This window comes from Arthrobacter sp. UYCo732 (assembly GCF_040547265.1).
Lineage (GTDB): Bacteria > Actinomycetota > Actinomycetes > Actinomycetales > Micrococcaceae > Arthrobacter.
The window spans coordinates 1-55,991 of sequence record NZ_JBEPPJ010000003.1; the positions used below are offsets into that span (position 1 = coordinate 1).

Genomic DNA, 55,991 nt, shown 5'->3' on the forward strand with positions numbered 1-55,991 from the left:
TGCCCGGTTCGAACAGTTCAGCCCGGATGAGCAGCGCCATCACGCCGCCCAGGCAGAAGAACACAAACGACGCGATCAGGTACATGTACCCGATGATCTTGTGGTCAGTAGACGTGATCCACGTGACCACCATGGCGCCTTTGCGCCGTGGGACCACCGCTGGGGAATCGGTTGCGGCTGTCCCTATTCGTGACGCTCCGGTGATGGCCATCTTCCACCTCGCAGGTCTTTCTACCCGGCACTATGAGGCCCAATTCATGAGCCCTGTATCCCGCCTCAGGAGATGACTCCCGAGGCTGTGATTTCTTTCAGGCTACTCAGGAAATCAGGGCGCGGGAAGGGGTTTACGCTGGCTTCGCCCGGCGGGATTGGTGCGGACCCCTGCGCCGGGTCAGCGCGGGCCCATTGCGCCCCGCACCTCGTTCAAGCTGGAGTGCATGGCGGGCTCCGCCATGACAGCGTCGCCGCCGGCCACCGCAGCGGCTACGTCCTTGTGCGCCTGCAGTGCTTCGTTCCTGTGCTTGAACGGCATGAGGCCGCGCTGGCTGCGGCTGGTGCGGACTTCGGCCACGATGCCTTCCAATGGGAGCGCGGGAACACCGGCCGGCCCGCCGTCGTTGTGCCTCTGTGTGCCTAACGGGTGCGCGGCCCTCCACCGACCAAAGGACACCCCTTGACCCAGCGCACCATTGTGATCACCGGCGCCAGCGACGGCATCGGCGCGGCAGCCGCACGCACTCTGGCCGAGGCAGGAGACCGGGTGGTCGTCGTCGGCCGTTCCGCGGGGAAGACGCGTGCCCTCGCCAAGGAGCTCAACGCCGACTACTTCGTGGCCGACTTCGCAGACCTCGCCGAAGTCCGCACCCTCGCCTCGCAGCTGCGGGACGACTACGATCGGATCGACGTCCTCGCCAACAACGCCGGCGGCATCATGGGCAAGCACCAGCTCACGGTGGACGGCAACGAAACCACGTTCCAGATCAACCACCTGGCGCCGTTCCTGCTCACCACCGAGCTCATGGACGTCCTCACGGCCAGCAACGCCAAGGTCATCAACACCGCCAGCGCCGCCAACGGCTTCGGCAGACTGGACCTCTCCGACCTCAACGCGGAGCACAGCTACTCCACGAACCGCGCCTATGGCACCGCCAAACTCGCCAACATCCTCTTCACGTCCGAGCTGCACCGCCGCTTCGGCGCGCAGGGAATTACGACGGCGGCGTTCCACCCGGGCGTGGTCCGCACCAACTTCGCGGCGGAGTCCACCAGCCCCATGCGGCACGCCTACAAGACCCTGCTGAACCGCTTTATGCTCACCCCGGACCAGGGTGCCGACACCCTGCGGTGGCTCATCAACGGCACGGCCGGCACGGACTGGATCTCCGGCGCCTACTACGCCAAACGTGCCCTGGCCAAGGCCAACGCCCAGGCGTACGACGCCGGGCTGGCGCAGGGTTTGTGGGAGGCCAGCGAGGCGCTCGTGGCGCGCTGAGCCGGCCGGGGTGAACAGGAATGCCCCGAAAAGTTACGCAATTGGGCCGGCCGGGCCTAGTCGTCCCGGAGGGTGTAGGTGCTGACCACGTTGCCCTTGGCGGTTTTGTACTGATCCTCCAGGCTGAGCCGGGTGGTGGGGTCGTTCGGTTCGAACAGGTGCCGGCCGCTGCCGGCCACCACCGGGTGGGTGATCAGGGTGAGCTCATCGAGCAGCCCGGCGAACAGGAGTTGGCGCACCACGGAGATGCTGCCGTTCACGGCGATTTCGCCGCCGTCGCGCTGTTTGAGGGCGGCGACGAACTCTTCCAGCGGGCCCTCGATGAGATGGGAATTCTGCCACTCCAGCGGCTCTGTCAGCGTCCGGGACGCGACCCATTTCTCCACCGGGTTGATGAAGCCGGCAAAGTCCTGGTCCTGCGGCGCGGTGGGCCAGTAACCCGCCCACTCCTGATAGCTAACGCGTCCCAACACCACGGTGTCCACGCGTTCCATCATGCCGGTCATGGCCTTGCCCAGCTCGTTGTCGAAGCTGTCGAATTGCCACAGGAAAGGGTCTGACACGACGCCGTCGAGTGAGTGGAACAAACCGGACGTGACTTTGCGCATGGGGACCTCCAAGGGATTCAGATTCCAGGACTGGGCCGGCAGAATGCACCGGACAGGACCACGCTATTCCGCGGTCAGCCGATGGGGAAGACCGCCAACCGCAGGCTCCTGCAGTTATGTTCATCACCACTGCCTGCGTGTTGCGCGAATCCACGCTCCGGCAGCCGCATACTTATCTCTATGCGGCTGCGCGCCGCTCCCCGGCCAGGCAGGAGGAAGTGCATGGAAACCCTGAAAAAAATCGCGAGCAACCAGTATTTTCCCGCGGCCGCGGTACTGACGGCGGTACTGCTGTTCTGGACCATTGCCATGTTCGGCGGGCTCTCCCTGCTGCACAACAACCAGCCGCCCATGGCCACACTGACCTGGATGCTGTTTGTCTATGGGGCGGCAGTCCTGACGCCGCTGGCAGGCATCGTCGCCGCCGTGGATCTGGTACGCCGCTGGCGCCGCAACCGCGAGTGCGCGCCCGCCGGGATGACGCCGGCTGAAGTAACTCAGGATGAGTACGCCGCGGCCGAAGCTGCGCAGGAGGAGCAGTTCACCAATGAGCGGGCCAGCGACCAGCAGCCCGCCCAAGAGGCAGGCACGCAGTCCGTCCCGACGCAGCCGGTCCAGTACCGTCCGGCCGCGCAGCACCAGCCCGCCAAGAAGCAGCCGGGCCAGACAAACGAGCGCAGGACCGCCGCCTAGCCTCAAGTAGCCACCTCGGGTGCCGGCAGCAACGCCACGTTTCTGCTAGCGCGTGCTCAGCTGAGTCCGGAGCGGGCTGCCACCGCATGGAGCGCATGGGATGCGTTCGTCAGCGACTGCTTGAACCGGGAGGCCGGTTCACGGTGCGAGAACAGGCAGCCCGGCAGGTCAGCCCGGCCCCTGCGACGTCGGCATCGTGACTGGCGCTGCCTGCGTTGGCGCCCAGCCCGCGGACCACCCAACCTTCCGTCTGCCACGCAGCAGCGTCCAGCACGTTCCGCGCATCCAACACCACCCGCCGTCGTACGAGTCCTCCCGCAACGGCAGGGCTCAGGCGCCGGTATTCGTCCCATTCGGTGAGCAGCAGCACCAGGTCGGCGCCCTCCAAAGCCCTCGACGTGGACGTCTCGAACCGCAGCTGGGGGTAGCGCAGCAACACATGGTTGACGGCCTTCGGATCAGTCACCGTCACGTGCGCGCCGGCAGCTGCCAGCCGGGATGCCACGTCCAGGGCCGGGGAATCGCGGATGTCATCCGTCTCCGGTTTGAAGGCAGCGCCGAGGATGGTGATGGCGCGCCCCGGAAGCGCCTCGCCGCACAGTTCCTTAGCCAGGGACACGGTCCGGGTTCGCTGGCGGACGTTGATCGAGTCCACCACGCCCATCCACTCGTTAACCGGGTCCACACCCAGCGCGGCGGCCTGGCTGCGAAGGCTGCGGATGTCCTTGGGCAGGCACCCGCCGCCGAAGCCCAGCCCGGCATGCATGTACCGGTTGCCGATCCGCGGGTCCATGCCCATCGCCTCGCTGAGCTCGGCCACGTCCGCCCCAGACGCCTCGCACAGTTCGGAGATGGCGTTGATGAAGCTGACCTTGGTGGCCAGGTACGCGTTGGCGGCCGACTTGATCAGCTCGGCCGTGGCGAAGTTGCACACCAGCCGCGGAATTCCGGCATTCAGCAGCGGCTCATAAACAGCATCCAAGGCCGCCGTCACCCCGCACGGCGTACCGGACCGGGGATTGAAAGCGGCGGCCCGGCCGCCCTCGACGCCGTACACCAGCCGGTCCGGCACCAGCGTGTCCTTCACGGCCGTGCCCTGGCGCAGGAACTCCGGATTCCAGCCCACCTTCACGTCCGGCCGCCCCGCCAGGAGCCCGCGGAGCATGTCCACCGTGCCTACGGGCACCGTTGATTTACCGACGACGACGGCGCCCCTCGCCAGGTGCGGGAGCAGCGCCTCCGTGGCGGCCACCAAGTAGGTGAGGTCGGCACCGTCGGACGTTTTGGACTGCGGCGTCCCGACGCACAGGAAGTGCAGCTGGGCGCCGGCGGCAGCGGCAAAGTCCTTGGAGAACTTGAGCCGGCCGGTGGTGCGTCCGTCGCGGAGCAGCTCGTCCAGGCCGGGCTCGAAGAAGGGCGCGAGGCCGCGGCCCAGCTGGTCCACCTTGGCGGCGTCCACGTCGATGCCCACCACCGTGTGGCCCATGGATGCCAGCGTCGCGGCGTGCACAGCACCAAGGTAGCCGCAGCCGATCACAGATATTTTCACAGGGACACTCCTTTTTTGGTTTCCACAGGCCCAACCGCCGGAAAGACAGGGCTGGGCTCCGGACGGACGGGCTTGGGCGCCGGTTCGCCGGTGATGACTGAGCGGTACTGCTCCACAAGCTCGGCGCACAGCGCCGGCCACGTGCGGTCCTGGACCGACGCATGGGCGGCGGTGGCGAACGCGCGGCGCTTGGCGTCGTCGCCCATCAGGTCCATCACGTGGGCCCGGAAACCGGCCAGGTCACCGGGCTGGTACAGCCAGCCGGTCCGGGAGTTTTCCACGAGGTCCAGGGGGCCGCCGCGGCCCGTGGCCACCACCGGGACCCCCGACGCCATGGCCTCCTGGATGGTCTGGCAAAACGTCTCGAACTCGCCTGGGTGGACAAAAAGGTCGAAGGAAGCAACAGCTTTCGCCAGCTCCTCGCCGCAGAGGAAGCCGGTGAACACCGCGCCCGGCAGGGCGGCCTGCAGGGCTGCCCGCTGCGGGCCGTCCCCAACGATCACGAGCTTGCTGTTCGGGACCCGGGAAAGGGCGGCGAGGTCCTCCACCTGCTTTTCGACAGCCAGCCGGCCCACGTAGCCGATGATCCGCTCACCGCCGGGGGCCACGGACGCCCGCCATCCGGCGTCGCGCTTTTCCGGCGAAAACCGTGCGGTATCCACACCGCGCCGCCACATGCCCACCCGCGGAATTCCGCGGCCGCGCAACTGGTTCAGCGCGAACGTGGACGGCACCAGGGTCCGGGTGGCCAGCAGGTGGATGTTCTCCACCCGGTTCCACGCCCAGTTCTCCAGGAACGGCACGCCATATCGGGCCGCGTAGCTGGGCACCTCGGTCTGGTAGATGGCTACGGTGGGGATACGCAACTGATGCGCGGCCTGCACGGCCCGCCAGCCGAGGATAAACGGCGAGGCGAGGTGGACCACGTCCGGTGCATAATCGGCAAGGATTCGCTTGACCCGATACACACCGCCCATCGCCACGCGCACATTCGTATACCCCGCCAGCGGAACCGCCGGAACCCGGTGCACCTTCGCACCGTGAACCACTTCGGAAGTCCCGGCAAACTCGGCCACGGCATCAGCCACCGCATGGGTGGACGGGGCAATGACCAGGACGTCGTGACCCTGGGCCTCCAGGTGCTCAAGCACCCGCAGGATGGAGTGGGTCACACCGTTCATCAGCGGCAGGAATGATTCGGCAACAATTGCGATCCTCACCCCTCCACGGTGGCCGCCGGGACTGACGGCGCGGGGTCGCACGGGTTGAGCCGAGGGAAAGGTTGGGTGAACACGGGGAGGGCGCAGCCCTACTGGGCGGCGCCGTGCCGCAGCAGATCCGGGAGCTCGTCCACGTACACGGTCTGCGGCGGTTCAAGGTAGATGACCAGGACTTCGTCACCCACCGCGAAGGTACTCGTTTTGTCGAACGGGTGGGCATGGAAGGCCATGATGCCGCCCAGGTACGGCAGCATGACTTCGCCGATGGTGCCCGGGCCGATGCGCCCCGTCACCCGGCCGATTTTGCCGGTCAGGCTCCGGTCAACGTCTCGGTGCATGATGGTCCCTGAGTTCCGCTGGGGTGCTCAGGCCTCGGGAGCCTTGGGGGTTTCGGTAGCCTTGGGTGGCCGCTTGGCCTCACGGACTTCGCGGCCCTCGCGGCCCTTCGCCAACGCGGACGCCAGGGAAGGGAGGTAGTCGCCCACCTGCGCAAGGATCCCGCCGAGCATCTTGTTGACCCCGTCACCGCCGTTCAGCACCGTCATCTGGCCCACATGGGAGAACGGCTCGGCGGCCGCGGCGATGATGGCCGGCATGGTCTCGGCGAGCTGCTGGGAGATGACAGCGTCCTGGTTGGTTCCAAGTGCCTCCGCCCGGGCCTTGATGCCGTCCGCTTCCGCCAGGGCCTTGGCCTTGATGGCCGACGCGGCAGCATCGCCGCGGGCCCGGGTGGCCGCGGCTTCGGCCTCGCCGGTGACCTTGGTGGCGCCGGCCGCGGCTGCTGCGGCCGTGGCGTTGGCCTGGGCCTGCAGTTCCGTCCGCCGGGCATTGGCCTGGGCTTCGAGCTCGGTGCGCCGGGCCAGCGCCTCAGCGGCGCTGATGTCTGCCGCTTTCTGGCCTTCAGCGTCGGTCCGCTTGGCGTAGGCCTTCGCGTCTGCGGGTTTCCGGACGGTGGTTTGGAGCTTCTGTTCCTCCCGGTCGGCTTCCAGCTTGGCCACTTCGGTTTCCTGCACCACCACCTGCTGCCGCGCCGTGGCGTCTGCCAGCGGGCCGGCCTGCGCGGCGTTGGCCTTGGCCCGTTCCGCGTTGGCCTGGGCCACCGACTGCCGGATGGCCGAGACGCTCTGGGCATCCGCAATCAGCGCCGCTGCCTCCGCTTCCTTCTCCGCGGCCTCCCGGTTCCGGGTGGCTTCGGCGATGCGGGCTTCCATCTTCACCTGGGCGATATGCGGCTTGGCGATGTTCTGGATGTAGCCCGTGGGGTCCTGCAGGTCCTTGATCTGGAGGGAGTCCACCACCAGGCCCAGCTTCTCCATCTCCACGCCGCTGGCGCTGCGCACCTGGGAACCCAGTTTGTCCCGTTCCCGGATGATTTCCTCCATGGTCATGCTGCCGATGATGGACCGGAGGTGGCCCTCAAAGACGTTGTAGACCTGGCTTTCCATTTTCGGCTGCTGGCCCAGGAAACGCCTCGCCGCATTCGCAATGAACGGCGGGGCATCGCCGATTTTGTAGATCACCACGCCTTCCACCACCACCTGGATGCCCTGGGAAGTCACACAGGAGACTTTCAGTTCAGTTTCATTGAGGGTGAGCGATAAGGTGCGGACCGTCTGCAGGCCGGGCAGGACCAGGGCGCCCTTGCCGGTCACAATCTTGAAGTCCATTCCGGCCCGGGTTTCCAGCGTTCCGCGGGTCAGGCCGGAGATGATCAGCGCCTCATTGGGTTCGGCCACTTTCCACGTCAGCTTGATGGCCACCCAGATAAATCCGATCACCAGGATGGCCCCAATTATGGCGGCAATCAGGGGGAAGAAGGCTGACAGGTCCGGCATGCCCAGGTCCTTTCACATGGTTTGTAGCCAGTGTGATTGGCCGCCGCCGAAGAGTCCAGAGGGAGGGCCATTTTGGTGGCCAGACTCAATTATTGGGCGGATTTTCCGTTGCCCAGAACTTCGAGTCCAACCCGCTGCGCCTCAAGCTCTTCCGGGGTCACCGTGGTTCCGCGGAGGTACCCGGCGTTGGCGATGATTTGCCTGAGTTCGGCTTCGCTTCGGGGTGAGCTGACTCCGTGGTGCGCCATGGCATGGCAGTTGGGGCACAGCGGGACCAAGTCTGTGAGCGGGTCCAACTGGTAGCCGCTGCCAAGCTGGGACGCCGGCACCACGTGGTGGACGTGGATGAAGTCTGCGCCAACCTCGCCGTAGGCCATTTCGAAGGAGAACCCGCAGGCCGCGCAATTGGTGCCGCGATGCGCGATGCAGGCCCGCCGCGCCATGGGGTCGCGTTCGTACCGGTTTACGGCGAGACGTGCGACGGCGTCATCGGGGTAGGTGCCAGGCGCCGGGAGAGTGGGGTCCGGTCCCCGTTCCGGGCCGTAATCGGCCCAGACGTCGCGGAGGCGCGCCCCGTCGCCGGGTTCGAGTTCCGTCACTTGTTCTAAAGAGCCCCAAGGGACGCTTCCGATCATCGCGTGGAGAACGTCGGCGGACAGTTGGTCGCCCAGCGGCAGGAGCGCGTCGAACGCCACCTGCACAGTGATTTTCGTGGTGTCCTGGCGGGCTGACGGCCCTGGCTGTTCCGAGAGGACGACGCCATGGCCGATGAGTCCCGGACCGTGGGCTCCCAGCAGGAGCAGCCATGCATCAGTGCCTGCGGCGACACTCCGGTTCACGGTCCACGGCTCCAGGTGGAGACCGGTTACGGCCACTTGCTCAACAACTGCCGAGTAGTTCCACTGGTTCCAGCGGGCCGGGTCCCAGCCCAGGATGATGGCGCTCATGTGCCCATTGTTCCAGCGGGAGGCACCCGCGGCTGGCTGAAGGCAAAAGGAAGCCGGTGCAGCTGTTCGCGGAACCGCGCCAACTGCACCGGCGAGTAGGACGAATATTCAGAACTTTATGGATCTAACCTCATTCGCGGCTCCTATTTCCCGGCTGGTCATTTCCGGGCTACATCCTGTCGCTGGCCCTCATCCTGGACAGCAGCCAGCCACAAGCAATCATTACTACGCCGAGCACCAGATGGGTCCAGTTGTCTGTCATGTTCAGCGACAGGAAATTGGCCGCCGAAGCAACTCCGACACTGAGCCCGAAAATGCTGAGGATGATGTACAGCGCACCGGCGCCCATGAGGTAATTGCGCGCCCCGTGTTCGGTCCGGGACATCGCCCAGCCCGTGGCACCGATGGCCAGCTGCACAATGTTGAGCAGCATGGACACCTGGAACACGCCAAGGAACATGGCATGGGAATCAGGCCCAAGGAACATCAATTCGCTGTACCGGGTGGTGATGCCGGGGATAAAGCCCAGGACACCCACCACCAACATGAGAATACCTACACCCATGCCGGCATTCTGGACGTCTGCGCGCCCGAAGTGAACACCGTGAGCATGTGGGGATGCGGTAGTCATTTTTCTGCCTCCAACCACTGATTGCGGACATTCCAATTTTACGGCGGAGCTGTGGAAAAAGCGCCGGGCAGGGCCGTGATGGGGACGTCTGCCAGCGACAATCGGGGGCTTTCTGCTGGACTAAGACCCTTATGCAAACCGTCGCGATCCTCGCCCGCACAGCCGATGGAAGCGGAGTCCGTGGCGGGGCCGACGTTCCCGGGGCCGTGGACCGCGGACGGCAGAAGGTGCGCATCGGCAACACGGTGTGTTCGGGGGAGCCGGGGACCATGGTGTGTGCCCACCTGCGCACCGGAAACGGGTTCATGATCAGCACGGCGGGCTACGAACCCTGGAGAATCCCTTCTCCTGGGCCGGATGAGCCTGTCGCAGACGGACTGGCGGGCCCGGCCGTGACAACATGGGACACGATGAAACTGCGCGCTGATCAGACCGGAGACCGTGGCCTTCCCATGCCCTTGTGGCTGCAGGGAGCCCTCGAAACAGCGCAGGCAGCCATCATTTCCGCGCTCCTGGTGATTGTCTCCATTGTGGCTGTCGGGGCGACCGGCGGTTTCCTGAACACCGCCGTTGACGGCCTGGCCCGCCTCGCCGGCCAGGCGTGGCTCCTGATCCACGGGGTGCCGCTGGAGTTGGCTGCGGTCGGGTCCGGGGCGGCGGCCGTCTCGGGGTCCGGCGCCCTCACCTTGATTCCGCTGGGGCTCACCCTGATCCCGTTCCTGCTCGCGTGGCGGGCGGGACGGCGGCTGGCCCGCGCTTCTTACACCGACCAGCTTTGGCAGGCGTTGCTTGGTTCCTGGGTGGTCTACGCGGCGTTCGGTGCAGGAACCGGCTTTGTGTGCCGCACGCCCGACGTCGTTATTAACATCTGGTACGCCATGGTGATCCCGCTGGTCCCCTTCGCCCTGGGCATGGTGATCGGCGCCCGCCGCGAGGCCGGTTCGTGGAGCCGGCTGATCGGCGTCGACGCTGTGGACTGGATCTCCCGCACCAGCCAGCACTCGCGCTGGGCCGGATCCTACCTCGGGTCCGCGGCGAAGGCCGGCGTCCTGGCACTGGTGTCCGCCTTGGCACTCGCATGTGTGCTCCTGGCCGTGGACATCTTTGTCCACTGGAATTTGGTCATCGCGGTGTATGAAGCGCTGGACGCCGGCGCGGTGGGGGGTGCTGCGCTCACCCTTGCGCAGCTGGGCTACCTCCCCAACCTCGCCGTTTTCGCGCTGTCCTGGGTGTCGGGATCCGGCTTTGCTATGGGTATCGGCTCGCAGGTGGGTCCGCTGGGCACCGCTGCCGGTCCACTGCCTGCCATCCCGGTGTTTGCCGCCATCCCGTCGGGTCCGCTGGACTATGGGTTCGTGGCGCTGGTGGTCCCGGTCCTCGCCGGGTCCCTGGCGGGCTGGTGGTTCCTGCGTGAAGGCGAGAACCACTTTGACGAGTGGCTGTCCATCAAGGTGCACTCCCGCTGGTTCACGGCCACCGCGTCCACCCTGGTTCTGGGCGTCCTGATTGGCCTGGTCTCGGGTCTGCTGGCTGCGGGACTGGCGTGGCTGGCCGGCGGCTCCGCCGGACTGGGACGCCTCACCGAGATCGGACCCGACCCCTTGTGGATGGGACTCTGGGTGGCCGCGGAAGTGGGGATCGGCGTCGTAACCGGGTATGCAGCCGGACCCTGGCTGGAACGCCAGCAGCAGGTGGAAGAGGACGCGGAACGGGTCCGCTAGTTCTTGTGGGCGCGTTTTGCCGGTCCCCCTTCGCCGTCTGAAGACGCGCTTTTCTGCGGCGGAAAATCGTTCCGGGGCATACCCGTTTCGCCGGCGGTTATGGGGCTAGTGTTGCAGGGGTCGGCAACCGCCACGTTTACCCTCAGGGAGGGTGCATGAACGCCAACCAATCCAGCTCCGAGCAGTTCGGCCAGCACTTAGTTAGCGTCGGGGGTTCGGACTCTGACGTCAGTGAATCAGCCTACGTGGTCACCGATGAGGACACTGTCGAGAGCGTCGTGTCGGGTTTGCGGATCAAGCAGCAACAACAAGGCGTTCCCGCCAGCAAGCCGTCAATACTTCATGCCTCCGCGCAGGTTCTGATCAGCAGGCGCGATGAGCATGACCCCGACCGTCACGCCGGAACGTCCCGGCCGGGGGAGTACCAGTTGGACATCCACCTCAGCGCGGACCACACCACCCGGGAATCCATCCCGGAAAAGGATCTTGAGCAGGCCCAGATCTGGGCGCAAGGACGGATCGAGGCCGAGGGGGCCGATTTCGGGGCCATCTACTTCCCAGCTGGCGGCGGCGTGGAACCCGGCACTGGAGCGCTGGAGTGCAGTTATGACCGCTCGGTGGGCTGGTACCGGTAGCGGACTGCCTGCGCGTTACGGGGCGACTGCCTTCGGCATTCCGGGCAACGAACGCTCCAGCTGGGCGCGGCAACTGGATAGCGCATGATCCGTCAGTGCCTGCCGCTCGCACGCCTGAAACTCCTGCACCTGGTCAAAAAACAGTGCCGACGCCAGGATGATCAGCAGCATGATCAGCGAAAGCACCAGGCCCGAGATGGTGCCGAACAGGACCAGCCTGGACTCCTTGAGCTTGGCCGACCGGACCAGCAGGAGGATCCCCAGCGCAAAGCTCGCGGCGGTCAGGATGCCGGTGAGCCAGAGATAGCTGACGTCCAACTGGTAGACGAAAAAGGCGCCCAGCACGGTGAGGATGAAGATCCGGAACAGGTTGCGGGTCTTGTTGAGCGAGGTCTTGGCCGCCTCGCTGAGCTGCGGTTTGGTCCGCTGCTGGCCAGCTGGTTCCGGGGTGGGGTTCATGGATTCCAGCCTACGCGAGCGTGCCCATAAGCTAGACCCATGCGCATCGTAGTCCTCGTTTCCGGTACCGGCTCCAACCTCCAGGCAGTCATCGACGCCGCGAAATCAGGGGAGCTGGGCGTGGAAATCGCCGCGGTGGGTGCCGACCGCGAGGGAACCTACGGCGTCGAGCGTTCCGCCGAAGCCGGGCTGGAGACGTTCGTGGTGAACTTCAACTCGTTCCCCACGCGCGACGAATGGGACGCCGCGCTGACCGCGAAAGTGGCTTCCTACGCCCCGGACGTGGTGGTCTCCTCCGGCTTCATGCGCATTGTGAGTGCCGGCTTCATTGCGGCGTTCAAGGGCAAGTACCTCAACACTCACCCCGCCCTGCTGCCCGCATTCCCAGGCGCCCACGGCGTCCGCGATGCGATGGCCTACGGCGTGAAGGTCACCGGCTGCACGGTGCACTGGGCCGACGTCGGCGTGGACACGGGTCCCATCATCGCCCAGGAAGCCGTCGCCGTTGAGCCGGGGGACAGCGAGGAAAGCCTGCACGAGCGAATCAAGATCGTGGAACGCCGGCTCCTGGTCCAGACCCTCGCAGCCCTCGCCGCCGCCCAACCCTCCCCCAACTAGCTCGCAGTTAACGTCGTGAAACCCGGGTTTCACGACTTTAACTGCGAGTCACATGGCCCGGTGTTCGCGCTCCTGTGGATAACCTCGGTGCCAGCGTGCGGATTTTGCAACCATAGAGCATGCGAATGCCTCCGCCGTTGCCCGCCGGGCTCAGCCTTATGCCGTTCACAGTCAAGGAAGCGGCCGACGCCGGTGTTACGGTCGGGCGTCTGCGGTACCGGGGGTTTCTCATCCCATCCCGCGGGTTGCGTGTTCCAATGACCGGGCAGACCGTGAATCGTTGCGCCGACATCCGGCCTTACACACTGGTTACGCCCTTTTCCGCCGCATCTCATGTGACGGCGTTCGTCTTGTGGGAGTTCCCCGGTTTCCATCCTGACGCCGACTTGCCCACCATCCACATCTCACGGCCCGACACAATGGCAATTGCGCGCCGGCGCGGCGTGACCGGACACGTGGGCCAGTTCTTCGTTGATGAAATTACGAGCCATCAAGGGATCCTCATTACGACGAGGGCCCGGACATGGCTCGATTGCGCACGGAAAATGTCCGTCGACGAGCTCACGGTTGCAGCCGACTACTTGCTGCGCATGCCCCGGCCCGAGTTCGAGGCGAGATCCGAGGCCTTTGCCTCCCGGGCGGACCTTGAGGAGATGCTTGACCGGCACAAGGGGACACCTGGGATTAGAAAGGCACGCGTGGCGTTGGAGCAGGCCAGAGTCGGATCGGATTCGGCTCCGGAAACGAGGCTGCGGCTCGTTCTTGAGCGGGAGGGGCTGCCTGAGCCGGAACTGAACTTGCGCACTCAACTGGGTGCCGGCGTCGTGCGCCAACCCGACCTTGCCTACCCCGAACACAAGGTGGCCGTGGAGTACGAAGGTGAAGTGCATTCCGATGCCGCGCAGATTGTCCGGGATATAGCCCGCGAGGAGGACTTCGCTCGTGCTGGCTGGCTGCTTGTGAGGATCTCAAAGCGGCACACGGGCGGTGGCGGCCACGCTGCCGTCGCAAAGGTCCGGTCCGCCCTGGTGGCCACTGGCTGGACGCCAAAGTAGGTCGCACTTAACGTCGTGAAAACGCGTTGTCACGACGTTAAGTGCGAGTCAGTTGGGTGGGGGAGGGGCTGGGGCGGGTGCCTACTCGAGGCGGCGCAGCCTGGTTTCGGGGGAGAAGAACGCCATCCACAGGACCGCCACCAGCACCAGCCCGCCGGCCAGGGCGAAGGACGTGGCCAGGCCGAACTCCGGCCAGAAGTAGTTGGCGAAAATGAGCGGTCCGAAGCCTGCTCCCAAGCGGGAAAACGTTGAGGCCCAGCCGAAGCCCGTGCCACGCAGCTCCGTGGGATACAGCTCCGAGACGTAGGTGTAGAGCACGGGAATGGCCACCTGCACCACAAAGCCGAACACCAGCAGCCAGAACACCGCTGCCGTGGGGATATCCACCACAAACGCCACGATCACCAGGGCCAGCGCGGACAGCGGCCCGGTGATGGCCAGGATCCACTTACGGCCCACCCGCTCCACCAACAGCGCGGCCACGATCACGCCGAGCAGCCCCACCGCCGCCATGGACGCGGTGGTTACAAAGGCCTTGTACTCGGCGAAACCGGCACCGATCAGGATCCGCGGCATCCACGTCAGGGACAGGTAGTAGACCATAAGGATGCTGAAGAACAGGGCCCAAACCGTCGCCGTGATCTTCCAGTTGAACTGCCACACCAGCCGGAGCTGATGCCACGCGCTGCCGGCGGACAGCCGCGGAACGTCCCGCGCATCGGGCAGGCTGTACGCGCGGGGTTCGGCGCCGGTGGCTGCCGCGAGATCGTCAATGACCTTGGCGGCTTCCTCCCGGCGGCCCTTGCGGATCAGGAACAGCGGGGACTCCGGCACGCTGCGCCGGATCCAGAACACCAGAAGCGCCGGCAGCACCATCACCAGCATGGTCAGCCGCCAGTCGCCGAAAGTGCCCACCAGAGCAGCGGACACAAAGCCGGCCAGGGCAGCGCCCACCGGCCACCAGCCGTCCATCGCGGTCAGTACCTTTCCGCGCTGATTGCGGGGCGTGAACTCACCCACCAGGGCGTAGTCCACCGGGATGCAGCCGCCCAAACCGAAGCCAGCCATAAAGCGGAACACGCAGAACCAGACGAAGTCGGGGGAGAACGCGCCGAACACAGTGAACAGCGAGAAGATCAGCAAGGTGGCCGTGAATGCCTTCTTGCGCCCGATGGTGTCCGCAACGGTGCCCCACACAAACGCGCCCAAGGCCATGCCGATCAGGTTGGCCGTCCCCACCCAGGCGACTTCGCCAGGAGCCAGAGCCCAGTGCGTGGAGAGCAGTGGGATGAGGATGCCGTTCAGCGTGACATCCCAGGCGTCGAACATAAAGCCGAGGCCGCCAATCACAAAGATCCGCCCCTGGACCTTCCATCGCCAGGGCAGTTCCTGGACCACTTGTTCGCCGCTGGGCACAGTGGTGTAAATATTCATCGCAGCCTCCTGCCTAAATCTTAGAGCCATGCAAAGTTGCGGGCGGCCCGCTCTACGTCGCTGCGATGGGGTCCGCAGACCTGGCCCCGCAACGCAGGTGGGGCCCAACGCGATAAACTGGCCCTATCCCCACCACCCGCGGCACTGGCCCGCGATATAAGACGGAGACTTTTAGTGAGCTTCACGCAGCCTGACCGCGTATCCATCGACCGTGTTCCCATTCGCCGGGCCCTGATCTCGGTTTACGACAAGACCGGTCTGGAGGAGCTCGCCAGGGGCCTGCACGCAGCCGGTGTGAGGATCGTCTCCACCGGCTCCACCGCCAAGAAGATCGCCGCGGCTGGTATCCCGGTCCAGGAAGTTGAGGAAGTTACCGGCTCCCCGGAGATGCTGGACGGCCGCGTCAAGACGCTGCACCCCCGCGTTCACGGCGGCATCCTGGCAGACCGCCGCGTCCCCGCGCACATGGAAACCCTCGCCGGCATGGAGATCGAGACGTTCGACCTCGTGGTGGTGAACCTATACCCGTTCGTGGAGACCGTGAAGTCCGGTGCCGCGCAGGACGACGTCGTCGAGCAGATCGACATCGGCGGTCCCGCCATGGTGCGCTCGGCAGCGAAGAACCACGCCGCCGTCGCCATTGTGGTTGACCCCACCTTCTACGGCGAGGTGGTCACCGCGGCTGCCGAGGGCGGCTTCGATTTGAAGACACGACGCCGCCTGGCAGCGAAAGCGTTCGCTCACACGGCGTCGTACGACACCGCAGTGGCTAGCTGGACGGCCAGCCAGTTCCTCGATGAGGACGGCGACGGCATCATCGATTGGCCCGCCTATGCCGGCCTTTCGCTGGAACGTTCCGAGGTGCTCCGCTACGGCGAAAACCCGCACCAGCAGGCAGCACTCTACGTGGACAAGGCGGCTCCGGCCGGCATCGCCCAAGCTGAGCAGATCCATGGCAAGGCCATGAGCTACAACAATTTCGTGGACGCCGACGCCGCCCTCCGTGCCGCGTTCGACTTCAGCGAGCCCGCCGTCGCCATCATCAAGCACGCCAACCCCTGTGGTGTGGCCGTGGGTGCCGCCGACGCCGAGGACCCGATCGCCGACGCCCATGCCAAGGCCCACGCGTGCGATCCCGTTTCCGCATTTGGCGGCGTCATCGCCGCCAACAGCACCGTGACCGCCGGCATGGCGCGCACGGTGGCGGGCATCTTCACCGAGGTGGTCATCGCCCCGTCCTTCGAACCCGAAGCCGTGGAAATCCTGTCCAAGAAGAAGAACATCCGTCTGCTGGCCCTGCCCGAAGGCTACGGCCGGTACCCGTCCGAAATCCGCCAGGTCTCCGGTGGCGTGCTGGTGCAAATGTCCGACAAGGTGGATGCCGACGGCGACAACCCGGCCAACTGGACCCTCGCGGCCGGCGAAGCCGCGGACGCCTCAACCCTCGCGGATCTTGCATTCGCCTGGACCGCCTGCCGCGCGGCCAAGTCCAACGCGATACTGCTGGCCGCCGATGGTGCTGCCGTGGGCATCGGCATGGGCCAGGTCAACCGCCTGGACTCCTGCCGCCTCGCCGTAGAGCGGGCCAACACGCTGGGCGTCACGGTGGACTCCGGGAGTGCTAGTGGGGGCGATGCCCCCGGGGGAGCTTCCAACGCTGATTCCGCAGGTGCACCCCAGCGCGCCCGCGGCGCCGTGGCTGCGTCCGACGCGTTCTTCCCGTTCGCTGACGGCCTGCAGATCCTGATCGACGCCGGCGTTCGCGCCGTCGTCCAGCCCGGCGGCTCCGTCCGGGACGAGGAAGTCATCGCCGCGGCCAACGCTGCCGGCATCACCATGTACTTCACGGGTGCGCGCCACTTCTTCCACTAAAGGGCTGAAACGCCCGACGGCGCCTGTCCCCGCTGAGGGGAGAGGCGCCGTCGGGCGTTAACAGTGTTTTAGGACGGATCGGGTGCCGGGTCCGCGTCCTCCTGCGTGGCGGGCGGACGCGGGAGCCGGAGCTCCCGGGGCTTGGCTTCCGCCATCCGCTCCGGCGTCCAGTACGCGAGGATCTCCTCGTGCGTCTGGTCCGAGACGTGGTGGCTGACGGAGTCCTTGCCCGGCTCCCGGCCAGGCGGGGACTCCACCTCGGAGGACTTCCTAGGCTGCTTGGGCAAGGTTGTAGACGCTCTGGATTTCGGCACCCCAGTAAGGGCCGTACATCACGCCGGAGTTGTTGTAGCCGTAGCTGTTGATGGAGTTCTGCGCGCCGTTGTTGAGAAGCCACGGGCCACCGGAGGAGCCGCCGGTCATGGTGCACGGGATACCTTGGGTGCCGAATTCCGGGTGAGTGGTGTCAGGGGTGGCTGTGCCTGCGCAGCTCCAAAGCTGTTCGCCGTTGAAGGGTTTGGCGGCAGGGTAGCCGTAGGAGGTGTACTGCAGGCCGCGGTGGGCGTTGAATGCCACCTCGGAGCTCCCCACGACGTCGGTGAGGTTCAGCCCATTAAGGGGGTCCATCACTGCAAACCCGGTGTCAAAGGCGATGTCGCCCTTCTCTTTCCACTGGGGCGTGGTGTACAGGTCGTTGGCAGTCCACTTACCGTAGGGTGCCGCGCCATTGTCATACGCGGGAACAAAGGTGAAGTTGGTAGCGAACGCGCCCGCACCTTCGCTGACGCAGTGGCCGGCCGTGGCCACCGTGCTTTCGTTCTGTGAGGTAACGGCATTGCCCGAACATACATAGTTGGCCGCGCCCATAGTAAAGAACACTTTGCCGATATGGGACACCGCGGCCGCCTTGCTGGCGAGCTTGGCATTGCCGTTGTCGGCCTTGGTGCCCTTGACCTTGGTGTTCTTACGGGTCTCCACTCCGACATTGTCGGAGGAGGTGAAGGAGGCGCTCCGCCCGGGGGCCTTTCCGGCCAGGACATCACCGGGAATCGCGGCCCGCATGCGGTCTGCGGTCCAGAATTCGGCTGCACCTGCGCTGTCCACCTTGGCGCTGGCCACGGAAGGCGTTGATGTTTCGTCCGACGCCGCCGGCGCGGCATTTGCGGTGCTGGCGCCAAACAGCACCAACATGGCTGCAGCCGAGAAGCTGAGGAGGCTGGCGGCCAGGGACCTGGTACGAGTCATGATTGTCCTGTCTGAACGGGTTGAACGGAGGCACCAGAGGTCCGCCGGGTAACCAATAGAACCTATCGATGCACCTCATTTTTGTAAATAGTATTTCCGCTGCATACGCGAGTCACTCTGGTAAAAGTCGAGGTCAAAGGGTAGTTTTCTCGTATCAATGGCACGTCCGATCTGGGCTCCGGACTACGAACGAAGTTGGGGCCCATCGTGATTGCTTTCTGGAAGTCCGCCAAAAAATCCGCCACCAACGGCCGGCATTTCGCCGCCGACGGGGGAGCGGAGGTCGCAGTCCCCGATCTGGAGGCCTTCACCGCGGCCCTCCAGCTTCGCGACGTTGACCCAGTCCATACGTTCACCGCCACCGAAGAACTGCGCCGCCAGGACCCCAAATACGTGCAGCTCTGGCCAAGTGATATTCCCCACAAACGGCGCTGACTGACGCACCATCTGCACCGGCTGCTGCCGGTTGGAATCCACGACGGCGACCGTCCGCACTGCGGTGCGTGCCGCCGTCGTGCGTCGCCCTGTGCCCCCAAACTGGCGGTAATACGGGGCGTGCGGCCCTCCCCGGGTAAGGCTCAAACCCGAGTACTCGGGTAAGTTAGGCGTGGTGAAATAGACCTAATTTCCAAAATCAGCCGACCTACAGGGAGACGCCCGCGCATGTCCAAGATTATCTATACCCACACCGACGAAGCGCCGATGCTGGCTACTTATTCGTTCTTGCCGATCATCGAAGCCTTTGCTTCGACCGCAGGTGTGGAGGTGGAGACCCGTGACATTTCGCTCGCAGGCCGCATCATCTCCGTGTTCGGTGACTACCTCACCCCGGAGCAGCAGATCGTCGACGCCCTTGCTGAACTGGGTGAACTGGCAAAGGCGCCGGAAGCCAACATCATCAAGCTGCCGAACATTAGTGCATCCATCCCGCAGCTGAAGGCCGCCATCGCCGAGCTTCAGAGCCAGGGCTACAACCTGCCCGATTACCCGGACAACCCGTCCTCCGATGAGGAGACGGCTGTCCGCTCGCGCTACGACAAGATCAAGGGCTCCGCCGTGAACCCTGTCCTGCGCGAAGGAAACTCGGACCGCCGCGCGCCGCTGTCCGTCAAGAACTACGCCCGCCAGAACCCGCACTCGATGGGTGCCTGGTCCGCGGATTCCAAAACCAACGTTGCCACCATGGGCGCTGACGACTTCCGTTCGAACGAAAAGTCCGTGGTCATCGAGGCCGACGGCACCATCGCCATCCAGTTGGTCCGCGAAGACGGCTCGGTGAAGGTCCTGAAGAAGGCCTTCCCGGTTCTCGCCGGTGAAGTCATCGACGGCACCGTGATGCGCGCCGCCGCGCTGGACGAGTTCCTGGCAGCCCAGGTTGTCCGTGCCAGGGAAGAGGGCGTGCTGTTCTCCGCGCACCTGAAGGCCACCATGATGAAGGTCTCTGACCCCATCATCTTCGGCCACGTGGTGAAGGCCTACTTCTCCGAACTCTTCGAGACCTACGGCAAGCAGCTTGCCGCCGCCGGACTGAGCCCCAACAACGGCCTGGCCGCCATCCTGAACGGCCTCGAGGATCTGCCGGAGGACGTCCGTGAGGGCGTCAAGGCGCTCATCCAGAAGGGCCTGGAAGACGGCCCCGCACTGGCCATGGTGGACTCGGACAAGGGCATCACCAGCCTCAACGTGCCGTCCGACATCATCGTGGACGCCTCCATGCCGGCGATGATCCGTTCCTCCGGGCACATGTGGGGCCCGGGCGGCAAGGAGGCCGACACCCTGGCCGTTCTCCCGGACAGCTCCTACGCCGGCATCTACCAGGTTGTTCTGGACGACTGCCGGGCCAACGGCGCCTTTGATCCCACCACCATGGGCACAGTTCCGAACGTGGGCCTCATGGCCCAGGCCGCTGAGGAATACGGCAGCCACGATAAGACGTTCGAGATCCAGGAAGCCGGAACGGTGCAGATCGTGGACGGTTCCGGCAAGGTGCTGGTTGAACACGAAGTTGCCGCCGGTGACATCTGGCGTGCCTGCCAGACCAAGGACGCCCCCATCCGCGACTGGGTCAAGCTTGCCGTTACCCGTGCCCGTGCGTCCAAGACGCCCGCCGTTTTCTGGCTGGATGAGACCCGCGCCCACGATGCCAACCTCATCGCCAAAGTCAACGAATACCTCAAGGACCACGACTCCGAGGGTCTGGACATCCAGATCATGTCCCCGGAGAAGGCAACAGCCTTCACCCTGGAGCGCATCCGCAAGGGCGAGGACACCATTTCCGTCTCCGGCAACGTGCTCCGCGACTATCTCACGGACCTCTTCCCCATCCTGGAACTGGGCACCAGCGCCAAGATGCTCTCCGTGGTTCCGCTGATGAACGGTGGCGGACTCTTCGAGACCGGCGCGGGTGGATCGGCCCCCAAGCACGTCCAGCAGCTGCTGAACGAAAACCACCTGCGCTGGGACAGCCTGGGTGAGTTCCTTGCCCTGGCCGTGAGCTTCGAGCACCTGGCTGCCACCACGGACAACGCGCGTGCCCAGGTCCTTGCCGACACCCTCGACAAGGCCACAGGCACTTTCCTGCTGGAAAACAAGTCCCCCAGCCGCCGTGCAGGCGAGCTGGACAACCGCGGCAGCCACTACTTCCTGGCCCGCTACTGGGCCGAGGAGCTGGCCAAGCAGACCGAGGACGCTGAGCTCGCTGCAGCGTTCTCCGCTGTGGCCGGCGAACTGACGTCCAACGAGGAGACCATCGTTGGCGAACTCGCGGCGGTCCAGGGCTCACCGGTGGACATCGGCGGCTACTACCGTCCGGACGAGGCCAAGGCTTCGGCTGTGATGCGTCCTTCCGCCACCCTGAACAAGGTCATCGCCACCCTGAACTAATCAGCAGGCCTGACGGCGTAGAGGCGGCGCTCCGGGTAACCGGTGCGCCGCCTCTTTTTCGAAACCGGGGAAGACCTTAGACGCGTCTGACTGATGGTCCGGCGGTTGTGCGATCCGGATGAACTCCTTATGGTACTAAGTACCCTTAGCATTCGGCCGTTGCCGTTGGATACTGAGGTTCGGCATGCACCAGCAGGCAGTGCACGGAGGCGGGGCGCCGTACCACCCCAATTCCCTGGACGGCGGCTGCCCCTTCCTTGCCGGCGAAGATGTGGGCGCCTTTGTGGACGTTCCGGAGGAGCTGGTGGCCTCCATCAAGCAGCGCAAGAATCCGGCATCCTTCGACGCTGCAGGCCCATGCCGCGCGGGCCGCCCTGGATGCACTGGTCGTCGTTCCGTTGGTGATTGCCCCTGCTTGCGGATACCGCGGGGAAGCGGACGACGGCGGCGTCCCCATCCAGCGCACATACCTCACGGCGCGCTCCACAGAGTTTGATGCGGTGCTCGTGGCCGGCTCAGCCAAGCCGGCCCCCGACGCCGCACCGGGCCGGGATGCCAAGGCAGCAGAGCCAGGGAGATCGCTGGACCCGCGCGTCGTGCTGCTGCTTTCCGAAGCCAACCCGAAGATGCCCACAAGAGGGGAGCGCCGCCGTGGAACAGGGTGGGCGCTCCCATCCGCGTGTCAGTCCTTGTTCGTACCCTTGCCTTTTCCTTCGCCAGCGTTCTTCCCACCCTGTGCAGGGACAGCCGGTGCGGGAACGGCATTGGCCGCCGCTGCCGCATCGGCTTCGGCCTGCTGCTGTGCCGCGGCGGCGGCCTCGGCTTCCTTGGTGGCGGCAACGGCTGCCGCCACTGCTTTAGTGAGGTCTGCACGGACGGCCGCAGTTGCCGTCATGATCGTCCGACGCCGGTCCTCGGAAATTTTCCCGTCGGCCGTTGCTGTCGCGAGGTCGGCGTCGAGCGCGTCCAGGACGGCCAAAGCACCGGCGGGGTCATTTCCCGCAGCGGCCTGACTGACGCCGAGAACCCGCTGCTGGAGTTGCTGTGCGGTGTCGTGCTGCAGGCCGGAATTCGCGGGACCGCACGCGGCCAGGGAGCCTGCGAGCAGGACAGCTGCCGCCGCCACGAACCCGAGACGAGATGCACCGCGGCCCCAGCGGTCCTTCGGTTCGGGAGTCACGGCTTCACGCTCTTCTGCAGTTCTTGGAGATGGTCACCCAGGGCGCCGGTAACGCTGGGGTAGGGGACGACGTCGGGCTTTGGCTGCGTTGCCAGGCCGAAGGTCAGCGCCGTTGCGGCTGCGGCAATTGCCAGCAGTGCCAGAACGGTGGCGAGCCAGAAACGCCGTCTGCCGCGGCGGAGTCGCTGCAGGAACGAGGCTGGACGGTCTGGCAGCGCGTCCGGAGCCCGTTGGTCCCGGCTTGCCTCGGCAGGCAGCTCCGATTCTTCGGTGATGGGGATGGACGGCGGCCTGAACGGCATCGCCGGCAGCACGCGTGTAGCTTCCGGTTCGAGTTCCCCCGGGGTGGACGCCGGTGAGACCAATGCTTGGCGGAGCACGGTTTCCACGTCGGCAGCGGCCGGGCGATCCGTCGGCTCAAGTAGCGTCATGGAGCGGATGAGGTCAGCCCATTCCGATGGGATATCGGACGGAATTTCGGGAGCGCGGTGCAGCCTTGCCACGGCAGATTCAACGGCGTTTCCCGGGTACTCAATGGTCTGCTTGATGCACTCCAGAAGGACAAGGCCAAAGGAGTAGATGTCCGAAGCGGGGGACAGGGGAGAGCCCATGGCCTGCTCGGGGCTGAGATACGCGGCCGTGCCCACCATGGTCCCGGTGGCGGTCAGCCGCGTTGAGTCCGCAATCCTGGCGATGCCGAAGTCCGTCAGCTTGGGCCGCAGTGGCTCACCTGGCCGGATCTGCACCAGGAGGATATTGCCAGGCTTGATGTCGCGGTGGAGGATGCCCAAGCCGTGCACGTAGGCCAGCGCGTCAGCAATGCCCGCGCCGATCACCGCGAGCTCGTCCAAGGGGACGGGGCTGTGCCTGATACGGCTGCGCAGGTCCTGGCCCTCCACGAGTTCCATGGTAAGGAATGGCCGTGGCTCGTCCGGGATACGGGTATCGATGCCGGCGTCGAACAGGGTGACCAGGCTGGGGTGGTTGAGTGTGGCCAGGAGCTGGATTTCGGCTTCCTGGCGTTTGAGCTCGGCTGCGTCCGGGGGTTGCGGAGCGAAGAGTTTTAGGGCCACATCGCGGCCCAGATTCTCGTCGTGGGCGCTGTAGACAGATGACATGCCACCCCGGCCAATGACCTCACCCAACCGATACCGCCCGCCGACCACTTCATTCTTGATGGAGCTAGGCGTATCCGCCACCATGACCAGTTCCTCCCCCGGTGCGCTGCGGCACTATTCTCCCTAAATCATAACGGCCAGTACTCCCTCCCGGGGCTAGTTTCGCGCACACCGACGGCCCGGCTGGGAGGTCGTACGGACCTTCCCAGCCGGACCCTCGGTCACAAGGATGAGTGCTGGTCAAAAGGCTCTGCGGTAGCCCACCTCCTTTCGGGCCGCCCACTGGAAACACGAACGACGGGCTGGTGAATCGACGGGTTCGGGTGTGCCAGATTTCCCCGGCTGAAAGCCCTCTAGGAAGTCCGGCGCCGCCTGAACATCAGCACGCCGGCAACCAGGAGGATCAACGCGAGCGGGACCAGGGAAGCTTCGAAGCCCGTCTTGGCCAGCGTTTCAGCACCGCCCTGGGCTGTTGCGCTACCTGCCCCTAATCCTGTCCCTAATCCTGCCGCTGTGACGACGCCGGTGGTGGCACCTGTGGAGGTGCCTGTGGTGGTGCCTGCAGGAAGAACGGTGATATCAGTCGTGCCGGACCCGTTGGCGCCGAGCGTGTCCGTGCCGGTACCCGGAGTGTCGGTGCCGCCCGCCGTGCCCGTTTCCGGGTCAGTGGTTCCCGGGTCCGTGGTTCCGAGGTCCGTTGTGCCGGGCTCAGAGGTGCCCGGGTTTTCGGTGGATCCGCCTATGATCACGGAGCCGTCGATGTCCAGGCCCAGACCAACATCAACGCCGGCATCCAGGCCGCCATCAGTTCCGCCGAGGCGGCCGGTGGTTCCGCCGAGGTTGACGTCCACTAGGGCTGCGACGTCGGCGGTGGTTCCGTTGCCGGTGCCGGGGAGTCCGGTGGTTCCGCCGAGGTTGACGTCCACTAGGGCTGCGACGTCGGCGGTGGTTCCGTCGCCGGTGCCGGGGAGTCCGGTGGTTCCGCCGAGGTTGACGTCCACTAGGGCTGCGACGTCGGCGGTGGTGCCGGTGCCGGGGAGTCCGGTGGTTCCGCCGAGGTTGACGTCCACTAGGGCTGCGACGTCGGCGGTGGTTCCGTTGCCGGGGCCGGGGAGTCCGTTGGTGCGGACGAGGCCCAGGTTCACGTCGACTGCAGCGGCAACATCCGCAGTGTTCGACGGCGTCGGGTCCCCCAGCAGGCCAAACGGCGTCGTGTTTGCGGATGTTGCCGCTGAGATTAGTGCGGTGGCCGTTAGGTCCGTTCCGCTGGTGGTGTCCGCAGCGCTGGCTGCGGTGGCGCCGAAGGCTAGAAGGCCGCCGGCAAAGAGGGTGCCAAACAGCCCTCTGCGAAGGTTGGAATGCATGATGGTTGTCTCCTGACAAGTTGATGTGGGCGCAGTTCAGCCACCCGATGGCCGTTTTCTGCCATGAAGAAGGCAGAAGGGGCTCAACTAGTCAGGAGAGGAACCGGGGTCGAATGACACCGGTGAGGGGGCATGCTCAGATGCGCCGCGGATCAGACAGGTACCCGAAAGTGGCAGCTCGAGATCAAAGCCATTCAGCCACGCGGCTGTGCCCGAGGAACCGGACGCTGACGAGCCGCTGCCGCCGCCCGAGCCGGGACTCGCGGGCACCGGCGCTGGCGACGGGCCTTCAGCCAGGGGCGAGCCAGCAGCGGCCGGAAGTAGGAATGCACTTGGTGTTCCGGCGCCAGTAACGGCCAGGGCCAGCGGGCCGGAAGCAGCGATCGCCGTGCCAACAGTTGCGAAATCGTCCGGAACGCCAGGTGCTGGAACTGCAGACGACGTCTCTGGCGCTGCCATTTCAGGAGCCACCACATCGGGAAGACCGACCGATGGGTCCACAATGCCCGGCAGTACCGACGGCAACGGGGTTGCGCCGGTTACCAGACCGGCAACGGGCTGCACCACGGGCTCCAGAATGGGGACAGCTTCGACGAGCGGAAGAACTGCTGCTTCCAGCGGACCCGTTAGGGCGCCATCGGTTGCGGCGGCGACGAGAACAGCCGCCCCGGAGACCGTTCCGTCCGGGACAACGCTCTTCACCACGGGGACCGAAGCAACGAGAAGATCAGCTGTGTTGGCCACGTTGCCCACCACGGGCTGCAGGAGCCCCGTCGGGGGAGCCGCCGGAACAGCAGGCATCTTGGCTTCCAGAAGCGGGTTGACCGCCCCAGCCAGCGGAGCTGAAACCGATGAGACCGGTGACGTGGCCCCGCCAAGCAGGGAACCGGAGTCCGTGGAGGAGTCGGCCGTGGCGGCGGAAGAAGAAAGTGTCAGCCAAGTCGCAGTCACCGCGCCTGCGAGGAGGAGCGGCCGGAGCAGACGCCATGGCGAACGAACCTTTGCCATGCGTACCACCCCCAGCACGTACCGTTGAGACCGACGATGTCTAGAGCCTAGGACCGTTCTGTGCCGCTCGTCTAGGGAAATCGAAAAATAAAGCCAGCAATGTTACTAATTAGTGGGCCGGCCCATCAGTGGGCATCGTTCGGGTAGCTGACCCCCAGCTGCCCGCGGACCCCGTCAAAGAGACGCATAGTTTTGATGGAATCCTCCAACGGCATCACCGGGCTTTCGGTGAGGCCCTGCTGGATGCAGCGTGTCACCTCGCGGAGCTCGTAGGTGTAGCCAATGCCTACGACGTCGAACTCCTCCTTGCGGAACCCGTCCAGTCCAACGCGGATTACCAGCTCCCGCGGATTGTTGATTGATCCCACGCTCTGCAGGTAGCCCAGGCTTCCCGCCACGGTGGCGGTCCGGGGGCCAAACGCCAGGAGCGACGACGTCATCTGGGCTTGGGCACCATGGTTGTAGCCCAGTGTCAAAGCGTTCTGGGCATCCACGCCGTCCTCGTTGACGAAGCCAGCAGCACTGACCGTCTGCGGGAATCCCAGCGTCCCCAAAGCCCACAGCAGCGGGTAGACCGAGATATCCAGAAGAGCGCCCCCGCCGGCCTGCCTCGCCCAGAGCCTGGACGTGGGGGAATAAGGCGCGGGGAAGCCCAGGTCAGCGGTCACCCAGTGCAGGTCACCGAGCTCGCCGGAGGCTGCAATCTCGAACGCCCGCTGCATGCCCGGCAGGAATCGGCTCCAGACTGCCTCCATCAGGAAGAGGTTCCGTTCCCGGGCGACTGCTGCCAGCGCGCTGGCCTCGCGGGCATTGATGGTGAACGCCTTTTCGCACAGGACGTGCTTGCCGGCGTTGAGCGCAGCGAGCACCATCTGGTGGTGCTGCCCGTGCGGCGTGGCGACATAGACCACGTCCACCGCGTCATCGGCGAGCAACCGCTCGTAGCCGGATCCGGCGTCGTCGTCCCAGTACGCCCGTGCGAAACCGTAGGCAACCGCGAAGCTTTCCGCGGTGTCCCGTCCGCGGGAACTGACGGCGTGAAGCTCGGCGTCGGCAAGCAATGCCAGGTCCTGCGACACCGAACGGGCTATCCCGCCGGTGGCAATAACGCCCCAGCGCAACGGTTTCCCGGTAGCGGACCGGGGATCCTGATCGGGCTGGCTGGACAACCACGGAGTGGCAATTAGCGCGCTCATGGTGCCCATCCTCTCACCCGGGTGCGGGAGCGTGCCGGTAAACCTGCAAAAAGTGAGAGAGCGTCCGGGCGGGAAGGCCGCACCCGGACGCTGCTGCGAGTCTCAGGCGGACGCCACCGCGTGGGACCGGACCGGTTCTTCGGTCAGCCTGCCTTGCTGGAGTCTAAAACGGCGGTCCGTCTTGTTGGCCGGCGCCCTGTCGTGCGTGACCACGAGGATGGTGGTGTTGTGGTTACGGCTGAGCGCGCTGAGCAGTTCGATGATGTGGTCCCCGGTCTGCTCGTCCAGGTTGCCGGTGGGCTCGTCCGCCAGGATCAGCTTGGGTTCGTTGGCCAGCGCGCGGGCAATCGCCACCCGCTGCTGCTCGCCGCCGGATAGCCGGTTGACTCGCTGCACCTGCTTCTCCCGATCCAGCTGGACCTGCTCCAGCAGGTCGGTGGCCCGCTGCAGCCGCTCGGCCTTGCGGACGCCGGCGAACTCCATGGGTAGCATCACGTTGGCCACCGCCGAAAGGTTCGGGATCAGATTGAACTGCTGGAACACAAAGCCGATGTCCCGGCGCCGGTACTGGGAGAGCTTGGGCCTTGCCGGTACACTGTCCACTTCGCCGCCGGTTCCTGTGGCGGTGATGGGAGCGAGCCGGCGGGCTGCGCCGGGGTGGACCCTGTGGTGCCGTTGGCGGTCTGGTTCGGGCCACCCAGCGTGCCGGCATCAAGGGCAGAGGTGAGGCTGGTGGTCAGGCTTGCGGCGGATGCACCGCCGGGGCCGCCTTGGGGAGTGCCCTGGCCGCCGGGGCCGAACTGCGTGCCGGCTGCCTGGGCGGCTGCGTGCGCCGCCACTTCGGCGTCGTGGCGCAGCCGGAGGGAACTGGTCCCGACGACGGCGCTGACGTTGGGGACGGCGGCTGCGGTTGCGGCCTGCTCGGCAGTCAGCGGCTCGCCGCCGCATTCGAAGCGCTGGCCGCCGGCGGGGTTCACTGTCAGGACGGTTTCGACCGAAGCGTTCAGCTCCTGGACTTTCGCCCCAACGGCCTGGTTTGAGAGAGGGTTTGGGCGGGGGACAGCAGAAGGCCCCGGTCCGCCGTTGCCGGCGGGCCGGGGCCCGGTGCTGCAGAGTTACTTGGTGCAGAGTTACTTGGTGCAGAGTTACTTGGTGCCGAGTTACTTGCTGCAGAGTTACTTGGTGCCGAGTTACTTGGTGATCGGGCCGAGGACCGGATCATCCACGTAGGCCGTCTTCACGTTCGCTGCGGTCACGATGACCGGCGGCAGGAGGAAGGCGGGCACTGTCTTCACGCCGTTGTTGTAGGACTTGTCGTCATTAATCTCAGGGGTCTTGCCTGCCTGGAGGTCCTTGACCATGACAATCGCGTGCTCCACGAGCTTGCGGGTGTCCTTGTTGATGGTGGAGTACTGCTCGCCGGCGAGGATGGACTTAACCGATTCTTCTTCGGAGTCCTGGCCGGTGATGACGGGAAGCGGCTTGCCTTGGGACTTGACGGACGTGATGACAGCGCGGGCCAGCGTGTCGTTGGGGGACAGGACGCCGTCCAGCGACGCGGTGCCGTACGAACCGGTCAGCAGGTTGTCCATGCGCCGCTGAGCGTTTTCAGCCTTCCAGTCCTGGGTGACAGCTTTCTCGAACGTGGTCTGGCCGGAGAGAACCTTCAGCGTGCCGTCGTCGATCTTGGGCTTGAGGACCTTCATGGCGCCGTCGAAGAAGACCTTGGCGTTGGCATCATCCGGGGAACCAGCCAGGAGTTCAATGTTGTACGGACCGTTCGGCTTCTTGGCCTTCATGCCGTCCAACAGTGCCTGGCCCTGGAGCTCGCCGACTTTGAAGTTGTCGTAGGCCACGTAGTAGTCCACGTTCGCGGTGTTCAGCAGGAGGCGGTCATAGGCGATGATGGTGGCGCCGGCATCCTTCGCCTGCTGCAGCTGGGTGCCCAGCTGGGAGCCGTCAAGGGCGCCCACAACGATCACCTTGGCGCCCTTGGAAATCATGGCGCTGATCTGGTTCTGCTGTTCTGCCACACCGTTGTTTGCGAACTGGACTGTCGGCTTGAAACCGGCGCTGCTGAGTCCGTCGTTGAACAGCTTCTCCGCCAGGACCCAGTTTTCACTGGTCTTCTTGGGCAGCGCGACGCCGATGGCGGAGTCCTGCGCGAAGCCGCCGGTTCCCCCACTTGAGCCGCCTGAAGTGCCGGGTTCGGAGCGTCCGCAGCCCGTCAGCGCCAGTGCTGCGATCGCAGCTACCGTTGCTGCCTTTCCTGCTTTTCCAAACATTCGCATTTCTTTATCCACTTTCTTTTGGGGTAGGGGGTCAGGAAGCTTGAAGTGCTCAGGCTTCCCTGGAAATGGTTTCTCTGGTGGAGGTGACCTCATCCGGCTGGAGCGGTGTGCCGGGTCCGCCGGACGGGCGGTTGAAGTTCTTCATCATCAGTCCGATGATCGACGCCCGCCCCTGCGATTTGTTGTACACATCGATGGCCACGGCCACCAGCAGCACCAGGCCCTTGATCATGGACTGCCAGTCGGCGCCCACGCTGAGCAGCTGCAAGCCGTTGTTGAGGACGGCCATCACCAGGCCACCGACGATGGATCCGATGACGGTGCCTACGCCGCCGGTCACAGCCGCACCACCGATGAAGACAGCGGCGATGGCGTCCAGTTCCCAGCCCGTGCCGTCCGACGGTCCTGCGGAGGTTGAGCGGGCCACGAAGATCATCCCGGCCAGTCCGGCGATGATGGACATGTTCATCATGACCAGGAAGTTGATCTTCTTGGACTTCACACCGGAGAGCTCGGCCGCGTGGCGGTTGCCGCCCACTGCGTAGATGTGGCGTCCCACAACAGTCTTGGAGGAGATGAAGCCGTAGATCAGAACCAGAACAGCGAGGATGAGGCCTGGAATAGGGAAAGAGGTGCCCGGGCGCCCGGTGGCGAACAGGTAGGTGGCGTAGAGGATGGCGCCGCAGATCAGCACGAGCTTCAGTACGCTCACCCAGGTTTCTGCGACCTCGGCCCCCAGGGCCTTGGCGGTGCGGCGGCGTCGGACTTCGCTGAAGATCACGAACGCAACGCCCGCGAGCCCCAGAAGCAGCGTGAGGTTGTTGAATCCGGTGTTGGGCCCAATTTCAGGGAGGTAGCCGGCACCGATGTACTGGAATTCCCTCGGGACTGGTATCGAGTTGGACTGGCCAACGAACTGCTGCGCACCGCGGAAGATCAGCATGCCCGCCAGGGTCACGATGAAGGCCGGTATTCCCACGTACGCTGTCCACATGCCCTGCCATGCTCCGATCAGGGCGCCGAGGCCCAGCCCGAGCAGGATTGCCAGGAACCACGGGAGGTCCCAGTCCCGCATGGCGATGGCCACCACCATGCCCACGAAGGCCGCGACCGAGCCGACAGACAGGTCGATGTGCCCGGCGATGATGACCAGCACCATGCCGATGGCGAGGATGAGGATGTAGGAGTTGCCGTTGAAGAGGTTGATGACGTTGCCCGGGGTGAGGGTGATGCCGCCTGTGAGCCACTGGAAGAGGAGTATCAGAGCCACCAGGGCAAAGATCATCCCGAACTGGCGGGTGTCGCCACCGAAGAGTTTCTTTAGCGCGTTCATTGTTTTCGGTCCTCGTATCTGGAAGGTTCTGGAAGGCTCCAGAGGATTAGGCGGCTTTTCGGGCGGAGGTCATGAGCTTCATCAGGCTTTCCTGGCTCGCGTCCTCCTTGTTGAGTACGCCCGTGATGGCGCCCTCGAAGATGGTGTAGATGCGGTCCGAGAGACCCAACAGTTCAGGCAGCTCGGAGGAAATCACAATGACGCCCTTACCCTGGTTGGCAAGCTGCTGGATGATGCCGTAGATCTCGTACTTGGCTCCGACGTCGATGCCCCGGGTGGGTTCGTCCAGGATCAGCAGTTCCGGGTCCGTGAACATCCATTTGGCCAGGACCACCTTCTGCTGGTTCCCGCCGGAGAGCTTGGCTACCCCCTCCAGCACCGACGGCGCCTTCGTCCGCAGGGACTGCCGGTACTGCTCAGCCACCTCGAACTCCTTGTTGGTGTCCACCACGCTGCGTTTGCTGATCTTCTCGAGGTTGGCCGAGACGGTGGTGGTCTTGATGTCGTCGAGGAGGTTCAGTCCCAGTGACTTCCGGTCCTCCGTCACGTAGCCGAGTCCAGCGTCGATGGCCTGGTGAACGCTCTTGAGGGTCACTTCTTTACCGTCCACATAGACGTTGCCTGAGACGAAATGGCCGTAAGACCGGCCGAAGACGGAGCGGGCCAGTTCGGTGCGGCCTGCCCCCATCAGCCCGGCGAAGCCCACAATCTCCCCCCGCCGTACAAAGAAGTTCGAGTTTTTACAGACCATCCGGTCCTGGATCTGCGGGTGCGCTACATTCCAGTCCTTGACCTGGAAAAACACCTCCCCGATCTTGGGGGTGTGGTCCGGGAAGCGGGATTCCAGCGCGCGGCCCACCATGCCCTTGATGATGCGGTCCTCGTCGACGCCGTCGGCCTTGACGTCCAGGGTTTCGATCGACTTGCCATCCCGGATGATGGTGATGGAATCCGCGATCTGCTCGATCTCGTTCAGCTTGTGCGAAATGATGATCGAGGTGATGGCCTTCGCCTTCAGGCCCAGCATCAGATCCAGCAGATGTTGGGAGTCCGATTCGTTCAACGCGGCGGTGGGCTCGTCCAGAATGAGGATCTTCACAGACTTGTTCAGGGCCTTGGCGATTTCCACCAGTTGCTGCTTGCCGACGCCGATTTCCTTGATAGGGGTGGCGGGGTCATCGCCGAGGCCCACACGCGCCAGCAGGTCCAAAGAACGCAGCCGCGCCTCGGCCCAGTCGATCACACCGCGCTTTGTGGGTTCGTTACCCAGGAAGATGTTCTCCATGATGGACAGCTCGGGGACCAGTGCCAGTTCCTGGTGAATGATCACAATGCCGGCCTGCTCGCTGGCACGGATGTCCCGGAACTGCTGGACCTCGTTCTGGTACACAATGTCGCCGTCATAGCTGCCATACGGGTAGACACCCGAGAGCACTTTCATCAGCGTGGACTTGCCGGCGCCATTTTCGCCGCAGATCGCGTGGATCTCGCCTGCCTTGACCCGGAGGCTTACTTCGGACAGTGCTTTGACGCCGGGAAATTCCTTGGTAATGGAGCGCATCTCCAGAATGACGGGGTCAGTGTGCGTGGTGTGGGACGACATGTGCCCTTACGCCTCCAATGCATGACTTCGTTGTCCGCCCCCGCAAAGCGCAGGGTCGTCTGATGAAAAAGTAAACTGGATCACACCGGTTGTCGTCAAGTCTTGAACGCAATTGCGGGATAACGAAATGATTTACATGCGCCGGATGCCTGCGTGCTGGAACACCAGGGCGGCGGCGCCCAAGGCTTCTGCGCGGTCCCCAAGCGAGGACATCGTCAGGGCGGTGGTCTCCCCGACAACTGGCACGGCATGGCGAACAAGTCCTCGCCTGATGGGATCAAGCAGGAGGTCACCCAGCCCCGCGAGCGGGCCGCCAACCACGATCACCTCGGGGTTGATCAGGTTGGCCACATTCCCCAGGGCGCGCCCTACGGCCTGGCCCGCATCGTCCACCACCCGCAGCGTAGCGGAGTCGCGCGCCCGGGCCTTCCGTACGATGTCGGCAGGGGACCGGGGCGGGTCCTCCCCGCGGCTGAGCAGTTCGATCATGGTGGTGGTGGAGGCGATGGTTTCCAGGCAGCCACGGTTCCCGCACCGGCACACCAGGCCATGCTCGTGGATGGTGGCGTGGCCGATTTCGCCAGTGATGCCAACGGCCCCGTAGTAGGGTGCGCCGTTAAGAATCAGGCCCGCGCCGATGCCCGATCCGATCTTGAGGAACATGAGGTTGCCGACGCCGGTATGGGGCCCCCAGGTGACCTCGGACCAGGCGCCGAGGTTGGCGTCGTTGTCAACGAATACGGGGATTTTCAGGCGGTCTTCCATATGCTGGAGGATGTTGATGCCCACCCATTCCGGGAGGATTGCGCCCTGTGCAACGGTGCCGGTCCGGCGGTCGATGGGTCCGGGGATTCCGACGCCGGCACCTACTACGGCGCTGCGGTCAACCCCGTTTTCCCGCAGCAGCTTCTCCAGCAGCAGTACCGCGGCCTGGATGCCTTCCTCGGATTGGTGGCCGAGAGGCAGGAGTACAGATTCTTCCGCGATCACGTGATAGCTCAGGGATGCCAGGACCACGCGGAGATGGCGCCGGCCGAAGTCGATTCCGACGGCCACCGCACCGTTGCTGTTGAGCCGGACGTTGAGTGCCCGGCGGCCGGAACTGGTAATGGGTTCGGTCGACGCCAGGCCCGCATCCTGCATGATTTTGACGATATTGGAGACCGTGGCCGTTGACAGCCCGGTCTGCCGCGCAAGCTCGGCCTGGGTGGACGGGCCGCTCATGAGCGTCTCGATGATCCGCTGCTGGTTCAGTTGCCTGAGGGCAGACTGCGATCCCGGATTCTTGGGTTTGCTCTTCGTCGAGCGCGGTGTGGCGGACATGAAAAGAAGATTGCCTTACGTGGATGGTTGCAGTCAAGAAGTTAACGCAACTGGATGGCTGCACCGGGGGTGCCTCGAGGAAACTGCGGGGATTGAAACTACCCGGGCAGCTCACGGTGGGTACGGGCCAGTTCCACGTAGCGTGCGGCATTCTGCTTCACGCCGTCGAACTCCTCGTCAGTGAGTTTCCGCCGGACCTTCGCCGGGACGCCAGCCACCAGCGAGCGGGGCGGCACAACTGTGCCCTCCAAAACTACGGCGCCGGCCGCCACAAGCGAGCCGGTGCCGATCACCGCGCCGTTCAGGATGGTGGCGCCCATGCCGATCAGGCAGTCGTCCTCCACTGTGCATCCATGGACGACGGCCGCGTGCCCCACGCTCACCCCGGCGCCGACGGTGCAGGGGAAACCCGGATCCCCGTGCAGCACCACATTGTCCTGGAGGTTGCTGCCCGGGCCCACGATGATGGCCGCGGTGTCAGCCCGGACGGACACCCCATAGAAGGCGCTCGAGTTTTCGGCGAGGGCTGCGTTGCCAATGATCGAGGCAGTAGGGGCGATGAAGGCGGAGTCGTGGACGGCCGGCGCGTGGCCGGCAAAAGTGTGAAGAGGAGCCATACGCCCTAGCCTAGGACATCGGTTCCCTGGCCCAACTACATATTAGTTGGGGGAGGGCGGGGCGCGGAGGATCAGGAACTGCTCCTCGCCCTTATCCGACACAAGCCCTACAGCGATGGGCGCGTTGGGTGCCGTGACGCGCACCAGTTCGCGCAGGACGCCGTCGATGTCGGCGGCAGTGCTGTACAGCAGAGTACTCACGGCCCACACAGCGGGGAACGCGCCGTCCGGAAACGGCAGGTGCTCCGCGCTGGCAACTGAGACGTCCAAGCCCTTCGCCCGCGCCAGGTGGACGTGCCCCTCCGAGGGGTCCACACCCGTGTAATGGATGCCTGCCCGGACAAACTGCAGGCCGTCCAGCCCCAGCCCGGCACCCACCTCCAGAACAGAGTGGCGGTGTTCGGCCTTGAGCAGGCTGATGAACCGTTCACGCTGCGCCGCCCTTCCGGGTTCTTCCGGATGCTCCATGTCGTTAAGCCAAGGCCGGTCCGGTGGCGGCTGCTAGTTGAAGACCACGGTCCGGTTGCCGTCCAGCAGGACACGGTGCTCGGCGTGCCACTGGACGGCCTGCGCCAAGGTTCGGCCCTCGACGTCGCGGCCCATCTGCACAAACTGTTCCGGGGTCCGGGCGTGGTCCACCCGGATGACTTCCTGCTCAATGATGGGGCCCTCATCCAGGGCGCCCGTGACGTAGTGGGCGGTGGCCCCGATCAGCTTCACGCCGCGGGCGTGGGCCTGGTGGTACGGCTTGGCGCCTTTGAAGGACGGCAGGAACGAGTGGTGGATGTTGATGGCCTTCCCGGTGAGTTCGGCGCAGAGGTCATCGGAAATGATCTGCATGTACCGGGCCAGCACGGTGAGTTCAATATCGTGCTCGGCTATCAGGGCGCGCAGTTTGTCCTCGGCCTGGGCCTTGGTGTCCGGCGTGACAGGGATGTGGTGGAACGGGATTCCGTAGAACTCCGCGAGCCCGGCGAGGTCCCTGTGGTTGGAGACGATGGCGGGAATCTCGATGGGCAGGGTGCCGGAACGCTGTTGGAAGAGAATGTCGTTAAGGCAGTGGGCTGACGTGCTGGCCATCAGCAGGGTGCGGACCTTCTGGCCTACGGCGTTCAGGCTCCACTGCATGCCGAAGGCCTTTGCCACCGGCTCAAGGGCGGCTTGGAGCTCGGCCCGGGAGGCCGCCGTCGTGGCTTCCACGCGCATGAAGAAGTTGCCGGTAGCAGGGCTGCCGTACTGCTGTGAGTCCAAAATATTACAGCCGGCCACCAACAGGGCGCCGGCCACGGCGTGGACGATTCCGGGGCGGTCCGGGCAGGACAGTGTTAGTACATACGCTTGCTTCAGCTGCTCATCACTCACGCGTACCAGCCTACCCGCGCGGCACGGCGGTTATTGGTAGTCTTGGGGAGTCGCAACTGGCGTTGGGTGGCTAACCACCAGGGAGCGGCAATCACGAAGACCACGGATCGTACGCCTGGGCCGAGGGTCATGTCTTGCCGGACAAGTGCTGCAACCCTGACGGGAAACAGCCCTCATTCCCGCGCACTTTCACGCCCTGTCATCAAGGGGCAGTGGGGCGCGCCAGCCGGTAGCCTGACCTTAGCATTGCCCGTATCCCTAGCCAGGAGTTTTTCGTGACTACTACCGCCACCACAACAGCCGCTGTCAGCAACCAGTCGCTGGCCGAGCTTGATCCCGAAATCGCAGCAGTCCTCAGCCAGGAACTTGGCCGCCAGCGCGGCACTCTGGAAATGATCGCCTCCGAAAACTTCGCCCCGCGCGCCGTTATGGAAGCCCAAGGCTCCGTCCTAACCAACAAGTACGCCGAAGGCTACCCGGGCCGCCGCTATTACGGTGGCTGCGAATACGTGGATGTCGCGGAGCAGCTCGCCATCGACCGCGTCAAGGCACTGTTCGGCGCCGAGTACGCCAACGTCCAGCCGCACTCCGGTGCGCAGGCGAACGCCGCCGCACTATCCGCCATGATCACCCCGGGCGACAAGATCCTGGGCCTGTCCCTGGCCCACGGCGGCCACTTGACCCACGGCATGAAGCTCAACTTCTCCGGCAAGCTCTACAGTGTGGCTGCCTACCAGGTGGAGCAGGACAGCTTCCGCGTGGACATGGACAAGCTGCGCGAGCACGCCATCGCCGAGAAGCCCCAGGTCATCATCGCCGGCTGGTCCGCGTACCCGCGCCAGCTGGACTTCGCCGCCTTCCGCTCCATCGCCGATGAAGTGGGCGCGCTCCTGTGGACTGACATGGCACACTTCGCCGGCCTGGTTGCGGCAGGCCTGCACCCGAGCCCGGTGCCGCACTCCGACGTCGTGACTTCCACCGTGCACAAGACCCTCGCTGGCCCCCGCTCCGGTGTGATCCTGGCCAAGCAGGAGTGGGCCAAGAAGATCAACTCCAACGTGTTCCCCGGCCAGCAGGGCGGACCGCTCATGCACGTCATCGCCGCCAAGGCCGTGGCGTTCAAGATTGCCGGTACCCAGGAGTTCAAGGAGCGCCAGGAGCGCGTCCTGGAAGGCGCCAAGATTATCGCCGACCGCCTGAACCAGGCCGACGTCGCCGAAGCCGGCGTCGCCGTCCTCACCGGCGGCACCGATGTGCACCTGGTCCTGGTGGACCTGCGCAACTCGCAGCTGGACGGCCAGCAGGCCGAAGACCTCCTGCACTCCGTGGGCATCACGGTCAACCGCAACGCCGTCCCGTTCGACCCCCGCCCGCCGATGGTCACCTCCGGGCTGCGCATCGGCACGCCCGCCCTGGCCACCCGCGGCTTCGGCGCCGCCGAGTTCACGGAGGTTGCCGAGATCATCGCCACCGCCCTCGTAAAGGGCACGTCCGGCAGCGTCGATATCGAGGCACTGCAGTCCCGCGTGGACAAACTCGCCGCCGATTTCCCGCTTTACCCGCAGCACGAGCAGTGGTGATCCATGAGCACTGAAACCGGCACTGCACAAATCCTTGACGGCAAGGCTACCGCCGCTGCCATCAAGGCCGAGCTGACCGAACGCGTGGCCGCACTAAAGGCCAAGGGCGTCACTCCTGGCATCGCCACTGTGCTCGTGGGCGCTGACCCCGCCTCGCAGCTGTACGTCTCCATGAAGCACAAGCAGTCTGTGCAGATCGGGATGAACTCGATTCAGCGGGAGCTTCCGGCGGACGCCTCCCAGGCTGACGTTGAGGATCTCATTGACGAACTTAACGATGATCCGGCCTGCCACGGCTACATCGTGCAGCTGCCGTTGCCAAAGCACCTGGACACCGACGCCATCCTGGAGCGGATCGACCCCGCCAAGGATGCCGACGGCCTGCACCCGACCAACCTCGGCCGGCTGGTGCTCAACGTCAACAAGGAAATCACCACCCCGTTGCCGTGCACGCCCCGCGGCGTCATCGAGCTGCTGGAGCGCAACGGCTACAGCCTCGCCGGCAAGCACGTTGTGGTGGTAGGCCGTGGCGTCACGATCGGCCGCTCCATTGGCCTGCTGCTAACGCGGCGGGACGTCAACGCCACCGTGACGCTGACCCACACCGGGACCAAAAACCTCCCGGAGCTGCTGCGGCAGGCTGACGTCATTGTGGGCGCTGCGGGCGTCAAACACATCGTCAAGGCTGCGGACGTGAAGCCTGGCGCTGCCCTGCTCGATGTCGGCGTCACCCGTGAAACCGACCCCGAGACGGGTAAGAGCAGAGTCCATGGCGACATCGATCCCGCCGCGGCAGGGGTCGCCGGCTGGATTTCGCCGAACCCCGGAGGCGTGGGTCCCATGACCGTGGCACTGCTGATGACTAACGTGGTTGAAGCCGCGGAACGCCAGGCGGGAATCGCCTAACTGCACAAAGCATACGACGGGCGGCGCCGCACCTTATTTGCAAAGGTGCGGCGCCGCCGTCGTCAGTTAAGGGCGGACTGTTCGCCGGGGGTGGAAGGTGCCAAAGGGCGCGGCGGCGTTTGAGACAATGGACCCATGCAATCTCTGGGTAACCCTCAATCTCCGTCCGGTCGGTCCAAGGGCGGCTTCTCCATGCTGCGGATCAGCGGGCCGGGGATGATGGTCTTTATCATCGCCTTCGTGGTTGCCGTGATTTTCGCCGCCAACCAGAACGACGTCGTGGGCTGGGTCGTGGCAGTCATCGCCGCGTTCTGGCTCGCACTGGCCTCCTTCGTGGTGTTCAGCATCCAGAAAGCCGCCAAAAAGGCCGGCGCCAAGCTGACCCAAGCCCAGAACGCCTTCAACAGCGCAGCCGGACGTGCCCCGTCGTCGGCCTCTGCTGACCATGGCGGCACCCGGGTGGTGTCCGAGCGGACCGAAGCGGACGAAGTCCGGGACCTCAAGCTGGACCACTCCTTCAAGATTGTGCAGGTGCAGATCCGGGTGGTGGAGCAGGAGCGGGCAAAGGGCGAGGCAGCGGACCAGGAGACGATCCGGCGGGCGCTGGAGACCATCGAGATCACCGCAACCAATGCCCGGGATATGATCCGCTCCGCCGGCGGCGCCGGGGACCCGGTCCGCGGAACCATCATCGACTAGAGTGGTGCGGGTGAGTTCGGCATCTACGAAGGATCACCTTCGCATCGCATCAGTCAACGTCAACGGCCTCCGGGCTGCCTTCAAGAACGGGATGGCGGCATGGCTGGAGCCGCGCGAGGTGGACATCCTCTGCCTCCAGGAGGTCCGCGCACCTGACGCCATCGTCCGCCAGCTCCTCGGCGACGGCTGGCACATCCTGCACGCCGAAGCCGAGGCCAAGGGCCGTGCAGGCGTCGCCATTGCATCCCGCGAAGAACCGCTGGACACCCGCAACGGTATCGGCGACGACTACTTCGCCACCGCCGGCCGCTGGGTGGAAGCCGATTTCAGGCTGACCGACGCCGCGGGCAACCCGGTGCAGCTGACTGTCGCGAGCGCCTATGTGCACTCCGGCGAGGTGGGAACTCCCAAGCAGGTGGACAAATACCGGTTCCTGGACGTCATGAGCACCCGGCTTCCCGAGCTCACCAAGCACAGCGATCACGCACTGGTGGTGGGCGACCTCAACGTGGGCCATAGCGAGCGCGACATCAGGAACTGGAAGGGCAACGTCAAGAAGGCTGGCTTCCTGCCCGACGAACGCGCCTACTTTGACCGCTTCTTCGGCGAGGACATTGGTTGGAAGGATGTCCACCGTGGCCTGGCGGGAGACATTGACGGCCCGTACACCTGGTGGTCACAGCGAGGCCAGGCCTTCGACAACGACACCGGCTGGCGTATTGACTACCATCTGGCCACCCCGGACCTCGCCGCAGCAGCCTTCTCGGCAGTGGTGGACCGGGCGCCCTCGTGGGACACGCGCTTCTCTGACCATGCCCCGCTGGTAGTGGACTACCGGCTCTAATCCTTAAGGTTCCCACGAATGACCAGCTCAACTTCACTTGGCCGCAAACGGGTCCTGTCCGGCGCCAAGCCCACAGCCGATTCCCTGCACCTGGGCAACTACATCGGGGCAGTCCGCAACTGGGTGGACATGCAGTCCGCCTACGATGCGGTGTTCTTCATCCCCGATCTGCACGCCATCACCGTGGACTTCGATCCGGCAGAGCTCACCAACCGCACCCGTGTGGTAGCCGCCCAGTACATCGCCGCCGGCATTGATCCAGACAAGAGCATCTTCTTCGTCCAGTCCCACGTACCGGAACACGCGCAACTGGCATGGGCCCTGAACTGCATCACGGGGTTTGGCGAGGCCTCCCGCATGACGCAGTTCAAAGACAAGAGCCAGAAGGCCGGCGCGGACGCCGCCACGCTTGGCCTCTTCGCCTATCCGACGCTCATGGCCGCCGACATCCTGCTCTACCAGACGGACCTTGTGCCGGTGGGGGAGGACCAGCGCCAGCACCTGGAACTGACCAGGAACCTCGCGCAGCGGTTCAACACCCGGTTCGGCGAGACGTTCACCGTGCCGGAGGCCACCATCCTCAAGGCCAGCGCCAAGATCTACGACCTGCAGAACCCCACCGCCAAAATGTCGAAGACCGGGGAATCCCCCAACGGCTCCATCCAGCTTCTGGAAGACCCCAAGTTCGCGGCCAAGCGGATCAAGTCGGCCATGACCGACGCCGGCACCGAGATCCGTTTTGATCGCGACGAAAAGCCCGGCATCTCCAACCTGCTGACCATCTACTCCTCCCTCACGGGCAAATCGGTGGCGGACCTTGAGGCCGAATACCAGGGTAGGATGTACGGCCACCTGAAGGTGGACCTTGCCGAGGTAGTGGTGGACTTCATCACCCCGCTGCGGAACCGCACCAACGAGCTAATGGCGGACCCCGCCGAACTCGACCGGCTCCTGGCCCGGGGTGCCGAGCGCGCCCGCGAAATTGCCTCGGTGACCCTCAGCCAGGTCTACGAGCGGTTGGGTTTCCTGCCGTCGCTGAGCCTGGCCGGAGTCCGCTAGCGCGATGCCTGCCGCCAGCACTGTCAGCGAAGGAGTGAGCGTCGGCGTCATTCTGGGATTCCCTTCTGCCATCGCCGAGGAACTGCAGCGGTGGCGGGCTTCGTTCGGGGACCCGATGGCGGGGGTGGTACCTGCCCACATCACGCTGGTCACCACCACCCCGACAGATGACTGGGAAGCCACACGCGCCCACGTCCAAGAGGTGGCGCGCAGCCAGGCCCCGTTTACGGTGACCATTGCAGGCACCGGCACGTTCCGGCCCGTGTCTCCGGTGGTCTACATCAACGTCGAAGAGGGCTTCGACGCGTGTGTGGACCTGCATGAGAAACTCCAAGCCGGCCCGCTCGAACGAGAGCTGCCGTTCTCCTACCACCCCCACGTCACCATCGCCCACGACGTTGCCCCGGAGAGCCTCGACGAGGCCGAAACGGTGCTCGAAAACTACAAAGCCACCTTCCCTGTGGTTAGCATGGGACTCTACGAGCATGATGCTGACGGCATTTGGCAGCTACGGGAAGAGTTGGACTTTGGGACTGAAACTGACGACGACGGCGGGACCGGTGGCACCGAAACAGCAGCGGATGCCGGCGCAAACGGAGCCACCGCTCCCCACTGAGCGGGCGCGCCTGGAGCTTGCCGTCGTCCAGAAACGGATGGACTGGGGCAAGGCGAGAAGGTCCGACGGCGGCCCGGTGGCCAGTCTGCTGGCCATGGTGCAGTGGCTGCTCGCCCGGCTTAACGCCTTCCGGCCCATGCGCGCGTGGCAGCACTACAACCTTCAGCACGGCCCGCTCATGAGTGCCGGCATGGGGTTCAGAATGTTCTTCTCCATCACGGGTCTGCTGGCTACGGGGTTTTCCATTGCCGGCCTGGCGCTGCGGGGCCAGCCTGCCCTGCTGGACACCATCATCAGCAGCGTGGCGCAAAGCGCGCCGGGCCTGCTGAAAGTGAACGGCGGTGCGGGACTGGTGGATCCCAAGGACCTGCTGAACCCGGACGGCCTGGGCTGGACGGCGGTGATAGCGGCCGTGGTCACAATCGTTACGTCCCTGGGCTGGATCGCCGGCCTCCGCGACGGCCTCCGCGGCGTCATGGTACTCCCGCCGCTGAAGAGTAACCCCGTCCTGCTGAAGCTGCGCGATGCCGGCACCCTGTTGCTTCTGGGCGTGGCCCTGGTCATCAGCGCTGGAGCGTCCCTGGTGTTCGGCACCGCGGCCGGCTGGGTGAGTGATTTCCTGCGGCTGGACCCTGCCGTCGCCGGGCCGCTCACCACCCTCATCAAGATCGGCGTGCCCTTGGTCCTGAGCTGGGTGACCGCCGTGGTGATGTTCCGTCTGGCTGGCGGGCTCAAGCTGTCGCGGCGGCCCCTGTTGGAGGGAACCATCCTCGCGGCCGTCGGCACCACGATCCTGCAGGTGTTTAGTACCGAACTGCTCGCGGGCGCGGGCAGGAACCCCATCCTGGCGCCCTTCGCTATCATCATCGGGCTGCTGATCTGGTTCAACCTGCTTAGCCAGGTCTACCTGGTCTCAGCCGCCTGGTCAGCCATCCGCGAAGAGGACCTCAAGAGCGCCCCGGCCGGCCACGAAAAGACGCTGGCGGGCTCCCGGCACATCCAGCCCGGCAAGACGCCCGTAGAGCGCGACGGCGGCGCGGGGGCTAGCGCCCGGCGTCGAGGTATTGGTCGGCCCAGGCAGAAATAATCCGGGCGGCGCGGGTTGCCTGGCCCTTGCCGGTCAGCAGGTGGTCGCTGCCTTCAAGGGACACGAAGTTCCGCGGGTGGCGTGCCGTCTGGAAGATTGAGCTGGCGTTCTCGATGCCCACCGTGTTGTCCGTGGGGGAGTGCAGCACCATCAGCGGCTTGTGCAGCTGCCGGATGCAGTCCGTGAGGTCCGCGTTCTCCAGGTCCTCCACAAAGTGTTTCCTGATTTCCACGTGTTTCCCGCCAAGATCCACTTCGGCGCTGCCTTCGCTGAGGATCTTGTCCAGCGCCGCGTCGAACACGTGCGCCACGTGCTTCGGTGAGAACGGTGCACCTACGGTAGCGACGGCGTCGAGCTCGGGGATCTGCCGTGCCGCGGACAGCACGGCGGCGCCGCCGAAGGAGTGCCCCACCAGCAATGAAATCGCCTTGCCCTCGGCGCGCATAAACTCGGCCGCTTTTACGGTGTCCGCCACCTTGTGGCTGAACGAGCCCTCGGACCAATGGCCCGCCGACTCGCCCAGCCCGAGGTTGTCGAAGCGCAGCATGCCGATCCCCGTATCGGCCAGGGCCTTGCACATCCGCGACGCCGCGGGGCTGTCCTTGCCCAGGGTGAAGCCGTGCGAAAACACACCCCAGCCCCGCACGGGACCTTCCGGCACATCAATGATGCCGGAGAGTACTTCGCCGGTGGAGCCTTCAAAACTGACCTTTTCGGAACGGGACACTGGTGCTGCTTTCGTTTAACGCAATGCGGGGTCACTTCCTGCCCAATTCCACGAGTGGAATGGGCAGGAAGTGACCCCGCATTGCTTCATAGCGAGCGAAATCAGATCTTGCGGGACAGGATTGCCTGCTTGACCTCGGCAATTGCCTGGGTCACCTGGATGCCGCGGGGGCATGCCTCGGAGCAGTTGAAGGTGGTGCGGCAGCGCCACACACCTTCCTTGTCGTTCAGGATCTCCAGGCGCATGTCGCCGGCGTCATCACGGGAATCGAAGATGAAGCGGTGTGCGTTGACGATTGCCGCCGGTCCGAAGTACTGGCCGTCGGTCCAGAACACGGGGCAGGACGAGGTGCACGCGGCGCAGAGGATGCACTTGGTGGTGTCGTCGAACCGCTCGCGGTCCTCGACGGACTGCAGGCGCTCCTTGGTGGGCTCGTGGCCCTTGTTGATCAGGAACGGCATGACTTCGCGGAAGGACTGGAAGAACGGCTCCATGTCCACGATCAGGTCCTTCTCCACCGGCAGGCCCTTGATCGGTTCGACCGTGATGGGTTTGGTGGTGTCCAGGTCCTTCAGCAGGGTCTTGCAGGCAAGGCGGTTGCGGCCGTTGATGCGCATGGCATCGGATCCGCAGACGCCGTGGGCGCAGGAGCGGCGGAAGGAAACGCTGCCGTCGATCTCCCACTTGACCTTGTGCAGGGCATCCAGCACGCGGTCAGTGCCGTACATGGTCACTTTGAAGTCATCCCACGTGGCGTCCTCGGACACCTCGGGGTTGTAGCGGCGCACGCGAAGGGTGACATCGAACGATGGGATGTCCCCGCCGCCTCCGACGCCGGCGGGCAGTTCGATCTTGGAGGCTGGCTCAGCAAGTTCGGCGGTCATCTTAGTACTTCCTCACCATCGGCTCGTAGCGGGTAAAGACAACCGGTTTGGTGCCCAGACGGATGCCGGCTGTTGTTTCCGCGGTCCCCGCGGTGCCGTCGGCCGGGGCGTGGTCGTCCTTGTACGCCATGGAGTGCTTCATGAATTTCTCGTCGTTGCGGTCCGGGAAGTCCTCACGGAAGTGTCCGCCGCGGGATTCCTCACGGTGCAGGGCCGCCACGGTCATGACCTTGGCGAGTTCCAGCAGGAAGCCGAGTTCAACGGCCTCGAGCAGGTCAAGGTTGAAGCGCTTGCCCTTGTCCTGGACGCTGATGTTCTTGTACCGGGCGTCGAAGGACTCAATGTCCCGCAGAACCTGGTTCAGCGTGTCGGCGGTGCGGAACACCTGCATGTTGGCGTCCATGGTGTCCTGCAGATCCTTGCGGATGAGGGCCACCTTCTCGTTGCCGCTGCCGTTGCGGGCAATGTTCAGCAGGTCGATGGTGTAGGCCTCCGGGTCTTCGGGGAGGTCCACGAAGTCGGCGGTCTTGGAGTACTCGGCCGCTGCAATGCCGGCGCGCTTGCCGAACACGTTGATGTCCAGCAGCGAGTTGGTGCCCAGGCGGTTGGAGCCGTGGACGGACACGCAGGCAACCTCACCGGCGGCGTAGAGGCCCGGAATCACGGTGTCGTTGTCCTGCAGGACCTCGGCGCTGATGTTGGTGGGGATGCCGCCCATGGCATAGTGCGCCGTCGGGAATACGGGCACCGGCTCCGTGTAGGGCTCCACGCCAAGGTAGGTGCGGGCGAATTCGGTGATGTCCGGCAGTTTGGCGTCGATGTGCGCCGGTTCCAGGTGGGTCAGGTCCAGGAGGACGTAATCCTTGTTCGGGCCACAGCCGCGGCCTTCGCGGACCTCGTTGGCCATGGAGCGGGCCACGATGTCGCGGGGTGCGAGGTCCTTGATGGTGGGGGCGTAGCGCTCCATGAAGCGCTCCCCCTCGGAGTTGCGCAGGATAGCGCCCTCACCGCGTGCTGCCTCGGAGAGCAGGATGCCCAGGCCGGCCAGGCCTGTCGGGTGGAACTGGAAGAACTCCATGTCCTCCAGCGGGATGCCGCGGCGGAACGCGATGCCCATGCCGTCGCCGGTGAGGGTGTGGGCGTTGGAGGTGGTCTTGAAGACCTTCCCTGCGCCGCCGGAAGCGAACACCACGGACTTGGCCTGGAAGACGTGCAGTTCACCGGAGGCGAGGTCGTAGGAGACCACACCGGCAACACGCTTCTGCTTGTAGGGCGTACCGTCTTCGCGGACGGCGTCTTCCTCGACCGTCAGCAGGTCCAGGACGTAGTACTCGTTGTAAAACTCCACGTTGTGCTTGACGCAGTTTTGGTAGAGCGTCTGCAGGATCATGTGGCCGGTGCGGTCGGCGGCGTAGCAGGCGCGGCGGACCGGTGCCTTGCCGTGGTCGCGGGTGTGGCCACCGAAGCGGCGCTGGTCAATACGGCCTTCAGGCGTGCGGTTGAACGGCAGGCCCATCTTCTCAAGGTCCAGCACGGCGTCGATGGCTTCCTTCGCCATGACCTCCGCTGCGTCCTGGTCAACCAGGTAGTCGCCGCCCTTGACGGTGTCGAAGGTGTGCCATTCCCAGTTGTCTTCCTCGACGTTGGCAAGGGCCGCACACATGCCACCCTGCGCCGCACCGGTGTGCGAGCGGGTGGGGTAGAGCTTGGTCAGTACTGCTGTGCGCGCGCGCTGACCGGACTCGATCGCGGCGCGCATGCCAGCGCCACCGGCACCGACGATGACGACGTCGTACTTATGGACCTGCATACTTGGCGCTCTTTCTCTCAAAATTCGCAATAAAACAAAGGACAGGCGTTGCCTGCACCGCAAAACTCAGCCCGCGGCTCACCGTGTTCAACGGTGTAAAGGTGGGCTACGCGGGGCAGAAGCCGCCGGGCAGCTGGACACCGTCAACGATGGGGCACGGGTTGAAAGTGAAGATCACCATGGTGCCCAGGACGATGATGACGGTAGTGGCCGCGTAGAGCACGATCTTGAGCCAGAGACGGGCGGAATCCTTCTCGGCGTAGTCGTTGATTATGGTGCGGACGCCGTTGGTGCCGTGCAGCATTGCAAGCCACAGCATGGCCAGGTCCCAAATCTGCCAGAACGGGTCAGCCCACTTGCCGGCCACGAAACCGAAGTCGATGGCATGGATGCCCTCACCCACCATGAGGTTCACAAAGAGGTGGCCGAAGATGAGGATTACCAGCACAATGCCGGACAGGCGCATAAACAGCCACGCCAGCATCTCGAAGTTGCCCCTGCTGCTGCCGGTGCGGCGGTACTGGGGTGAAATCTTCCCACTGCTGTTTTTCCCACTGCGTGGGTTTTCAATCGTTGCAGTCATGGCTTAGTGACCTCCAAGAGCGAGGGAAAGGTGGCGGATGGAGAAGCCGACCATCACAACTACCCACAGGGCCAGGACAGTCCACAGCATCTGGCGCTGGTACTTGGCGCCCTTCCTCCAGAAGTCCACCGCGATGATCCGCAGGCCGTTAAAGGCATGGAAAACAATCGCGGCAACTAGGCCCGTTTCACCCAGGGCCATAAGGGGGTTCTTGTAGGCACCGATGACTGCCGTGTAGGCCTCTGGGGATACACGCACCAATGAGGTGTCAAGGACATGGACCAACAAGAAGAAAAAGATCACTACACCGGTAATTCGGTGTCCTACCCAGGACCACATGCCTTCACGGCCGCGGTACAAGGTGCCAGCTGGTTTTGTCGGCACTGATAAACCTCCCTGCAACACAGCGGCGCTGGCATGAGATCCACGCGGGGGGAACGCCTGCTGCGAGAGCACTCGTAGCTCGATCCTAAATCTAGGCTTCGCTCACAGCTTATTCAATTCAGGAACTCCTTGGTGACCCCCCAATGCCCCGATTTTGCTTTTAATTGAGACGAAGACCACAAGATGCCGGCCGTGGAGGGGTCCGGAGCCGCCCCCAACCGGGAGTCCGCGCCCTGTCGGCTAAAGTAGGCCCTGATGAGTACAGACAAAGTGACAAGCCCGGCTTCACCCCTTGACCGCTTTATCGCGGTGATTCCGGCAGGCGGAGTGGGGACCCGCCTCTGGCCCCTGTCACGTGCAGCAGCTCCCAAGTTCCTTCACGACCTCACGGGGTCCGGCAGCACTTTGCTGCGTGCCACCTACGACCGCCTGGAGCCCCTCGCAGGCCGGCGCGTGCTGGTGGTTACCGGCACTGCGCACCGCGCTGCCGTGTGCCGGCAGTTGCCTGAGATCCAGGACTCCGATCTGGTCCTGGAAAGCGAGCCTAAAGATTCCGGCGCCGCGATTGGCCTGGCTGCCGCCATCCTGCACGAGCGGGACCCGGACACCATCATGGGTTCCTTCGCCGCCGACCAAGTGATCAGCCCGGACAGCATGTTCCAGGAAGCGGTCCGCGAAGCCATCCACACGGCGGCGGCCGGCAAGATCGTAACCATCGGCATCAAGCCGACCCACCCGTCCACCGGCTTCGGCTACATCCGGGCGGGCCAGGAACTTCACATTGAAGGTGCCCCCAGTGCACAGGCCGTGGTGGAGTTCGTGGAGAAACCGGACGAGGAAGTCGCCCAGCAGTATGTGGACAGCGGCGAGTACGTCTGGAATGCCGGCATGTTCGTGGCGCCGGTGGCCCTGATGCTCAAGCACCTTGAGGCCAACCAGCCGGAGCTGTTCAAGGGCCTGCAGGAGATCGCCCAGGCCTGGGACACTCCTGAACGTGATGCCGTCACGGCCCGCGTCTGGCCAACGCTGCCCAAGATCGCCATCGATTATGCCGTGGCCGAACCTGCCGCAGCCGCGGGCGACGTTGCCGTTGTGCCGGGCACTTTCCGTTGGGACGACGTCGGGGATTTCGCTTCGGTGGGCAGGCTCAACAGTGCGCGGGAAGTCGACGACGTCACGGTCATCGGTGAGGGTGCGCGTGTTTTCACCGAAAATGCCAGCGGTGTGGTGGTTTCCGATACAAAGCGCGTGATTGCGCTGATCGGCATCAAGGACGTGGTGATTGTCGATACGGGCGATGCCCTGTTGGTGACCACCAAGGAACACGCCCAGCGGGTCAAAGGCGCGGTTGATGCGCTCAAGGCCAGTGGTGACACTGACGTTCTTTGACCCCGGTCGGGAGAGTACGTGCGCGGCGCGGGCTGTAACTCTCCCGCCCCGATGACGCTATTCCGTGGACGATCGCTAGAGTAAATGAGTGCGTAATTACACTACTGAAGCCGAGCCCACCGCATTAGTGCGGCCGTGGCTGGAGCCGCTCCTTCCGGAACTGATCGAATTCCGCAGGGATCTTCACGCACATCCCGAGCTGTCCTTCAAGGAATTCCGCACGACGGACAAGCTCGTGGAACGCCTCGAAGCTGCCGGGCTGGCGCCGCGGCGGCTTGAGGGCACCGGCCTGACCGTGGACATTGGCGAAGGACCGATCGCCACGGCATTGCGCGGCGACATTGACGCCCTGCCGATCATCGAGGAAACCGGGCTGCCGTTTGCCTCGAGGAACCATGGCGTGACGCACGCCTGCGGCCACGACGTCCACACCGCCACCATGCTTGGGATCGCCCTGGTCCTGCAGGCCATGCACCAGGACGCCCCGCTCGGCGGCACGGTCCGGATCATCTTCCAGCCCGCCGAGGAGACCATGCCCGGCGGCGCGCTTTCCTGCATCGAACAGGGCGTACTGGAAGGCGTGCCGCGCATTTTTGCGCTGCACTGTGACCCCAGGATCGACGTCGGACGCATCGGTACGCGCATAGGCGCCATTACGTCCGCGTCGGACACGATCAAAATCGAGCTAGGCGGCCGTGGCGGCCACACCTCCCGTCCGCACCTCACCGAGGACCTGGTGTTCGCCCTGGCGCAGATCGCCGTCAACGTTCCGGCCGTGCTGTCGCGCAGGGTGGATGTCCGGAGCGGGGTGTCCGTGGTGTGGGGCCAGATCAGCGCCGGCTCCGCCCCCAACGCCATCCCCGGTACCGGTTACATGGCCGGCACCATGCGGTGCCTGGACCGGGACGCCTGGCACGACGCCGGCGAACTGCTGGATGAGGTGGTGCAGCAGGTGGCCGCGCCGTATGGCGTGGACGTGCACCTGGAACACACCAGGGGAGTGCCGCCGGTGGTCAACTCCGAACACGAGACAGCGCTGATCGAAGCCGCGGCCCGGGCCGAGATCGGTGAGAGCGCGGTCACGCTCACGCCGCAGTCCATGGGCGGTGAGGACTTCGCCTGGTTCCTGGCGGAACGTCCCGGAGCCATGATGCGGCTTGGTACCAAAACCCCTGGCGGCGAAGAATACGACCTGCACCGTGGTGACTACATCCTGGACGAGCGCGCCCTGGGCCTTGGTATCCAGGTCCTGACCGCAGCAGCCCTCCGGACCATCCGGGACCTCTGACCAGCTGCATTCTGCAGGGCCTGAATGGACACCTGAGGACTCCTCCTGGAGCCTCGGGTGTCCATTGGGTTTAACAGCGCCGATCTAGGCCCACTTAAGTTGTGCACAATTGAATTGTGCGCTACTGTGAAAGCTGTGACTGAAGCTCCCCGTCTTGACCGCCAGGTGTGTTTTGCCCTGTATTCCGCCTCCCGCGCTGCAACAGCGGTCTACCGCCCCGTGCTCGAAGACCTCGGCCTGACGTACCCGCAGTACCTGGTGATGCTGGTCCTGTGGGAGTCGGAGCCGAAGGGAGTCAAGGAGCTTGGCGAGGAGCTGGGCCTGGACTCCGGCACGCTGTCGCCGTTGCTCAAGCGCCTGGAAGCCATGGGATTCCTCGAGCGCCGCCGGTCCGGGGAAGACGAGCGCCGTGTTGCTGTCCACCTGACGCCGGGCGGACGCGCCCTAAGCGCCAAGGCAAGCGGAATTCCCCGGCACCTCGCGGACGCTGCCGGGCTGTCCCCCGATGAGCTCGAACAGCTTCGTGCCACCCTGGAACGGCTCACCCAAGCCCTTCACCGCTCGCACTGAGCCCCCAAGATTTTCCGGTATCCACATCCAACAGGACGGACCACACATGAAGACTCTCTATACTGCCGAGGCACTGGCTTCCGGCGAAGGCCGCGACGGCAACGCACGCACCAACGACGGGAAGCTGGCTGTCAGCCTGGCCAGCCCCGTTGAGCTGGGCGGCGACGGCCAGGGCACCAACCCGGAGCAGCTTTTCGCCGCCGGCTACGCGGCCTGCTTCCATTCGGCGCTCCGCCTTGTGGGGCGCAAGGAGCGCGCAGACCTGACGGACTCTGCCGTTGCAGCCAAAATCCACTTTGGCGCCATGGACGAAGGCGTGGGCTATGGCCTCGCCGCTGAGCTGGAGATCGCAGTTCCGGCCCTGGATCTCGCCACGGCCGAGTCCCTGGTGGCCAAAGCGCACCAGATCTGCCCCTACTCCAACGCCACCCGCGGGAACATCACCGTTGACATCAAGATCATGGAGTTTGCCGCATGAGCGCAACCACCGCACTGCCTGCCTTCACCCGGGAAATCCAGCTGGTTTCACGTCCGGCAGGGCGTCCTGTCCCCGAAAACTTCCGCCTGGCCGAGTCGCCCCTGCCGGAGCTTCGGGACGGTCAGATCCTGGTCCGCAACCTCTATATCTCAGTTGACCCCTACATGCGCGGACGCATGAATGACGTCAAGTCCTACTCAGCGCCCTTCGCTCTGGATGCAGCGCTCGACGGCGGCGCCGTTGGTGAGGTGATCGCGTCCAGGGCCGAAGGGCGGAAGGTGGGGGACGTCGTCGTCCATCAGCTGGGCTGGCGGGAACATGCGGTGCTGGATGCCAACGCAACCTCTGTTGCCCGCACAGACCTCGCCCCGGCGTCGGCGTTCCTGGGCGCGCTGGGCATGACCGGCCTGACGGCCTATTCCGGACTGCTCAAGGTCGCCGAATTTAAGCCCGGTGATGTTGTGTTCGTTTCAGCCGCCGCCGGCGCCGTGGGTTCCCTGGTGGGCCAGATTGCCAAAGCCATGGGCGCTTCACGCGTAATCGGCAGCGCCGGAACACCCGGAAAAGTGGCGCGGCTCCTCGAGCTGGGCTTTGACGCCGCCTTTAATTACCGCGACGCACCAGTCCGTGACCAGCTCAAGGCGGCGACCGTCGGCAAGGGGATTGACGTTTACTTCGACAACGTGGGTGGCGACCACCTGGAAGCGGCCCTGGCTGAGCTCAACATTGGCGGCCACGTGGCGATGTGCGGGGCCATCGCACAGTACAACTCGACCGATGCCACGCCGGCTCCGCGTAACCTCGCGCTCGCCATCGGCAAGCAGCTCACCCTCCGCGGCTTCCTGGTGGGAGGACAGCGCCAGCACCGTGCGGAATTTTTCGAGAAGATGTCGGCCTGGCTTGCGGATGGTTCGGTCCGGTATGACGAGACGGTGGTGGACGGGCTCGAGAATGCACCCCAGGCCTTCATGGACCTGCTCGACGGCGCGAACACCGGCAAGATGCTGGTGCGCCTCTAGACGCGCGGCCCATCACCTACTCGTTGGTAACAAATTCTCAGCAATCATCGGGATCCGAAGGGGATGTGGTAGCCGATGTGCTGTATGCCACTAATGTTGGTGTATCAGTGCGCTCCGGCGCAGTGCTGCGAAGCCCTCAGTGAAAACAGAATTTCAGCGTAGAAACGGACACTCATTGAATTCGAGTCGTAGCGCCACCCTGCGCTGGGAATCGTTGCCTTCATTTTCTTTGGTCTTATGGGCGGCTCCCAGACGGCCAAGTTTTGAATTTCCACCGGCGAGGACTTCTTCCAGCTTCCTGCGTTGGAGGTACCCGCAATGGTCGGCGGCATGGTCCTCTCGGTCCTGATGCTTGGCATGGCGGCTTATTCCGTGTACCTGAAGACCAGGAACCGGCCAACCCCAGCCTGGCTGACCATCACCTTCACCGTACTGTTTGTGGCCGCCTTCCTGACTTGGGTGGTTGGCGGAGCCAGGACGCCGAGCATTTCGCTGGCCGGCCTCATCGCCGGTTCGGTCACGCTGGCCGTACCCCTGGTGTTCGGCTCGCTGTCCGGGGTGCTGTGCGAACGCGTCGGGGTGGTCAACATCGCCATCGAAGGCCAACTCCATGGGGGCGCCTTCACCGCCGCCATCGTGGCCAGCATCACCCAGAATCCATTCGTCGGCCTGCTCGCGGCAGCGGTGGCCGGCGCCGCGGTTTCCATGGTCCTGGCCGTGTTCAGTATCAAATACCTGGTCAACCAGATCATCGTCGGTGTGGTGCTCAACGTCCTGGTATCCGGCGTGACCGGCTTCCTGTTCAGCACCCTCATGCAGGAAAACAAGGCCAAGTTCAACTCGCCGCCCGGCCTGGGCATCGTTGAGATTCCTGTCCTCTCCGGAATTCCGATCCTGGGCCCCATCCTGTTCAAGCAGTCGGTGGTGGGTTATTTGATGTATGTCGCCGTCATCGTGGTGTGGGTGGGGCTGTTCAAGACGAAATGGGGCCTGCGCGTGCGTGCCGTGGGTGAGCACCCCCAAGCTGCCGACACCATGGGCATCAAGGTCAACGCCACCCGCTTCTGGAATGTCACCCAGGGCGGCGCCATCGCCGGCATCGGCGGATCGTTCTTCACCCTCGTGGCCATTGACAGCTTCACCAAGGAGATTTCCGGCGGCCGAGGCTTCATCGCCCTGGCCGCCCTGATCTTCGGCCGGTGGAACCCCACCGGGGCGTTCTTTGCGGCCCTGCTGTTCGGCTTCGCGGACAACCTCCAGAGCATCGTGACCATCATCGGAACCCCGGTGCCGAGCCAGTTCATGGCCCTGCTGCCGTACCTGGTGACGGTGCTCGCCGTCGCGGGGCTCGTGGGCAAGTCCCGGCCACCCGCTGCCAGCGGCATACCGTACGTCAAGGGTTGACGGCGGTGGTAGAAAACGGTGTTAACTGGCGGGCCCTGGAGGCTGCCGCCGTCGAGGCCATGAAGAAGGCCTATGTCCCGTATTCGAAGTTCCCGGTGGGGGCTGCTGCCCTCACCGTCGATGGCCGGCTGGTCAGCGGCTGCAATGTGGAAAATGCCAGCTACGGGCTGACCCTCTGTGCCGAATGCGCCCTGGTGGGGAACCTGCACATGACCGGCGGCGGGCTGCTGCGGGCGTTCTACTGCGTGGATTCTGCCGGCAATATCCTGATGCCCTGTGGCCGCTGCCGGCAACTGCTGTACGAGTTCCGGGCTCCGGACATGGAGCTCATGACCACCCAAGGGATCAAAACGATGGACCAGGTGCTGCCCGACGCATTTGGTCCCCAACATCTGGAGGACTCCGGTGACACAGGCAACTGAAGCGTTCGACGCCGTCGACATCATCCGTACCAAGCGGGACCGTGGAGTCCTCAGCCCGGAGCAGATCGACTGGACCATAGACGCTTATACCCGCGGCGCCATTGCGGAGGAGCAGATGGCCGCGCTGAACATGGCCATCCTGCTCAACGGCATGGACCGGGCGGAGATTTCCCGCTGGACCGCAGCCATGATCGCTTCGGGGGAGCGGATGGACTTCAGCGGCCTTCGGCGTCCCGACGGCGGCGTGAAGGCTACCAGCGACAAGCATTCCACCGGGGGAGTGGGGGACAAAATCACCCTTCCGCTAGCGCCCTTGGTGGCGGTGTTCGGCGTGGCGGTGCCGCAACTGTCGGGCCGCGGACTTGGCCACACCGGCGGCACCCTGGACAAGCTGGAGTCGATTCCGGGCTGGCGTGCGGACCTGAGTAATGACGAAATGATGGCGCAGCTTCAGGGCGTCGGGGCGGTGATCTGCGCTGCCGGGGCCGGACTGGCACCGGCCGACAAAAAGCTTTACGCCCTGCGCGACGTCACCGGCACCGTGGAGGCAATACCGCTCATCGCCTCCTCGATCATGAGCAAGAAAATTGCGGAGGGCACGGGCTCGCTGGTTCTCGACGTTAAGGTTGGCAGCGGAGCGTTCATGAAGGACGAGGCCCGGGCACGCGAACTGGCGGAAACCATGGTGGCGCTGGGCAAGGACGCGGGAGTCAATACCGTGGCGCTGCTGACCAACATGAGCACGCCGCTGGGCCTGACGGCGGGAAACGCGATCGAGGTGGAGGAGTCCCTGGAGGTCCTGGCCGGCGGCGGCCCGGAAGATGTGGTGGAGTTGACGGTCCGGCTGGCCGAAGAGATGCTGGCGTGCGCCGGCGTCCACGACGCCGATCCCCGCGCCGCGCTGCAGGATGGCCGGGCCATGGACGTGTGGAACCGGATGATTGAGGCGCAGGGCGGCGATCCGCGGGCCAAGCTTCCGGTGGCCAAGGAATCCGCAGTCATCCTCGCGCCGGCCGACGGTGTCCTAGTGGAGCTTGATGCCCTGGCCGTCGGCGTCGCCGCGTGGCGCCTTGGGGCAGGCCGCGCCCGCAAGGAAGACGCCGTGCAGGCGGGTGCCGGCATCCGCCTGCACGCGAAGCCTGGCGCTGTGGTCCGCGCCGGTGAACCGCTGATGACATTACTCACGGACACCCCGGAGAAATTCGCCCGCGCCAAGGAATCACTGGAGCACGCGGTGACGATTGCGCCGGAAGGGGCACGCCCGGCACAGCAGCTCATCATTGACCGAATAGCATAGGGAGAATGCAGGCCATCAATGATTTCATCCTCGCTGCCGCCGGGCAGCCGTGGGTGCTGCTCCTGGTATGGGCCTGCTGCCTCATTGACGGGTTTTTCCCGCCGATCCCCAGCGAATCCGTGGTGGTTGGCCTGGCCGCAGTGGCCGCCACTGCGGACGTTCCCAATCCATGGTTGCTGATGGCCGTCGCGGGTCTGGGAGCGCTTACAGGGGACAACATTGCGTACCTCATCGGACGCCGGGTGGGGACCACCCGCTGGAACTGGATGCGGGGGCCCCGCATGCAGAGGGCGTTCCGTTGGGCCGGGCAGGAACTGAGGAAGCGTCCGGCATCGCTGATCCTCGTGGCGCGCTTCATCCCCATCGGCAGAGTTGCCGTGAACCTCACCGCTGGTGTGACTCACTATCCGCACCTCCGCTTCGTTGGCATGACGGTGCTCTCCGCCGCCCTCTGGGCCGCGTACTCAGTAGGCATCGGCCTGTTCTTTGGGCAGTGGTTTGAAAACAACCATCTACTCGGCGCGGTCATTGCCATCGTCTGCGCGGTGGGCCTGGGTATCCTCGTGGACCTGGTCATCAACCGCATCCGGGGGAAGGTTCCGGTGGTCGAGCGGCTGAAGGACCCGGCGCCTAAGGATTCAGGTCCACGGGCGTAGCGGACGGTCTCCCGGCCATGGGACACTGAAGGGCGATTAACGTCACTTCCGGCTGCAGCATTTCGTCTAGGAGCAACACCCGCGTGGAGTTTATTAATGAGGCCGTGCTCCATGCAGCGGGCCAATGGTGGATCTACCCCGTCCTGCTCCTGTTTTTCTTCATTGACGGCTTCGCCATGGTGGTCCCCAGCGAAACCCTTATCGTCGCGCTCGCAGCGTTTTCCCGGCACAGCGGTGAACCCAACCTTTGGATCCTGGCTGCGACGGCCCTCATCGGTGCCATCGCCGGTGACAACATGGCCTTTATGCTGGGCCGGAAGATCGGCCTTGAGCGGTGGAAATGGATGCGCCGGCCCAAGGTCCAGAAGGCTTTCGGCTGGGCGCGGTATGAACTCGAAAAGCGTGGCGCCGTCCTGATTTTCACCGCGCGTTACATCCCATGGGGCCGGGTGGCGGTCAACTACGTGGCCGGCAGCACAGGTTTTGCGCACCGCCGTTTCTTCCTGCTGGACGCTTTCGCCTGCCTCACCTGGGTTGGGTACTCCATTGGCATCGGCGCGCTGGCCAGTTCCTTCCCCTGGCTCCACCACAACCCGCTGCTGAGCGCGGGCATCGCCGTGGTCGTCGCAATGGTACTGGGCATCCTGCTCGACCACATCCTGCGGTGGTGGCACAAGCACCTGGCCCGCAGGGACGGCGAGGTTGTGGACGAATGGCTCGACGGCGGCGCGGAGGGCGCGCTGCCCATCCACACGGCAGCTTCCCCCCCGCTGGCACCCGCCCCTGCGGAGGAGCACGGAAAGTAGCGGCTGGCATAAGCTGCCTGCCGACCCTAAGGTTGGAACGTGACTGAGCCTATTGTTGACGCTGCCCCTGCCATCGATTTCGACCTGAAGAGCCTGCCGAAGGTTTCGCTTCACGACCACCTGGACGGTGGTCTCCGCCCGTCGACCATCATCGAACTGGCCGAGGCCGTTGGCCACACGCTCCCTTCCAC

Annotated in this window: 55 protein-coding genes, 5 pseudogenes and 1 riboswitch (1 of these 61 running past the window's edge); of the genes and pseudogenes, 28 read left to right on the forward strand and 32 right to left on the reverse strand. The window is 64.8% G+C overall.

From position 1 onward, the window contains the following. Nucleotides 1-211 (reverse strand): annotated as a pseudogene (locus ABIB45_RS06205) (aa3-type cytochrome oxidase subunit I); the annotation flags it as partial. Between the two features lie 180 nt (nucleotides 212-391). Further along, a complete protein-coding gene (locus tag ABIB45_RS06210) occupies nucleotides 392-571 on the reverse strand; it encodes a hypothetical protein (protein WP_354215044.1) in 180 nt (59 codons plus the stop codon). 102 nt (nucleotides 572-673) lie between these two features. Between ABIB45_RS06210 and ABIB45_RS06215 the strand changes: the two genes are divergently transcribed. After that, entirely contained in the window at nucleotides 674-1,492 is an 819-nt protein-coding gene (locus ABIB45_RS06215) for an SDR family NAD(P)-dependent oxidoreductase (RefSeq protein ID WP_354215045.1), read from the forward strand. A 56-nt stretch (nucleotides 1,493-1,548) separates the two neighbouring features. Here the strand turns inward: ABIB45_RS06215 and ABIB45_RS06220 are convergent, their stop codons facing one another. Continuing rightward, nucleotides 1,549-2,100 (reverse strand): dihydrofolate reductase family protein, encoded by a 552-nt coding sequence (locus ABIB45_RS06220; protein WP_354215046.1) that lies wholly within the window; start codon nucleotides 2,098-2,100, stop codon nucleotides 1,549-1,551. Between the two features lie 222 nt (nucleotides 2,101-2,322). On the opposite strand from ABIB45_RS06220, the gene ABIB45_RS06225 reads away from it, so the two are divergent. After that, nucleotides 2,323-2,793: a hypothetical protein gene (locus ABIB45_RS06225; protein ID WP_354215047.1), complete on the forward strand. Its 471-nt coding sequence runs from the start codon at nucleotides 2,323-2,325 to the stop codon at nucleotides 2,791-2,793. Nucleotides 2,794-2,902: 109 nt separating this feature from the next. Here the strand turns inward: ABIB45_RS06225 and ABIB45_RS06230 are convergent, their stop codons facing one another. From ABIB45_RS06230 to ABIB45_RS06255, 6 genes are all read right to left on the reverse strand, one after another. Then, the gene (locus ABIB45_RS06230) at nucleotides 2,903-4,342 is read right to left on the reverse strand and encodes a UDP-glucose dehydrogenase family protein (RefSeq protein WP_354215048.1); all 1,440 of its coding nucleotides are present in this window, start codon (nucleotides 4,340-4,342) and stop codon (nucleotides 2,903-2,905) included. Then, nucleotides 4,339-5,562, reverse strand: a complete 1,224-nt coding sequence (locus ABIB45_RS06235; RefSeq protein ID WP_354215049.1) for a glycosyltransferase family 4 protein — start codon at nucleotides 5,560-5,562, stop codon at nucleotides 4,339-4,341. Before ABIB45_RS06235 ends, ABIB45_RS06230 begins: the two co-directional genes overlap by 4 nt. Nucleotides 5,563-5,651: 89 nt before the next feature. Next, nucleotides 5,652-5,900 (reverse strand): NfeD C-terminal domain-containing protein, encoded by a 249-nt coding sequence (locus ABIB45_RS06240; RefSeq protein ID WP_354215050.1) that lies wholly within the window; start codon nucleotides 5,898-5,900, stop codon nucleotides 5,652-5,654. Nucleotides 5,901-5,927: 27 nt separating this feature from the next. After that, nucleotides 5,928-7,397 carry a flotillin family protein gene (locus ABIB45_RS06245; protein ID WP_354215051.1) on the reverse strand — a complete coding sequence of 490 codons (1,470 nt, stop codon included), beginning with the start codon at nucleotides 7,395-7,397 and terminating at the stop codon, nucleotides 5,928-5,930. An 89-nt stretch (nucleotides 7,398-7,486) separates the two neighbouring features. Then, entirely contained in the window at nucleotides 7,487-8,344 is an 858-nt protein-coding gene (locus ABIB45_RS06250) for an HNH endonuclease (protein ID WP_354215052.1), read from the reverse strand. A gap of 169 nt (nucleotides 8,345-8,513) precedes the next feature. Continuing rightward, on the reverse strand, nucleotides 8,514-8,975 hold the full coding sequence (locus tag ABIB45_RS06255) for a DUF4383 domain-containing protein (RefSeq protein WP_354215053.1): 462 nt from the start codon (nucleotides 8,973-8,975) through the stop codon (nucleotides 8,514-8,516). 410 nt (nucleotides 8,976-9,385) lie between these two features. Here ABIB45_RS06255 and ABIB45_RS06260 point away from each other — a divergent pair, with 410 nt between their 5' ends. Continuing rightward, nucleotides 9,386-10,696, forward strand: coding sequence for a cell division protein PerM (locus ABIB45_RS06260; protein WP_354215343.1), 1,311 nt, complete (start codon nucleotides 9,386-9,388; stop codon nucleotides 10,694-10,696). Between the two features lie 155 nt (nucleotides 10,697-10,851). Beyond that, nucleotides 10,852-11,331 carry a hypothetical protein gene (locus tag ABIB45_RS06265; protein WP_354215054.1) on the forward strand — a complete coding sequence of 160 codons (480 nt, stop codon included), beginning with the start codon at nucleotides 10,852-10,854 and terminating at the stop codon, nucleotides 11,329-11,331. Nucleotides 11,332-11,346: 15 nt separating this feature from the next. Here ABIB45_RS06265 and ABIB45_RS06270 read toward each other — a convergent pair whose 3' ends face one another. Next, on the reverse strand, nucleotides 11,347-11,790 hold the full coding sequence (locus tag ABIB45_RS06270) for a hypothetical protein (RefSeq protein WP_354215055.1): 444 nt from the start codon (nucleotides 11,788-11,790) through the stop codon (nucleotides 11,347-11,349). A 39-nt stretch (nucleotides 11,791-11,829) separates the two neighbouring features. Between ABIB45_RS06270 and purN the strand changes: the two genes are divergently transcribed. Both purN and ABIB45_RS06280 read left to right on the forward strand, forming a co-directional pair. After that, a complete protein-coding gene (gene purN, locus ABIB45_RS06275) occupies nucleotides 11,830-12,408 on the forward strand; it encodes a phosphoribosylglycinamide formyltransferase (protein WP_354215056.1) in 579 nt (192 codons plus the stop codon). A gap of 419 nt (nucleotides 12,409-12,827) precedes the next feature. Beyond that, nucleotides 12,828-13,463 (forward strand): putative endonuclease domain-containing protein, encoded by a 636-nt coding sequence (locus ABIB45_RS06280; protein WP_354215057.1) that lies wholly within the window; start codon nucleotides 12,828-12,830, stop codon nucleotides 13,461-13,463. 81 nt (nucleotides 13,464-13,544) lie between these two features. Here the strand turns inward: ABIB45_RS06280 and ABIB45_RS06285 are convergent, their stop codons facing one another. Continuing rightward, the gene (locus tag ABIB45_RS06285; RefSeq protein ID WP_354215058.1) at nucleotides 13,545-14,897 is read right to left on the reverse strand and encodes an MFS transporter; all 1,353 of its coding nucleotides are present in this window, start codon (nucleotides 14,895-14,897) and stop codon (nucleotides 13,545-13,547) included. Between the two features lie 174 nt (nucleotides 14,898-15,071). Between ABIB45_RS06285 and purH the strand changes: the two genes are divergently transcribed. Continuing rightward, nucleotides 15,072-16,769, forward strand: coding sequence for a bifunctional phosphoribosylaminoimidazolecarboxamide formyltransferase/IMP cyclohydrolase (gene purH, locus ABIB45_RS06290; protein ID WP_354215059.1), 1,698 nt, complete (start codon nucleotides 15,072-15,074; stop codon nucleotides 16,767-16,769). Nucleotides 16,770-16,837: 68 nt separating this feature from the next. Here the strand turns inward: purH and ABIB45_RS06295 are convergent, their stop codons facing one another. Together ABIB45_RS06295 and ABIB45_RS06300 are read right to left on the reverse strand one after the other, a co-directional pair. Continuing rightward, nucleotides 16,838-17,026: a hypothetical protein gene (locus ABIB45_RS06295; RefSeq protein WP_354215060.1), complete on the reverse strand. Its 189-nt coding sequence runs from the start codon at nucleotides 17,024-17,026 to the stop codon at nucleotides 16,838-16,840. 13 nt (nucleotides 17,027-17,039) lie between these two features. Further along, nucleotides 17,040-18,014 (reverse strand): trypsin-like serine peptidase, encoded by a 975-nt coding sequence (locus tag ABIB45_RS06300; protein ID WP_354215061.1) that lies wholly within the window; start codon nucleotides 18,012-18,014, stop codon nucleotides 17,040-17,042. Between the two features lie 207 nt (nucleotides 18,015-18,221). Between ABIB45_RS06300 and ABIB45_RS06305 the strand changes: the two genes are divergently transcribed. The 3 genes and pseudogenes from ABIB45_RS06305 to ABIB45_RS06315 form a co-directional block, all read left to right on the forward strand. Beyond that, a complete protein-coding gene (locus tag ABIB45_RS06305; RefSeq protein WP_354215062.1) occupies nucleotides 18,222-18,449 on the forward strand; it encodes a hypothetical protein in 228 nt (75 codons plus the stop codon). 228 nt (nucleotides 18,450-18,677) lie between these two features. Continuing rightward, nucleotides 18,678-20,897, forward strand: a complete 2,220-nt coding sequence (locus tag ABIB45_RS06310; RefSeq protein WP_354215063.1) for an NADP-dependent isocitrate dehydrogenase — start codon at nucleotides 18,678-18,680, stop codon at nucleotides 20,895-20,897. 169 nt (nucleotides 20,898-21,066) lie between these two features. After that, nucleotides 21,067-21,514, forward strand: a pseudogene (locus ABIB45_RS06315) (catalase HPII); the annotation flags it as partial. Between the two features lie 65 nt (nucleotides 21,515-21,579). On the opposite strand, the gene ABIB45_RS06320 reads toward ABIB45_RS06315, so the two are convergent. The 14 genes and pseudogenes from ABIB45_RS06320 to purU all read right to left on the reverse strand — a co-directional run bounded on the left by ABIB45_RS06320 (nucleotide 21,580) and on the right by purU (nucleotide 35,292). Next, nucleotides 21,580-22,077: a hypothetical protein gene (locus ABIB45_RS06320; protein WP_354215064.1), complete on the reverse strand. Its 498-nt coding sequence runs from the start codon at nucleotides 22,075-22,077 to the stop codon at nucleotides 21,580-21,582. Beyond that, a complete protein-coding gene (locus ABIB45_RS06325; protein WP_354215065.1) occupies nucleotides 22,074-23,279 on the reverse strand; it encodes a serine/threonine-protein kinase in 1,206 nt (401 codons plus the stop codon). Before ABIB45_RS06325 ends, ABIB45_RS06320 begins: the two co-directional genes overlap by 4 nt. A 269-nt stretch (nucleotides 23,280-23,548) precedes the next feature. Further along, nucleotides 23,549-24,559 (reverse strand): hypothetical protein, encoded by a 1,011-nt coding sequence (locus tag ABIB45_RS06330; RefSeq protein ID WP_354215066.1) that lies wholly within the window; start codon nucleotides 24,557-24,559, stop codon nucleotides 23,549-23,551. 87 nt (nucleotides 24,560-24,646) lie between these two features. Further along, a complete protein-coding gene (locus ABIB45_RS06335) occupies nucleotides 24,647-25,567 on the reverse strand; it encodes a hypothetical protein (RefSeq protein ID WP_354215067.1) in 921 nt (306 codons plus the stop codon). A gap of 125 nt (nucleotides 25,568-25,692) precedes the next feature. Further along, nucleotides 25,693-26,763, reverse strand: a complete 1,071-nt coding sequence (locus ABIB45_RS06340) for a Gfo/Idh/MocA family protein (RefSeq protein ID WP_354215068.1) — start codon at nucleotides 26,761-26,763, stop codon at nucleotides 25,693-25,695. Between the two features lie 102 nt (nucleotides 26,764-26,865). Then, nucleotides 26,866-27,342 (reverse strand): annotated as a pseudogene (locus ABIB45_RS06345) (ABC transporter ATP-binding protein); the annotation flags it as partial. Nucleotides 27,343-27,357: 15 nt separating this feature from the next. Beyond that, nucleotides 27,358-27,806 (reverse strand): annotated as a pseudogene (locus ABIB45_RS06350) (ABC transporter permease); the annotation flags it as partial. A gap of 147 nt (nucleotides 27,807-27,953) precedes the next feature. Next, entirely contained in the window at nucleotides 27,954-29,054 is a 1,101-nt protein-coding gene (locus tag ABIB45_RS06355) for a substrate-binding domain-containing protein (RefSeq protein WP_354215069.1), read from the reverse strand. Nucleotides 29,055-29,103: 49 nt separating this feature from the next. After that, nucleotides 29,104-30,387, reverse strand: a complete 1,284-nt coding sequence (gene mmsB / locus ABIB45_RS06360; RefSeq protein WP_354215070.1) for a multiple monosaccharide ABC transporter permease — start codon at nucleotides 30,385-30,387, stop codon at nucleotides 29,104-29,106. 46 nt (nucleotides 30,388-30,433) lie between these two features. After that, complete coding sequence (gene mmsA / locus ABIB45_RS06365; RefSeq protein ID WP_354215071.1) at nucleotides 30,434-31,990, reverse strand: multiple monosaccharide ABC transporter ATP-binding protein; 1,557 nt, start codon at nucleotides 31,988-31,990, stop codon at nucleotides 30,434-30,436. A gap of 132 nt (nucleotides 31,991-32,122) precedes the next feature. After that, nucleotides 32,123-33,313 (reverse strand): ROK family transcriptional regulator, encoded by a 1,191-nt coding sequence (locus tag ABIB45_RS06370; RefSeq protein WP_354215072.1) that lies wholly within the window; start codon nucleotides 33,311-33,313, stop codon nucleotides 32,123-32,125. Nucleotides 33,314-33,411: 98 nt separating this feature from the next. Next, a complete protein-coding gene (locus ABIB45_RS06375; protein WP_354215073.1) occupies nucleotides 33,412-33,930 on the reverse strand; it encodes a gamma carbonic anhydrase family protein in 519 nt (172 codons plus the stop codon). Nucleotides 33,931-33,972: 42 nt separating this feature from the next. Further along, nucleotides 33,973-34,398, reverse strand: coding sequence for a class I SAM-dependent methyltransferase (locus tag ABIB45_RS06380; protein WP_354215074.1), 426 nt, complete (start codon nucleotides 34,396-34,398; stop codon nucleotides 33,973-33,975). Nucleotides 34,399-34,431: 33 nt separating this feature from the next. Next, entirely contained in the window at nucleotides 34,432-35,292 is an 861-nt protein-coding gene (gene purU, locus ABIB45_RS06385; RefSeq protein ID WP_354215075.1) for a formyltetrahydrofolate deformylase, read from the reverse strand. Nucleotides 35,293-35,334: 42 nt separating this feature from the next. Continuing rightward, nucleotides 35,335-35,420: riboswitch (ZMP/ZTP riboswitch) on the forward strand. 147 nt (nucleotides 35,421-35,567) lie between these two features. Here purU and glyA point away from each other — a divergent pair. The 7 genes from glyA to ABIB45_RS06420 all read left to right on the forward strand — a co-directional run bounded on the left by glyA (nucleotide 35,568) and on the right by ABIB45_RS06420 (nucleotide 42,083). Next, nucleotides 35,568-36,872 (forward strand): serine hydroxymethyltransferase, encoded by a 1,305-nt coding sequence (glyA, locus tag ABIB45_RS06390; RefSeq protein WP_354215076.1) that lies wholly within the window; start codon nucleotides 35,568-35,570, stop codon nucleotides 36,870-36,872. A 3-nt stretch (nucleotides 36,873-36,875) separates the two neighbouring features. Continuing rightward, entirely contained in the window at nucleotides 36,876-37,778 is a 903-nt protein-coding gene (locus ABIB45_RS06395; protein ID WP_354215077.1) for a bifunctional methylenetetrahydrofolate dehydrogenase/methenyltetrahydrofolate cyclohydrolase, read from the forward strand. A 135-nt stretch (nucleotides 37,779-37,913) separates the two neighbouring features. Then, nucleotides 37,914-38,477 (forward strand): hypothetical protein, encoded by a 564-nt coding sequence (locus tag ABIB45_RS06400; RefSeq protein ID WP_354215078.1) that lies wholly within the window; start codon nucleotides 37,914-37,916, stop codon nucleotides 38,475-38,477. A 10-nt stretch (nucleotides 38,478-38,487) separates the two neighbouring features. Further along, on the forward strand, nucleotides 38,488-39,321 hold the full coding sequence (locus ABIB45_RS06405) for an exodeoxyribonuclease III (RefSeq protein WP_354215079.1): 834 nt from the start codon (nucleotides 38,488-38,490) through the stop codon (nucleotides 39,319-39,321). A gap of 18 nt (nucleotides 39,322-39,339) precedes the next feature. Then, nucleotides 39,340-40,380 carry a tryptophan--tRNA ligase gene (gene trpS, locus ABIB45_RS06410; protein ID WP_354215080.1) on the forward strand — a complete coding sequence of 347 codons (1,041 nt, stop codon included), beginning with the start codon at nucleotides 39,340-39,342 and terminating at the stop codon, nucleotides 40,378-40,380. Nucleotides 40,381-40,384: 4 nt separating this feature from the next. Then, on the forward strand, nucleotides 40,385-40,996 hold the full coding sequence (locus tag ABIB45_RS06415) for a 2'-5' RNA ligase family protein (RefSeq protein WP_354215081.1): 612 nt from the start codon (nucleotides 40,385-40,387) through the stop codon (nucleotides 40,994-40,996). Between the two features lie 37 nt (nucleotides 40,997-41,033). Then, nucleotides 41,034-42,083, forward strand: coding sequence for a YihY/virulence factor BrkB family protein (locus ABIB45_RS06420; protein WP_354215344.1), 1,050 nt, complete (start codon nucleotides 41,034-41,036; stop codon nucleotides 42,081-42,083). Here the strand turns inward: ABIB45_RS06420 and ABIB45_RS06425 are convergent. The 5 genes from ABIB45_RS06425 to sdhC all read right to left on the reverse strand — a co-directional run bounded on the left by ABIB45_RS06425 (nucleotide 42,040) and on the right by sdhC (nucleotide 46,471). Further along, entirely contained in the window at nucleotides 42,040-42,810 is a 771-nt protein-coding gene (locus ABIB45_RS06425; protein ID WP_354215082.1) for an alpha/beta hydrolase family protein, read from the reverse strand. The two genes, ABIB45_RS06420 and ABIB45_RS06425, sit on opposite strands and share 44 nt — an antisense overlap. A gap of 101 nt (nucleotides 42,811-42,911) precedes the next feature. Further along, complete coding sequence (locus tag ABIB45_RS06430; RefSeq protein WP_354215083.1) at nucleotides 42,912-43,694, reverse strand: succinate dehydrogenase iron-sulfur subunit; 783 nt, start codon at nucleotides 43,692-43,694, stop codon at nucleotides 42,912-42,914. Between the two features lies 1 nt (nucleotide 43,695). After that, nucleotides 43,696-45,504, reverse strand: coding sequence for a succinate dehydrogenase flavoprotein subunit (sdhA, locus tag ABIB45_RS06435; protein ID WP_354215084.1), 1,809 nt, complete (start codon nucleotides 45,502-45,504; stop codon nucleotides 43,696-43,698). A gap of 106 nt (nucleotides 45,505-45,610) precedes the next feature. Then, entirely contained in the window at nucleotides 45,611-46,087 is a 477-nt protein-coding gene (locus ABIB45_RS06440; RefSeq protein ID WP_354215085.1) for a succinate dehydrogenase hydrophobic membrane anchor subunit, read from the reverse strand. Between the two features lie 3 nt (nucleotides 46,088-46,090). After that, nucleotides 46,091-46,471, reverse strand: a complete 381-nt coding sequence (sdhC, locus tag ABIB45_RS06445) for a succinate dehydrogenase, cytochrome b556 subunit (RefSeq protein WP_354215086.1) — start codon at nucleotides 46,469-46,471, stop codon at nucleotides 46,091-46,093. Nucleotides 46,472-46,726: 255 nt separating this feature from the next. Between sdhC and ABIB45_RS06450 the strand changes: the two genes are divergently transcribed. The 11 genes and pseudogenes from ABIB45_RS06450 to ABIB45_RS06500 all read left to right on the forward strand — a co-directional run. Beyond that, the gene (locus ABIB45_RS06450; protein ID WP_354215087.1) at nucleotides 46,727-47,860 is read left to right on the forward strand and encodes a mannose-1-phosphate guanylyltransferase; all 1,134 of its coding nucleotides are present in this window, start codon (nucleotides 46,727-46,729) and stop codon (nucleotides 47,858-47,860) included. An 88-nt stretch (nucleotides 47,861-47,948) separates the two neighbouring features. Further along, nucleotides 47,949-49,148, forward strand: a complete 1,200-nt coding sequence (locus tag ABIB45_RS06455) for an amidohydrolase (protein WP_354215088.1) — start codon at nucleotides 47,949-47,951, stop codon at nucleotides 49,146-49,148. A gap of 135 nt (nucleotides 49,149-49,283) precedes the next feature. Beyond that, nucleotides 49,284-49,718: a MarR family winged helix-turn-helix transcriptional regulator gene (locus tag ABIB45_RS06460; protein ID WP_354215089.1), complete on the forward strand. Its 435-nt coding sequence runs from the start codon at nucleotides 49,284-49,286 to the stop codon at nucleotides 49,716-49,718. A gap of 46 nt (nucleotides 49,719-49,764) precedes the next feature. Continuing rightward, nucleotides 49,765-50,196, forward strand: coding sequence for an organic hydroperoxide resistance protein (locus ABIB45_RS06465; protein ID WP_354215090.1), 432 nt, complete (start codon nucleotides 49,765-49,767; stop codon nucleotides 50,194-50,196). Then, a complete protein-coding gene (locus tag ABIB45_RS06470; protein ID WP_354215091.1) occupies nucleotides 50,193-51,215 on the forward strand; it encodes an NADP-dependent oxidoreductase in 1,023 nt (340 codons plus the stop codon). Before ABIB45_RS06465 ends, ABIB45_RS06470 begins: the two co-directional genes overlap by 4 nt. Before the next feature lie 237 nt (nucleotides 51,216-51,452). Then, nucleotides 51,453-52,619: pseudogene (locus ABIB45_RS06475) on the forward strand (ABC transporter permease). Nucleotides 52,620-52,624: 5 nt separating this feature from the next. Further along, entirely contained in the window at nucleotides 52,625-53,041 is a 417-nt protein-coding gene (locus ABIB45_RS06480) for a cytidine deaminase (protein ID WP_354215092.1), read from the forward strand. Then, nucleotides 53,025-54,338: a thymidine phosphorylase gene (locus tag ABIB45_RS06485; RefSeq protein WP_354215093.1), complete on the forward strand. Its 1,314-nt coding sequence runs from the start codon at nucleotides 53,025-53,027 to the stop codon at nucleotides 54,336-54,338. Before ABIB45_RS06480 ends, ABIB45_RS06485 begins: the two co-directional genes overlap by 17 nt. 5 nt (nucleotides 54,339-54,343) lie before the next feature. After that, nucleotides 54,344-54,994 (forward strand): DedA family protein, encoded by a 651-nt coding sequence (locus tag ABIB45_RS06490; RefSeq protein ID WP_354215094.1) that lies wholly within the window; start codon nucleotides 54,344-54,346, stop codon nucleotides 54,992-54,994. Nucleotides 54,995-55,077: 83 nt separating this feature from the next. Further along, nucleotides 55,078-55,800, forward strand: coding sequence for a DedA family protein (locus ABIB45_RS06495; RefSeq protein ID WP_354215095.1), 723 nt, complete (start codon nucleotides 55,078-55,080; stop codon nucleotides 55,798-55,800). Nucleotides 55,801-55,839: 39 nt separating this feature from the next. Further along, nucleotides 55,840-55,991 carry the 5' portion of an adenosine deaminase gene (locus ABIB45_RS06500; RefSeq protein WP_354215096.1) on the forward strand. The gene runs 1,006 nt beyond the window's last position, so only the first 152 of its 1,158 coding nucleotides appear in the window; the start codon lies at nucleotides 55,840-55,842; its stop codon lies beyond the right edge, outside the window.

Bases quoted from the DNA above. Each gene is read 5' to 3' on its own strand.
- ABIB45_RS06220 (WP_354215046.1), bottom strand. From the start codon at position 2,100: ATGCGCAAAGTCACGTCCGGTTTGTTCCACTCACTCGACGGCGTCGTG.
- ABIB45_RS06225 (WP_354215047.1), top strand. From the start codon at position 2,323: ATGGAAACCCTGAAAAAAATCGCGAGCAACCAGTATTTTCCCGCGGCC.
- ABIB45_RS06240 (WP_354215050.1), bottom strand. From the start codon at position 5,900: ATGCACCGAGACGTTGACCGGAGCCTGACCGGCAAAATCGGCCGGGTG.
- ABIB45_RS06245 (WP_354215051.1), bottom strand. From the start codon at position 7,397: ATGCCGGACCTGTCAGCCTTCTTCCCCCTGATTGCCGCCATAATTGGG.
- ABIB45_RS06250 (WP_354215052.1), bottom strand. From the start codon at position 8,344: ATGAGCGCCATCATCCTGGGCTGGGACCCGGCCCGCTGGAACCAGTGG.
- ABIB45_RS06255 (WP_354215053.1), bottom strand. From the start codon at position 8,975: ATGACTACCGCATCCCCACATGCTCACGGTGTTCACTTCGGGCGCGCA.
- ABIB45_RS06260 (WP_354215343.1), top strand. From the start codon at position 9,386: ATGAAACTGCGCGCTGATCAGACCGGAGACCGTGGCCTTCCCATGCCC.
- ABIB45_RS06265 (WP_354215054.1), top strand. From the start codon at position 10,852: ATGAACGCCAACCAATCCAGCTCCGAGCAGTTCGGCCAGCACTTAGTT.
- ABIB45_RS06270 (WP_354215055.1), bottom strand. From the start codon at position 11,790: ATGAACCCCACCCCGGAACCAGCTGGCCAGCAGCGGACCAAACCGCAG.
- purN (WP_354215056.1), top strand. From the start codon at position 11,830: ATGCGCATCGTAGTCCTCGTTTCCGGTACCGGCTCCAACCTCCAGGCA.
- ABIB45_RS06280 (WP_354215057.1), top strand. From the start codon at position 12,828: ATGGCAATTGCGCGCCGGCGCGGCGTGACCGGACACGTGGGCCAGTTC.
- ABIB45_RS06285 (WP_354215058.1), bottom strand. From the start codon at position 14,897: ATGAATATTTACACCACTGTGCCCAGCGGCGAACAAGTGGTCCAGGAA.
- ABIB45_RS06300 (WP_354215061.1), bottom strand. From the start codon at position 18,014: ATGACTCGTACCAGGTCCCTGGCCGCCAGCCTCCTCAGCTTCTCGGCT.
- ABIB45_RS06310 (WP_354215063.1), top strand. From the start codon at position 18,678: ATGTCCAAGATTATCTATACCCACACCGACGAAGCGCCGATGCTGGCT.
- ABIB45_RS06325 (WP_354215065.1), bottom strand. From the start codon at position 23,279: ATGGTGGCGGATACGCCTAGCTCCATCAAGAATGAAGTGGTCGGCGGG.
- ABIB45_RS06330 (WP_354215066.1), bottom strand. From the start codon at position 24,559: ATGCATTCCAACCTTCGCAGAGGGCTGTTTGGCACCCTCTTTGCCGGC.
- ABIB45_RS06335 (WP_354215067.1), bottom strand. From the start codon at position 25,567: ATGGCAAAGGTTCGTTCGCCATGGCGTCTGCTCCGGCCGCTCCTCCTC.
- ABIB45_RS06340 (WP_354215068.1), bottom strand. From the start codon at position 26,763: ATGAGCGCGCTAATTGCCACTCCGTGGTTGTCCAGCCAGCCCGATCAG.
- ABIB45_RS06355 (WP_354215069.1), bottom strand. From the start codon at position 29,054: ATGCGAATGTTTGGAAAAGCAGGAAAGGCAGCAACGGTAGCTGCGATC.
- mmsB (WP_354215070.1), bottom strand. From the start codon at position 30,387: ATGAACGCGCTAAAGAAACTCTTCGGTGGCGACACCCGCCAGTTCGGG.
- mmsA (WP_354215071.1), bottom strand. From the start codon at position 31,990: ATGTCGTCCCACACCACGCACACTGACCCCGTCATTCTGGAGATGCGC.
- ABIB45_RS06370 (WP_354215072.1), bottom strand. From the start codon at position 33,313: ATGTCCGCCACACCGCGCTCGACGAAGAGCAAACCCAAGAATCCGGGA.
- ABIB45_RS06375 (WP_354215073.1), bottom strand. From the start codon at position 33,930: ATGGCTCCTCTTCACACTTTTGCCGGCCACGCGCCGGCCGTCCACGAC.
- ABIB45_RS06380 (WP_354215074.1), bottom strand. From the start codon at position 34,398: ATGGAGCATCCGGAAGAACCCGGAAGGGCGGCGCAGCGTGAACGGTTC.
- ABIB45_RS06395 (WP_354215077.1), top strand. From the start codon at position 36,876: ATGAGCACTGAAACCGGCACTGCACAAATCCTTGACGGCAAGGCTACC.
- ABIB45_RS06400 (WP_354215078.1), top strand. From the start codon at position 37,914: ATGCAATCTCTGGGTAACCCTCAATCTCCGTCCGGTCGGTCCAAGGGC.
- trpS (WP_354215080.1), top strand. From the start codon at position 39,340: ATGACCAGCTCAACTTCACTTGGCCGCAAACGGGTCCTGTCCGGCGCC.
- ABIB45_RS06415 (WP_354215081.1), top strand. From the start codon at position 40,385: ATGCCTGCCGCCAGCACTGTCAGCGAAGGAGTGAGCGTCGGCGTCATT.
- ABIB45_RS06420 (WP_354215344.1), top strand. From the start codon at position 41,034: ATGGACTGGGGCAAGGCGAGAAGGTCCGACGGCGGCCCGGTGGCCAGT.
- ABIB45_RS06430 (WP_354215083.1), bottom strand. From the start codon at position 43,694: ATGACCGCCGAACTTGCTGAGCCAGCCTCCAAGATCGAACTGCCCGCC.
- sdhA (WP_354215084.1), bottom strand. From the start codon at position 45,504: ATGCAGGTCCATAAGTACGACGTCGTCATCGTCGGTGCCGGTGGCGCT.
- ABIB45_RS06440 (WP_354215085.1), bottom strand. From the start codon at position 46,087: ATGACTGCAACGATTGAAAACCCACGCAGTGGGAAAAACAGCAGTGGG.
- ABIB45_RS06450 (WP_354215087.1), top strand. From the start codon at position 46,727: ATGAGTACAGACAAAGTGACAAGCCCGGCTTCACCCCTTGACCGCTTT.
- ABIB45_RS06465 (WP_354215090.1), top strand. From the start codon at position 49,765: ATGAAGACTCTCTATACTGCCGAGGCACTGGCTTCCGGCGAAGGCCGC.
- ABIB45_RS06470 (WP_354215091.1), top strand. From the start codon at position 50,193: ATGAGCGCAACCACCGCACTGCCTGCCTTCACCCGGGAAATCCAGCTG.
- ABIB45_RS06490 (WP_354215094.1), top strand. From the start codon at position 54,344: ATGCAGGCCATCAATGATTTCATCCTCGCTGCCGCCGGGCAGCCGTGG.